We start from the raw sequence: 42,141 nt of genomic DNA on the forward strand, positions 1-42,141 counted from the left end.
GGTGCGGCGCGCACGTGCCTGCCGGTCGGTGTGAGAACGGAGCCGCATGTGAAACCTCCACCCGCGAGGCGGCGCAGAGGGCTGCGACGGTGGGCCGGCGCAGCCGCCGTCCTCGGGACCACCGCGGCCATGACGGTGACGGGCACGGCGGGTCCGGCGTCGGCCGGCGGTCCGCACGGCCACCGCATCCCGACGGTCACCTCGGGCGACGCCCGGTTCCAGGTCCTGTCGCCGACGCTGATCCGGACCGAGTACGCGGGAGACGGCGCGTTCACCGACGAGGCGACGTTCAACGCCATCGGCCGCGGCTCCTTCGCCCCGGCCGCGTACACCACGACGACGGCGGACGGCTGGCTCACCCTCAGGACGAGCGCCGTGACGCTGCGGTACAAGGTCGGTTCCGGGCCCTTCGACGCGGGCAACCTGTCGGTCCGGCTCAACGCCGGCGACTCCCCCGTGACCGCCACCCCCTGGCACCGCGTCACCTGCGCACCCGGCGCGCTCTGCGAGGCGGAGAACCTCCGGGCCGAGGGGGTCTCTCCGGCATCCGACCACGACGGCTACACCGGGTCCGGATTCGCCGCGGGCTTCGAGAGCACCGGCGCCTCCCTGTCCTCTGACATCGATGTCAAGGCGGCGGGCTCCTACCGGTTCGCCGTGCGGTACGCCAATGCGCGCGGCGGCGACGGCAAGAGCGAGCCGCGCACCCTCACCCTGTCGGTGGACGGCGGCGACGGGCAGCGGGTGACGCTGCCGCCGACGGCGGACTGGGACACCTGGGACACCGCGTTCGCCGATGTCCGGCTGGACGCCGGGCACCACACGCTCGGCCTGGCCCGGGGCGCCGAGGACTCCGGCAGTGTGAACGTGGACAGCGTCGCGCTGCTGGGCGAGGGCGAGGCCTTCCCGCCCGCGTCCCGCACGGCGGTCGCCGACTGCCGGTTCGGGGTGAGCTGCGAGGCGGAGGCCGGACGTGTCGTCGGCGCGACGGCCGCCGCCACCGATCACCAGGGCTTCGCCGGGACGGGCTTCGTCGCGGAGCTCAACCGGGGTTCCTCGCTGACCACGCGTGTGGTGGAGGTCCCCTCGGCCGGCACGTACACCCTGCGCGTCCGCTACGCCAACGGTCCGGGCGGCGACGGCCGGCACGAGACGCGCACCGCCACCGTGTCCGCGGGCGGCGCCACCGGCACCCTGTCGTTCCCCGCGACGGACGACTGGGACACGTGGTCGACGGCCACCCTGCCCGTCCGCCTCGACGCGGGCGCCAACGACGTCACGCTCGCCTGCCCGGACCCGGCAAGCTGCCATGTCAACGCGGACACCGTGTCCGTCGCCGCGACCGGCGAGCCGGCTCCGCAGCCGCACCTGGCACTCGGCGGATACCGGCGCGGTCTCGACGGCGTCACCGGTGAGGGCGCACCGCCCGTCACCACGCCCGGCCTCCTCAACCAGGACGGCTGGTACCTCCTGGACGACACCCCGTCCGCGCTCTACGACTCCGCGTCCCGGAAGGTGACCCAGCGCTCCGCGCACGGCGGCGCCCCGTACCAGGACGGCTACCTCTTCGGCTACGGGCACGACTACAAGCGGGGCCTCGGCGACCTGGCGACCCTCACCGGTCCGCCCGCGCTGCTGCCCTCCTGGGCGTACGGCGTCTGGTACTCGGAGTACATCGACCGCACGGACGCGGACTACCGGAACACGATCCTGCCGAAGTTCCGGTCGGAGGGCGTGCCGTTGGACGTGCTGGTGACGGACACCGACTACAAGGCGGTGCACCCGTGGAGCGGCTGGGAGATCGATCCGGCCAAGTTCCCCGATCCGAAGGGGTTCTTCGACTGGTCCGAGTCCCAGGGCCTGCACAACACCCTCAACGTGCACCCCAGCATCCTCTCCACCGACCCCCAGTTCGCCCAGGCGCAGAGGACCGCCAAGGGCAAGCTGAAGAAGGGGAGTTGCGGCGGTGGCGCGGGGCCGGACTGCTACGTCTTCGACTTCGGCGACCCCGATCAGTTGCAGGCGTACATGGATCTGCACCGGACCATGGACGAGCAGGGCAACGACTTCTGGTGGCTGGACTGGTGCTGCGACTCCTCGCAGTCGTCGATGCCGGGGGTGACCCCGGACGCGTGGATCAACCAGCAGTACGCGGACGCCACCGCCGGGCACCAGGAGCGCGGGTTCGTCCTGTCACGCGCCTTCGGTTCGCTCCAGGCGGCCGGGTACAGCGGCCAGCAGGCGGTGCCCACCGGCCCCTGGGCGGACAAGCGCACCACGGTCCACTTCTCCGGCGACACGTCGTCCACCTGGGGCACGCTGAAGTTCGAGGTGGGATACACCCCCGCCGAGTCGGCGGCGACCGGGATGGCCGCCATCACGCACGACATCGGCGGGCACAACGACACGACGGGCCTGAAGGGCTCGGAGACGTACACGGACGGCGGCGGCACGCACACCACGACGAAGCTGCCCGACGACCTCTACGCGCGCTGGGTCCAGTTCGGCACCTTCCAGCCCGTCGACCGGCTGCACAGCAACCACAGCGACCGGCTGCCCTGGCAGTACGGCCCCGAGGCGGCGGCCTCCGCGAAGAAGTTCCTCAACCTCCGCGAGAAGCTGCTGCCTTACACGTACACGCTCGCGGCGGAGGCCAACCGGACCGGTGTGCCGATCGTCCGGCCGATGTACCTGGAGTATCCGGAGGAGCGGCAGGCGTACGAGACGGCCGGCAGCGAGTACTTCTACGGTCCCGACCTGCTGGTCGCCCCGGTCACCACGCCCGGCGCGTCCGCGAGGACACCGGTGTGGTTCCCGCCGGGGCAGTGGACGGACTACTTCACCGGCAAGACGTACGAGGGCGGCACCACCCGGGAGGTCACGACGACGCTGGACACCATGCCGGTGTTCGTCAGGGCGGGCGGGATCGTCCCGAGCCGCACGCAGGACGTCGCCCACGACGGCGCGGCCGGCGCGGACGACCTCACGCTGACGATCACCCCGGGCGGTTCCGGTTCGTTCCGTCTCTACGAGGACGACGGGGGCGCCCCCGGCAGTGTGCGGAGCGCCACGACGGAGGTCTCCTACGAGGAGTCAGGCGGGCGCCACACGGTGTCGGTCGCTGGGGCGAAGGGGTCCTTCCCGGGCCTGCCGAAGAGCCGCGTGTGGACCCTGTCGGTCAGGGCCGACCACGCGCCGGAGGGGGTCACCGCGACCGGGACACACCTGTCCGCGCGGGCGTACGAGTGGGACGCCGCGTCGAAGACGCTGACCATCACCCTGCCAAAGCGCAACGTCCACGCTCCGGTGACCGTCACGTACTGGTGAGAGGGGCCCGCCCCCGGGGGGAGCCGGGGGCGGGCCGGTGGGCGGCGCGGATCAGCGGACTTCGAGGGCCCGCTGCTCCTTGAACGCGGCGCAGTTGGAGTTCTCCACGGACACGTACACATTGGCGATGTGGCCGCCCCAGCTGACGCAGTGGCCCTTGCCGTAGGCGTAGACCGGGCCGGCGTACGACGTGTAGCTGCCGTAGTCGTTCGCCGAGGCGTCGGTGTCGGGGACGTAGATGTACGCCGACATGTCCTTGGCGGCGCCGGGGGTGGACCGGATGGTCACCACGCAGTTCTTGCCGTTCGTCGCGTTGTACGTCAGGTAGACCGTGCCGAGGGAGCCCACGGCGGCCGAGTTGACGGTCTTGTACGAGCTCCCGCAGACCTTCTGCGGGGTGGTGTTGGGCGCGGCGGACGCGGTCGGGCCGAAGGCGGCCGTCGCGCCCAGCACGAGGCTGGTCAGGGCCCCGGCGGTGGCGAGAGTACGGATGTTTCGCATATTTCCCCCTTGTAGCTCCGGGAGTGGTTTTGCTCCCACTTGTTGGGACCTCCGAGGGGCGCGGATGGTTGTATACGGATTGCCGGGTACTTGCCGGTTGGTGATCTTTCACGCACCCGGCAGTGCTCCGGGGGCCGGGAGGAAGCCCGTGACCTGGAAATACGTCAGGTAGCGCGTCAGGACCTCGTCGGTGAGCGGCGGTTGACGCACGCCCGCCTCCGCCGCCGCCCGGGCCGTGCGGCCGGAGTCGAAGCGGCGGTGGTCCGCCTCGTCGTGACCGGCCGGCCCGTCGTCGCCGAGGAACAACTGTGCGGCGTTGTCCGGGTGTTCGGCCACGCAGGCCCGCCACTCCTCGGGCGTCACCGGGCGCAGTGCGTACCCGAGGCGGGCCGCCGCCTCGAAGACGCGGTCCAGGCCCGGCGCGTCCGGGTTGGTGTAGTGGTACGCCTCCGCCCCCGGCCCGCCGGAGGTGCTGAGGGCCGCGACGGCGGCGCTGACGTAGTCCACGGGAACCCAGTCGGTCGTCCCGTGCGCCAGATCGGGCACCGCTCCGGCCTGGAGGCACCCCTTGATGAGCTGCCAGAGCAGGTCCCGGTCCTGGCAGGCACCGGTGGCGGTGTCGCCGCTGATGCGGCCCGGGCGGTGGACGGTCACCGGGAGGCCGCGCTCGCGGGCGATGCCGACCAGTTGCTCGGCGACCCATTTGCTCTGCGCGTACCCGTCGGGCAGGCCGGCCGCCGGGCCGGTCGGGGACGACTCGGTGAGCGGCGCGGGGTCCGTCCCGCGCGACGGGGCGTACACCCCGGTGGTGGAGACGTAGTGCAGGCCGGGCGATCCGGAGTCCGCGAGGAGGCGGAGCAGCTCCTCGGTGCCGGCCACGTTGGGCGCGCGCAGATCACCGTACGGGGCGGCGAAGTTGACGCGGGCGCCGTTGTGCAGCACGGGGCCCAGGCGCCGGGCGAGGGCGGTCCTCTCGGCGGGGTCGAGGCCGAGGCCGGGGGCGGCGAGATCGCCGGGGACCGGGTGGATCAGGCCGGCGTACCGGGACTGCCACAGGCCGTAGTGCTCCAGGTTGGCGCGGAGCCGCTGGGCCGCGCTGTCGGGGCTCGCGGCCCGGACCAGGCAGTCGACGGGGCCGCCCGTGGCCTCGATGAGGTCGCGCAGGAGGAACGCGCCGAGGAAGCCGGAGGCCCCGGTGAGCAGGGGCCGCGCGGAGGGGCGGGCGGGCCGGCGGTCCCGGCGCCCGCCGGTGATGTCCGGCGCGAGCCGCACCTCGGCGGCGAAGTCCGGTGCGACCGCCTCCTGCCGCTCCTCCTCCCCCGGTCCCCGGCCGAGCAGGCGGTCGACGCCCTCGACGGTGGGCGTCGCGAAGAGGGCGCGCAGGGAGGGCCGCACCCCGCAGCGTTCCCCGATCCGGCGGGCCAGGGTCACGGCGAGCAGCGAGTGGCCGCCCAGCGCGAAGAAGTCGTCGGTGACGCCGACCTCCGGCACGCCGAGGGTCTGCGCGAACACCTCGCACAGGGCGCGTTCACGGGCGGTGCGCGGGGCCCGCCCGCCGGCCGGGGCCGCACTCTCCGGGGCGGGCAGCGCGCGCCGGTCGGTCTTGCCGTTGGGCGTCACGGGGAGGGCGTCGAGCCGGACGTGGGCGGCGGGCACCATGTGTTCGGGCAGGGTGGCGGCGAGGTGGGCGCGCAGTCCGGCCCAGCCGGGGGCGGGTTCGCCGGCGGCGGGCACGGTGTAGGCGACGAGGCGCCGGTCGCCGGGGCGGTCCTCGCGGACGGTGACGCAGGCGGCGGCGACCCCGGGGTGTGAGGTGAGCGCCGCCTCGATCTCGCCGAGCTCGATGCGGAAGCCGCGGAGCTTGACCTGGTCGTCCGCCCGGGAGACGTAGAGGAGGCGCCCGTCCGCCGTCCACCGCACCAGGTCCCCGGTGCGGTACATCCGGCCGCCCGCGCGGTCGAAGGGGTCGGCGACGAAGCGGGTGGCGGTGAGACCGGCCCGGCCGTGGTAACCGCGTGCGAGGCCCTCGCCGGCCACGTACAGCTCGCCCGTGACACCGGGCGGTACGGGCGTCAGCCGGTCGTCGAGGACGTACACGCGGGTGCCGTCGACGGGGGCGCCGATGGGGACGGTGCGGTCCGGGGCGAGGGGGCCTTCCGCGTGCTGGAAGGCGCTCATGGTGGCGCAGACGGTGGTCTCGGTCGGGCCGTAGGCGTTGACGAGGAAGCGGTCCCGGGCCCAGGCGTGCACGAGGGCGGGCGGGCACGCCTCTCCGGCGAGGACCATGGTGAGGCCGGTGGGCAGGGAGTCCGGGGGCATCACGGCGAGGGCGGCGGGCGGGATGGTGAGGTGGGTGACGCCCCGGTCGCGGACCAGGCCGGCGAGGGCCGGTCCCGGCAGCAGGGCGTCGCGGGTGTCGATCTCCAGGCAGGCGCCGGTGAGCAGCCCCATGCACAGCTCCCAGAACGCGGCGTCGAAGCTGACCGACGCCATGTGCAGCACCCGGCTGCCCGGTCCGACGCGCAGCCGCTCGCTCTGCGTCGCGGCCATCGCCCGCACGCCCCGGTGCGTGACGACCACGCCCTTGGGGCGGCCGGTGGAGCCCGAGGTGTAGATGACGTACGCCGGGTGGGCCGGGTCGATGCGCACGGGTTCCGTCGTCGCGCCGCTCGCGGCGAGGTCGTCGGTGTACAGGTGCGGCACCGGGTGGCCGGGCAGGCCGCGGTGGAGCTCCGGGGTGGTGAGGAGCAGGCGGGGGCACGCGTCGTCCAGCATGTAGGACAGGCGCTGGGCCGGGTAGTCCGGGTCCAGCGGCACATAGGCGGCGCCCGCCTTCAGGACGCCGAGCAGGGCCACGACGAGCTCGGACGTCCGGGGCAGGGCGACGGCCACCCGGTCCTCGGGGCCCACGCCCCGTTCGGTGAGGTGGCGTGCCAGCGCGTCGGCGCGGGCGTCGAGTTCGCCGTAGGTGAGGGTGGTGCGCGCGTCGCGGACGGCCGGGGCCGCCGGGGTGCGCCGGGCCCACTCCTCGAAGAGCGCGGGGACCGTCGTGGCGGGCAGGCCGTCGGCGGGCCCGGTGCCGAGGGCGGTGAGGCGGTCGTGCTCGGCGGCGGTCAGCAGGTCGTAGCTGTGCAGGGGGCGGTCGGGGTCGGCGGTGACGGCGCCCAGCAGCAGGACGAGCCGGTCGGCGAGGCTCTGGACGGTGGGCGCGTCGAAGAGTTCGGTGGCGTAGTCGACGGTGCCCCGCATGCCGTCGAGGGCGCCGGTGTCGTCGTAGGTCTCGGTGAGCGCGAACGACAGGTCGAACTTGCTGACTTCCGCCTCGGCGGGCACCCCGGTGACGGTGAGGCCGGGCAGGTCGATGGCGGCGGGGGCCTGGTTCTGGAGGACCAGCATGGTCTGGAAGAGCGGGTGGTGGCTCTGGGCGCGCGCCGGGTTGAGGAGTTCGACCAGCCGCTCGAAGGGCACGTCCTGGTGGGCGTAGGCGGCGAGGTCGAATTCCCGGACGCGGCCGAGGAGTTCGCGGAAGGTGGGGTCGCCGCTCAGATCGGTGCGCAGGACGAGGGTGTTGACGAAGAAGCCGACGAGACCGTTCGCCGCCTCGTCGGTGCGTCCGGCGACGGCCGTGCCCAGGGGGATGTCCTCGCCGCCGCCGTGCCGGGACAGGACGGTGGCCAGGGCGGCCTGGAGGACCATGAAGACGCTGGAGCCGCAGGTGCGGGCGAGCTCCGTGACCTGGCGGGCGGTGGCCCGGTCCACGGAGAAGCCGAGGGTGGCACCGGTGTGCCGGGAGGTGGCGGGGCGCGGCCGGTCCCAGGGCAGTTCGATCGCCTCGGGCAGCCCGTCCAGCGCGTGCCGCCAGTGGGAGAGCTGCCGGCGGACGAGGCTGTCGGGGTCCTTCTCGTCGCCGAGCAGGGCGCGCTGCCAGAGGGTGTGGTCCGCGTAGTCGACGGGCAGCGGTGCCCAGGCGGGTGCCTCGCCCCGGGCGCGGGCACGGTAGGCGAGGCCGAGGTCGTGGGCGAGGGGTGCGAGCGAGGTGCCGTCGGCCGCGATGTGGTGGACGACGAGCACCAGCACGTGGGCGTCGGGGGCCAGGCGGAGCAGGGTCGCGCGCAGGGGCAGGCTGTGCTCGATGTCGATGGGCTCGGCGGTGGCGGCGGCGACGCGGTGGCGCAGCTTCGCCTCCTCGACGCTCTCCATGGCGAACGGGATGACGACGTCGCCGGGTGCGGTGATGTGCTGGCACGGTCCGCCCTCGCCCTCCGGGAAGACGGTGCGCAGGGCGGTGTGCCGGGCGATGACGTCGGCCACGGCGGTGCACAGGGCGTCGGCGTCGAGCGGTCCGTCGACGCGCACGGCGAGCGGGATGTTGTACGTGGCGGAGGGCCCGTCGAGCCGGTGCAGGAACCACAGCCGCTGCTGGGCGTAGGACAGCGGGAGTTCGGCGGGGCGGGGCTGCGGGACCAGGGCGGGGCGGGTGCCGCCTGCCGCGCCCTCCAGGGCGCCGGCGAGCGCGGCGACGGTGGGGTGTTCGAACAGGGTGCGGATGTCGGTCTCGGTGTGCAGGGCGGTGCGGATGCGGCCGACGAGGCGGGTGGCGAGCAGGGAGTGGCCGCCCAGGGCGAAGAAGCTGTCGTCGGTGCCGACCCGGTCCACGCCGAGCACATCGGCGAACAGCCCGGCCAGGATCTCCTCCATGGCGCTGCGCGGTGCCCGCCCCGCAGCCGTGCGGGGTGCGGTGGGCGCGGGCAGGGCGGCCCGGTCGATCTTGCCGTTGGGGGTCAGGGGCAGGGCGTCCAGCGGCTGGATGACGGCCGGGACCATGTACGCGGGCAGCAGCCGGCCGACGTGGGCGGCGAGCAGTCCGGGGTCGGGTCTCTCGCCGGGCGCCGGGACGACGTAGGCGGTGAGGGTGCGGTCGCCGGGCAGGTCCTCGCGTACGAGGACGCAGGCGGCGCGCACCGCCGGGTGGTCGCGCAGGACCGTTTCGATCTCGGCGGGTTCGATGCGGTGGCCGCGCAGTTTGATCTGCTGGTCGGCCCGGGCGACGTAGCGCACGGTGCCGTCGGCGTCCTGGCGCACCAGGTCGCCGGTGCGGTACATGCGCGCCCCGTCGCCCGCGAAGGGGTCGGCGACGAATCGGGTCGCGGTGAGGGCCGCCCGGCCGAGGTAGCCGCGGGCGACGCCGGGGCCCGCGAGGTAGAGCTCGCCCTCGGCGCCGGGCGGTACGGGGCTCAGCGCGGCGTCCAGGACGTAGGCGCGCATGCCGTCGAGCGGGTGGCCGATGGGCGGGGCACCGGCGGGGGTGTGGCCGGGGCCGACGTGGTGGGCGGTGGCGAAGGTGGTGGTCTCGGTGGGGCCGTACACGTGCAGGACGGTCGTCGCGGGGTGGGCGGCGGCGACGCGCTGCATGACCCCGGGCGCGGCGGCCTCACCTCCGGCGGCGACCAGGCGCAGCTGCCCGAGGGAGCCGGGGTCGGTCTCGGCCAGCACGTTGAAGAGGGCCGTCGTGAGGAAGGCGGCCGTGACGCCGTGCCGGGTCACCAGCTCCCGCAGGGTGTCGGGCTGGAGCGGGCCCTCCGGGGCGACGACGACGCGTCCGCCGCGCAGCAGCGGGGTCCAGAGCTCGAAGGTCGAGGCGTCGAAGACGTACGCGGAGTGCAGCAGGACGGCGTCGGCGGCTCCGCCGTCCCAGCCTTGGTGGGCGGCCAGGGCCGCGATGTCGCCGTGGCTGACGCCGACGCCCTTGGGCAGTCCGGTGGACCCGGAGGTGAACATCACGTAGGCGAGCCGGTCGCCGCCCGGTGCGGCGGGGAGCGGGCCCGGGGCGGCGGGGCCGCCGGTGAGGACGCGGCCGGCCCGGTCGACGGTCAGGAGTGCGGTTTCGGGGCCGAGCCGGCGGACCCAGGGCAGCGTGGCGGTCGTCTCGTCCACGACGAGGACGCGCAGGGGGACGACTTCGGTGACCCGGTTGAGCCGTTCGGTGGGCCAGCGGGCGTCGAGCGGCACATAGGCCGCGCCCGCGCGCAGGGCGGCCAGCGAGGCGGTGACGGTGGCGGCCGAGCGGGCGACGAGGATGCCGACGCCGTCCTCGGCCCCGGTCCCGAGGCCGGTCAGGGCGGCGGCGAGCCGGTCCGCGAGACCGGTGAGCTGTGCGTACGTCAGCTGCTCGCCGGCGCCGCAGACGGCCACCGCGTCCGGGTGGCGGGCGGCCCGGCCGGCGACGGCCCGCGGGATGCTCAGGGCCGTGGTGCCGTCGGGCAGGGCGGCGCCCGTCCCCCGGGCGACGAGCCGGTCGCGTTCGCCGTCGAGCAGGAAGGGCGCGGTGTCGGCGCGCCGGCCGAGGTCCTGGGCCATGGCGGTCAGCAGCTGCCGCATGCGCGAGACGGTTTCGGCCACCTCCTGGCGGTCGAGCACGGCGGCCCGGTAGCCGAAGGTGATCCTCAGGGTGTCGCCGGGGGCGACGGTGAGGGTGAGCGGGTAGTGGGCGGCGTCGGTGCCGCTGAAGCCGGTGACGGCCAGGCCGGGCAGTCCCCGCTGGGCGGTGCGCAGGGCCTCGGCGTCCATCGGGTAGTTCTCGAAGACGACGAGGGTGTCGAAGAGTTCGTCCAGGCCGGTGGCGCCCCGGATGTCGCTGAGGCCCACGTGCTGGCTGCCGAGGAGCCGGCCCTGCTCGGCCTGGAGCCGGGTCAGGAACTCCGCCAGGGTCTCGCCGGTCGCGGGCCCGGTGCGCACGGGCACGGTGTTGATGAACAGGCCGATCATGGACTCGACGCCGGGGAGCTCCGGCGGACGCCCGGACACGGTGGTGCCGAACACCACGTCGGAGCGCCCGGTGAGGTGGCCGAGGAGCAGGCCCCAGGCGCCCTGGACCAGGGTGTTGAGGGTGAGCCGGTGGGCGCGGGCCGTCTCGCGCAGCCGGGCCGTCACGGCGGCGTCCAGGTCGAGGACGAGCGTCTCGGGCAGTTCGGCGGCGCCGTCCGGGCCGTCCCGCTCCGCGAGGAGGGTCGGTGCCTCGATGCCGGCGAGGGCGGCGGACCAGGTGTCGAGGGCGGCGGCGCGGTCCTGCTGGGAGAGCCAGACCAGATAGGCGCGGTACGGGGTGACGCGCGGCAGTGCGCTCTCGTCGCCGCCGGCCGCGTACAGCTCGAAGAGCTCCCGTACGAGCAGCGGCAGGGACCAGCCGTCGAACAGGATGTGATGGCTCGTCATGACCAGGCGGTGCCGGTCCGGAGCGGTGCGCACCAGGGTGAACCGCATCAGGGGCGGGGTCGCCAGGTCGAAGCGGCGGGTGCGGTCGGTGGTGAGGAAGGCGGTCAGGCGGTCCGGGACCGTGCCCGCGTCGTCGCCGGACAGGTCCAGCTCCTCCAGGGGGACGGGGACCTCGGCCGCCACCGCCTGCACGGGTTCGTCCAGGTCCTCGTGGAGGAAGCCGACGCGCAGATTGGCGTGGCGGCGGAGCAGGCCCGCGACGGCGGCGCGCAGGGTGGGGACGTGGACGGGGCCTTCGAGGTCGAAGACGAACTGCGCGGTGTAGACGTCCACGGCGTGCGAGTCGTACAGGGCGTGGAAGTACATCCCGGCCTGCAGCGGCGTCAGGGGGAGCACGTCCTCCAGCTGGAACCCGTTCACTTGCGTCCACCCCACTTGTTCTGCAGTCGGTCGATCTGGGCCTGGTTGAGCGAGACCAGGGGAAGGTCGGACGGCGTGTAGCCGCCGGCTCCGGGCTGTTCGGCGTGTTCCGCGACGGCGCGCAGGGCGCGGTTGAACGCCTCGGCGAGTGCGCCCACGTCCTCCTCCTTCAGCAGGTCGCTGGGCCAGGTCCAGCGGGCCACGAGGCGGGGACCTTCCGGCAGGTCCTCGGTGTGCGCGTTGATGTCGAGGACGTGGTGGACGGGCATGTCGGGGTCCTGGGCGCGGGGCCCGCCGGCGTCGGTCAGGACCTCCCAGTCGCCGGCCGCCGCCTGGCCGGGGGCCGCGTACCGTCCCAGGTAGTTGAAGCCGATCTGGGGCGCGGGGGCGGCCAGGCGGGGGGCGGTGGCGGGGTTGAGGTGGCGCAGCATGCCGTGGCCGACGCCGTGGTCGGGGACGGCGCGCAGCTGTTCCTTGACGCGCTTCACTGCGCGTTCAACGAGCGAGGGACCGAAGCGTGCCGGGTCGCGGACGTCCAGGGGGCCCGGGTCCAGCCGGACGGGGTAGAGGCTGGTGAACCAGCCGACCGTGCGGGACAGGTCGATGTGGTCGGCGATCTGTTCCCGGCCGTGGCTCTCCAGGTCGAGCAGCACGGCGGTGTCCGGGCGGCCCCGCCAGGTGTTGACGGCGAGGGCGAGCGCGGTGAGCAGGATGTCGTCGACTCCGGCGTGGAAGGCGCCGGGGACGGTGGTGAGGAGGGGCTTCGTCCAGGTGGCGGGCAGCTGGGTGGTGAGGGTGCGGGTGCCGTCCGCGGTGTCCAGGAAGGGGTCGAGCGGCCGGTAGCCGAGCTGGGGGTCCGGTGTCCTCAGCGCCTCCTCCCACAGGGGCAGTTCGCCGGTGCGGGCCGGTGTGCGGGCCTGTTCGGCGAGGAGCTGGGACCAGCGCCGGTAGGAGGTGGTGGCGGCGGGCAGCGCGGACGCGGTGCCGGTGGCCACCCGCCAGGCGTGCGCGAGGTCGTCGGCGAGGATGCGCCAGGAGACGGAGTCGACGCAGAGGTGGTGCACGACCAGGAGCAGCCGCCCGCGTGCTCCGGGTCCCGCGTCGCCCCAGACGGCCTCGAAGACCGCGCCGGCGGAGGGCCGCAGTCGTCGGCGGGCCCGTTCGCCCGCTTCGGTGAGCGCGGCCCGGGCGGCGGCGGTGTCGAGCCCGGCGATGTCGATACGGGTGAGCCGGCGCCGGGCCGTGACGGCGCCGGGCGGCAGCGTTTCGAGTACGGGCTCGCCCCCGGCGGTGCGGGAGACGCGCAGACGGAGCATGTCGTGGTGGTCGGCGAGGAGCTGGAGCGCGGCGGCCAGGGTGTCCTCGCGGGCACCGGCGGGGGTGCTCAGCACACCGGACTGGTTGTAGCCGTCGGTGGTGCCGGGGCGGTCCAGGAACCAGGCGGCGATGGGGGTCGGCTCCATCGTGCCGGTGCCGTGGCCGTCCGGTTCGCCGGCGGTGCCGTCCAGCGGTGCGGCGACGGCCGCGATGGCCTCGGGGGTGCGGTGGACGAAGACGTCCCTGGGGGTGACGGCGAGCCCGGCTTCCCGGACGCGGCTGACGAGCTGGATGGAGAGGATGCTGTCGCCGCCGAGCGCGAAGAAGTCGTCGTCGGTACGGACGGCGGGCGCGCGCAGGACGGAGGCGAACGCCTCGCACAGGACGCGTTCGGGCGCGGTGCGCGGCGCCCGGCCCGGCCGGGCGGTGTCCGGGCGCTCCGGTGCGGGGAGGGCCGCGCGGTCCGTCTTGCCGTTCGGCAGGAGCGGCAGCGCGTCCAGGGCCACGAAGGCGGCGGGCACCATGTACGGCGGCAGGCTCGTGGTGAGCCGGGCGCGCAGTTCGCCGTCGGTGAGGCGGGCGCCCGCGGTGTACGCGACGAGGCGCTGTTCGCCGGGGCGGTCCTCGCGGACGAGGGCGCAGGCGGCGGTGATGCCGTCGACCGCGGTGAGGGCGGCCTCGATCTCGCCGGGCTCGACGCGGAAGCCGTTGAGCTTGACCTGGTCGTCGGCGCGGGAGACGTAGTGGAGGAGCCCGTCGGCGTCCCGGCGGACCAGGTCGCCGGTGCGGTACATGCGGCTGCCGGCCGGGCCGGAGGGGTCGGCGACGAAGCGGGTGGCGGTGAGCCCGGGGCGGCCTAGGTAGCCGCGGGCGAGGCCGTCACCGGCGAGGTACAGCTCGCCGGTCACACCCGCCGGTACGGGCTGGAGCGCGGCGTCCAGGACGTGGGCGCGGGTGTTGTCGATCGGGCGGCCGAGCGGAACGCCCCCTTCTTCCGCCTGGGCGGTGACGTGGTGGGCGGTGGCGTCGATGGTGGTCTCGGTCGGGCCGTAGAGGTTGTGCACAGCGGTGGCCCAGGCCCGCCCGGCCCGGGCCGCCAGGGCGCGGGTCAGGGGCTCGCCGCCGCAGGCGACGGCCCGCAGTGCCGCCGGCGCCGCCTCGGGCCCCGTCTCGGTGAGCAGGAGCGCGAGGTGGGAGGGCACGAACTGGGCGAGGGTGACGCCCTCGTCGCGCATCCGGGCCAGCAGCCCGGCCGGGTCGTGGTTGAGCGCGGCCGGTACGGGGCAGGTGGCGCCGCCGTGCAGCAGGGGCAGCCAGGTCTCCCACACCGACGCGTCGAAGCTGGGCGAGGTCCGGGCGAGGACGCGGTCGTCGTCGGTGAGGCCGAAGTGGCCGGCCATCCAGGCCATGTGGTTGGTGAGCGCGGCGTGGGTGACGACGACGCCCTTGGGCCGGCCGGTGGAGCCGGAGGTGTAGATGACGTACGCGGCGTCGTCCGGGCCCGGGGCGGCGGCGGCCGGTGGCGCCCCGCGTCCGGCCGGCCAGGCGGCCCCGTCGCCGAGCGCGAGGCGGGGCACGGCCGTGAACCGGGCGGCGCGCGCCACGTCGTGGGCCAGGAACAGGGCCGGGCGGGCGTCCTCCAGCATGTGGGCGACGCGGGCCTCGGGGTAGTCCAGGTCGACGGGCAGGCAGGCGGCCCCGGCCTTGGCGACGGCCAGCATCGCGACGACCCGGTCGGCGGTGCCGTCGGCGGCGAGGGCGACGAGGTCCCCGCGGCCGACGCCCCGGTCGTGGAGGTGGTGGGCCAGGTCGTCGGATCGGGCGTCCAGCTCGGCGAAGGTGAGCCGCCGGGCACCGGCCCGGACCGCGGTCCGCCCGGGGGTCCGGGCCGCCTGGGCGCGGAACGCCTCGGGCGCGGTCCGGGCGTGGACCGGGCGGACGGGCCCCGCAGCGGCCCGGTCCAGCTCGGCGCGCTCGGCCGCGTCCAGGAACGCGGCGGTGCGGACCCGCCCGTCGGGGTCGGCGGCGAGCGAGGCGAGCAGGCGGGTCAGGCGTGCGGCCAGGGCGTGCGCGGTGGCGGGGTCGAACAGGTCGGTGGAGAACTCCAGATTCCCGTCGAGCCCGGACGGCCGGCCGGCCTCGTCGCGGGTCTCCGTGAAGGTGAAGGTGAGGTCGAACTTGCTGATGCCGGTCCGCACGGGCTGCTCGGTCACGGTGAGGCCGTCGAGGCCGAGCGCGGTGTCCGCCTGGTTCTGCAGGACGATCATGGTCTGGAAGAGCGGGTGGTGGTCCTGCGCCCGGTCCGGGGCGAGGGCGTCCACCAGGCGTTCGAACGGCAGGTCCTGGTGGGCGTAGGCGGCCAGGTCGAACGCCCGCACCCGGTCGAGGACTTCGGCGAAGGTGGGGTCGCCGCTCAGGTCGGTGCGCAGGACGAGGGTGTTGACGAAGAAGCCCACCAGGTCGTCCAGGGCCTCGTCGGTGCGTCCGGCGACGGGGGTGCCGAGCGGGATGTCCTCGCCCGCGCCGTGCCGGGAGAGCAGGACGGACAGGGCCGCCTGGAGCACCATGAAGAGGCTGCATCCCCGGGCGCGGGCCAGCTCGGCCAGCGCCCGGTGCGTGTCGGCGTCCACGGGGAAGGTGAAGGCGTCGCCCCGGTAGGTGAGGACGGCGGGGCGCGGCCGGTCCAGGGGGAGGTCGAGCAGGCCGGGGGCTCCGGCCAGGGCGGTGCGCCAGTGGTCCAGCTGCCGGGCGGCCCGGCTGCCGGCGTCGTCCTCGTCGCCGAGGAGGGCGCGCTGCCAGAGGGTGTAGTCGGCGTACTGGACGCGGAGTCCGGGCAGGCCGGGTGCCTCGCCCCGGCTGCGGTGGCGGTAGGCCTCGCCGAGGTCGCGGGCCAGCGGGGCGAGCGACCAGCCGTCGCCCGCGATGTGGTGGACCAGGAGGACCAGCACGTGGGACTCGGCGCCCAGGCCGAGCAGCCGGGCCCGCACCGGCAGGTCCGCGGTGACGTCGAAGGCGTGCGCCACCTCGGCGGCCAGCGCCTCGTCCAGGCCGTCCGGCGGCACGGGCCGGGGGGTCAGGTCCAGGTCGGCGTGGTCGGCGGCGAGGACGAGCTGACGCGGCACACCGCCCGTCTCGGGGAAGACGGTGCGCAGGCTCTCGTGCCGGTCCACGACGTCCGCGAGGGCGCGTTCCAGGGCCGGGGCGTCGAGCGGTCCTTCCAGGCGCAGCACCAGCGGCACGTTGTAGGTGGGGCTCGGTCCCTCGAACCGGTTGAGGAACCACATGCGCTGCTGCGCGAAGGACAGCGGCAGCGGGTCCGGCCGGTGCGGGGTGCGCACCAGTGGCGGGGCGGCGGCTGCGGCGCCGTCGAGGGCGGCGGCGAGCCCGGCCGGTGTGGGATGCTCGAAGACCGCCTTGACCTGGAGTTCCACGTCGAGCGCGGTCCGGATGCGGGCGACGAGCCGGGTGGCGAGCAGGGAGTGGCCGCCCAGGGCGAAGAAGTCGTCGTCGGCGCCCACGGCCGGGAGGCCGAGGACATCGGCGACGAGCCCGCAGACGATCTCCTCGCGCGCGGTGCGGGCGGCGCGCCCGCGGGGCGCGGCGTGCTGCCCGGGCGCGGGCAGGGCGCGCCGGTCCACCTTGCCGTTGACGGTCAGCGGCAGCGCGTCGATCAGGACGAACGCGGAGGGCACCATGTAGGCGGGCAGGGACCGGCCGACGGCTTCGGCGAGGTCGGCGGGGTCGGGGCGGACGGTCCCGGCGGGCACCACGTACGCGACGAGACGGCGGTCGCCCGGGACGTCCTCGCGTACGAGGGTGTAGGAGTCGGCGACGCCTTCGCAGCAGGCGAGGACGGACTCGATCTCGCCGGGTTCGATGCGGTAGCCGCGCAGTTTGACCTGGCTGTCGGCGCGGGAGACGTAGGCGATCTGCCCGTCCGGGGTCCACTTCACGAGGTCGCCGGTGCGGTACATGCGCCCGCCGTCCGGGTCGAAGGGGTCGGCGACGAACCGGGTGGCGGTCAGGGCGGGCAGGCCGGTGTAGCCCCGGGCGACGCCGCGCCCGGCGAGATACAGCTCGCCCGTGACCCCCGCCGGGACCGGGCCCAGCGAGCCGTCGAGCACGTGGAGCCGCATGCCGTCCAGGGGCCGGCCGATGGGCGGTGGGCCCGCCGGCAGGTCGGCGGCCACGTCGTAGCGGGTGGCGAAGGTGGTCGTCTCGGTGGGGCCGTACACGTGCAGGACGCGGACACCGGGTGCGGCGCCGGCGACCCGCTGCATGGCGTCGGGCGAGGCGAGTTCGCCGCCCGCGCAGACGAGGCGGAGTCCGGCGAAGGCGCCGGGGTCGGTGTCCGCGATCACGTTGAGCAGAGCGGTCGTCAGGAAGACCGCGGTGACGCCGTGTTCGCGTACGGCCGCGCGGAGCGTCCCGGGCTCCAGGACGCCTTCCGGCGCGACGACGACCGTGCCGCCGCGCAGGAGCGGCGCCCACATCTCGAAGGTGGACGCGTCGAAGACGTACGCCGAGTGCATCAGGACCGCGTCGGCCGCGCCGCCGTTCCAGGCGGAGTCCTCGGCCAGCGCCGCCACGTCGGCGTGGCTGACTCCGACGCCCTTGGGCAGGCCGGTCGAACCGGAGGTGAACATGACGTACGCGAGCGAGTCCGGGCCCGGTACGGCGACGGCCCGGCCCGGTGCCGCGGGCGCGCCGCGCAGGATGCGGCCGGCGCGGTCCACGACGAGGACCGGGATGCGGCGGGCGGTCTCGGTCACCCAGGGGGTCCCGGCCGCCGGTTCGTCCACGACGAGGACCCGGACGTCCGCGACTTCGGCGACCTGGTCGAGCCGTTCCCGGGGCCAGCGCGCGTCCATCGGGACGTACGCGGCGGCGGCGCGCACCGCGCCGAGGGAGGCGGAGACGACGGCCGGCGACCGGGAGAGCAGCACGCCGACGCCGGTCTCCGGGCCCGCTCCGAGGCCGGCGAGGGCTCGGGCGAGGTCCGCGGTGAGGGTGTCGAGCGCGGTGTACGTGAGGGGGGCGCCGTCACCGCGCACGGCCACGGCGTCCGGGGTGCGCCGGGCCTGTGCGGTGAAGAGCGCGGGCAGGGTGGTCTCCGGTGCGGGAGCGGGCAGTTCGCGGCCGGTGCCCCAGTGGGCGGTGCGGGTGTGCTCGTCCGGCGTCAGCAGGTCGTAGTCCGCGAGGGGCCGGCCGGGGTCGGCGGCCACCTGGTGCAGGAGCAGCAGCAGGCGCTCCGCCAGGGCCTCGGCGGTGACGCGGTCGAAGAGGGCGGTGGCGTACTCGATCCCGGCGGTGAGTCCGCCCCCGTCCCGCTCCTCACCGAAGGCGAACGTGAGGTCGAACTTGCTGAGGCCGTTGTGGACGAGCCGGTCCTCGACGACGAGCCCCGGCAGCTCGGGGCGTACGGCGTCCTGGTTCTGCAGGACGAGCATGGTCTGGAACAGGGGGTGGTGGTTGCGCGCCCGGGCCGGGTTGACGCTCTCGACCAGCCGCTCGAACGGCACGTCCTGGTTGGCGTATGCGCCGAGGTCGAACTCCCGCACGCGTGCCAGGAGTTCGCTGAAGGTGGGGGCGCCGGACAGGTCCGTGCGCAGGACGAGGGTGTTGACGAAGAACCCGACCAGGTCCTCCAGCGCCTCGTCGGTGCGGCCGGCGACGGGCGTACCGAGCGGGATGTCGTCGCCCGCGCCGTGCCGGTGCAGCAGCGTGGCCACGGCCGCCTGGAGCACCATGAACAGGGTGGCGCCCGATTCCCGTGCCAGGCGCAGGAGTTCGGCGTGGAGTGCGGCCGGTACGTCGAAGGGGTGCACGGCCCCCGAGGGGTCGGTGCCGGCCGGGCGCGGGCGGTCCAGCGGCAGGTCGATGAGCCCGGGCAGGCCGGCGAGCGCGGCGTGCCAGTGGTCCAGCTGCTCGCGCAGCACACTGCCGGGGGTGTCCGGGTCGCCGAGGACGGTGTGCTGCCACAGGGTGTAGTCCGCGTACTGGAGCCCTCCGCGGAGCTCGGGCTCCCGTCCGGCGAGGCGGGCCCGGTAGGCGTCGCCCAGGTGGCGGGCGAGCGGGGCGAGGGACCAGCCGTCGCCCGCGATGTGGTGCAGGACCAGCACCAGGACGTGGTGGCCGGGCGCGGTGCGCAGCAGCCTGGCCCGCAGCGGCGGATCGCCGGCCACGTCGAACGGCTCGCCCACGGCATCCGCGACGGCCGCCTCTAGCCGGGCCGGGGCGGTGCTCTCGACGGGCAGCGGGGGAACGACGGCATCGGCGGGCAGCACCGACTGCTGTGGCACGCCGTCCCGTTCGGGGAAGACGGTGCGCAGCGCCTCGTGCCGCTCCACGACGTCCCGCAGGGCGGCGCGCAGGGCGTCGGTGTCCAGCGGCCCGTCGATGGCGAGCACCAGCGGGATGTTGTACGAGGAGCTGGGCCCGTCGAGCCGGTTCAGGAACCAGAGCCGCTGCTGCGCGTACGACAGGGGCAGCGGGTCGGGCCGCTCGGCCACGGGCAGGACCGGCGGGCGGGAGCGCCTTTCGGTGTCCAGGGCCCGGGCGAGCCCGGCGACGGTGGGGTGCTCGAACAGCGTGCGTACGGCGAGGTCGGCACCGAGGACCGTGCGGACCCGGCTGACGACGCGCATCGCGAGGAGCGAGTGCCCGCCCAGGTCGAAGAAGCTGTCGTGCGGGCCGACGCCGGGGCGGCCCAGCACATCGGCGAAGATCCCGGCGAGCAGTTCCTCGCTCGGGCCGAGCGCGCCGGTGCCCCCGGTGGTGTGCGCGGCCTCGTCGTCCGGCCGGGGCAGGGCGCGCCGGTCCGTCTTGCCGTTGGGCAGGAGCGGCAGGTCGTCCAGGACGACGACCGCGGCCGGGACCATGTAGTGCGGAAGCGCCTGTGCGAGGGCGTCGCGCAGGGCGGCCGGGCGGGGCCCCGGGTCCCTGGTGACGGCGTAGGCGACGAGCCGGCGCTCCCCCGGCACGTCCTCCCGGATCACCGCGCAGGCGGCGGTGACCCCGGGGTCGGTGAGCAGGGCGGCCTCGATCTCGCCGGGTTCGATGCGGAAGCCCCGGAGCTTGATCTGGTCGTCGGCGCGGGAGACGTAGTCGAGCGTCCCGGCCGCGTTCCACCGGACCAAGTCGCCGGTCCGGTACATGCGGGCGCCGGTGCCGTCGAAGGGGTCGGCGACGAAGCGGGCGGCGGTGAGGCCGGGCCGGTCCAGGTAGCCGCGGGCGAGGTTGGGTCCCGAGAGGTGGAGCTCGCCGGTGACCCCGGGCGGGACGGGCCGCAGCCGGTGGTCCAGGACGTAGGCGCGCATGGTGTCGACGGGCCGGCCGATCGGCACGGTCTCGTACGGGGTGTCCGGCGTGGCGGGGACCAGGTGGGCGGTCGCGTCGATGGTGGCCTCGGTCGGGCCGTACAGGTTGTGCACCTGCGTCCGCCACCGCGCGGCCGTCTCCTCGGCGAGGGCGCGCGGCAGGGGTTCCCCGCCGCACAGGACGGCCCGCAGGCCGGGCAGGGGCGCGGCGTCGGCCGCCTCGGACAGGACGAGGGCGAGGTGGGAGGGCACGAACTGGGCGATGGTGACGCCGAACCGGCTCATCCAGGACACCAGCGTGTCGGGCTCGGTGTTGGCTCCGGGCGGCAGCACGCACACCTCGGCGCCGTACATCAGGGGCAGCCACACCTCCCACACGGAGGCGTCGAAGCTGGTGGACGTCCGTGCGAGGACCCGGTCCCGCGCGGTGACCGCCAGGTGATCCGCCATCCAGGCCATGTGGTTGGCCAGGGCGCCGTGGGTGACGACCACGCCCTTGGGGCGGCCGGTCGACCCGGAGGTGTAGGTGATGTATGCCGGGTCCTCCGGGTGAGGTGTGCACGGGACCCGGGCGGCGGGGTCCGCGGGAGGCTGGAGCGGGGCCTCGAGGGCGAGCCGCGGGATGTCGCCGGTGGGCAGATCCTGAGTGGTGAGGACCAGGACGGGCCGGGCGTCGTCCAGCATGTGGCGGATGCGGGCGTGCGGGTAGGCCGGGTCGACCGGCAGGTACGCGGCGCCGGACCGCAGCACGGCCAGCATCGCGACGACGGTGTGCGCGGAGGGCGGCGCGGCGACGGCGACCCTGGTCTCCCGGCCCGCACCGCGTTCGCGCAGCGCGCGGGCGAGCGCGTCGGCCCGGGCGTCGAGCTCGGCGTAGGTGAGGTGGGTGTGCGCGTCGCGCACGGCGACGGCTTCGGGCGTACGCAGGGCCTGTTCCCGGACCGCTTCGGGGGCGGTGAGCACCGGCAGGGGCCGGGGGGCGCCCTGTCCTCGGGCCAGGAGGCCGTCCCGCTCGGCGGGGGTGAGGGGGTCCAGGTCGCCGATGGGGCGGCCGGGGTCGGTGACGGCCAGGGTGAGGACGCGGGCGAAGCGGTCGCAGAGGGCGCGGGCGGTGGTGGCGTCGAAGAGGTCGGTGGCGTATTCCAGGTAGCCGCCGATGCCCCCGGCGGCCTCCTCGGTCTGCGCGGGCGCGGCGGTTTCGGTCAGGGAGAACGTGAGGTCGAACTTGCTGCCCCCGTGGTGCCGGGACCGGTCGCGGACGGTGATGCCGGGCAGTTCCGGTTCGGCCCGGTCCTGGTTCTGGAGGACCAGCATCGTCTGGAAGAGGGGGTGGTGGTCGCCGGACCGCTCCGGGTTGACGGCCTCCACGATCCGTTCGAAGGGCAGGTCGCTGTGGCCGAAGGCGGCGATGTCCGACTGCTTGACCCGGTCGAGGAGTTCGCGGAACGTCGGCTCGCCGGAGAGGTCGGTCCGCAGGACGACGGTGTTGACGAAGAAGCCCACCAGATCGTCCAGCACCTCGTCGGTGCGCCCGGCCACCGCCGTGCCCAGCGGGATGTCGCTGCCGGCGCCGTGGGCGCCGAGCGTCACGGCGAGGGCCGCCTGGAGCACCATGAACGGCGTGCACCCCGCCGTGCGGGCGAGCCGGACGAGCGCGGCGTGCGCCGGGGCGGGCAGGTCGAAGGGGACGGACGCGCCCCGGTGGCTGGGCACGGCGGGGCGCGGCCGGTCGAGGGGCAGCGCGAGCAGGCCGGGTGCGCCGCGCAGCGCCTCCTGCCAGAAGGCGGTCTGGCGGGCGGCGAGGCTGTCCGGATCGCCGTCGTCGCCGAGCAGCCGGTGCTGCCAGAGGGTGTAGTCGGCGTACTGCACGCGCAGCGGCGCCCAGTCGGGGGTGCCGGTGCCCCGCGTCCGGGCCAGGTAGGCGGCGGAGAGGTCGCGGCAGAGCGGGGCGAGGGACCAGCCGTCGGCGACGATGTGGTGCAGGACGAGGACCAGGACGTGCCGGGCGGGCCCGTGCCGGAGCAGGTGGGCGCGGACGGCGGGGTCCCGGCCCAGGTCGAAGGGGGCGGTGCTCAGCCGGCGTACCGTCTCCGTCTCCCAGGCGTCCGCGTCCCGGTCCGCCGGAGGCCGTTCGACGGTGAGGGGGAGGAGCGACGCGGCGGCGTCGGCTTCGATGATCCGCTGCCGGGCGACGCCGTCGTGCTCGGCGAAGACGGTGCGCAGGCTCTCGTGCCGGACGGCCACGTCGGCCAGGGCGCCGCGCAGCGCCTCGGTGTCCAGGGGGCCGTCGAGTTCGAGGACGAGCGGGACGTTGTAGGAGTCGCCGGGGGCCTCGGACCGGTTGAGGAACCAGAGGCGCTGCTGGGCGAAGGACAGCGGCAGCACCTCGGGCCGGGGCTGCGCCGCGAGGACGGGCCGGGCGGCCCCCGCCGCGTCGAGGGCGGCGGCCAGGGAGGCCACCGTGGGGTGCTCGAAGAGCGTGGCGAGGGGGAGTTCGACGCCGAGGGCGGCCCTGACCCGGCCGGTGAGGCGGGTGGCGAGCAGCGAGTGACCGCCGAGGGCGAAGAAGCTGTCGTCCGCCCCGACGGCGCTCACGCCCAGGACGTCGGCGAACAGCCCGGCGAGCACTTCCTCGTACGCGGTGCGCGGCGCGCGGCCGGTGCCGGTGGTGGTCCGGGGCGCGGGCAGGGCGCGGCGGTCGACCTTGCCGTTGGGGTTGAGGGGCAGGGCGTCGAGGACGACGAAGGCGGACGGCACCATGTACGCGGGCAGTGTGCGCGCGACGCGACGGGCCAGCGCGGCGGTGTCCGTGCGGGCTCCGGGCGCGGGCACGACGTAGCCGACGAGCCTGCGGTCGCCGGGGGTGTCCTCTCGGACGACGACACAGGCGCCGCGTACGTCGGGGTCGGCGAGCAGGGCGTGCTCGGTCTCGGCCGGTTCGATGCGGAAGCCGCGCAGTTTGACCTGGCCGTCGGCGCGCCCGACGTACTCGATGTCGCCGGCCGCGGTCCAGCGCACGAGGTCGCCGGTGCGGTACATCCGGCTGCCGGGCGCTCCGTACGGGTCGGCGACGAAGCGGGCGGCGGTGAGCGCGGCGCGGCCCTGGTAGCCGCGGGCGACGCCGTGCCCGCTCACGTACAGCTCCCCCACCACGCCGGGCGGCACCAGGTCCAGGGTGCCGTCGAGGACGTACAGGCCCATGCCGTCCAGTGGGCGGCCGATGGGCGGCACACCGGTGGTGGCGGCGGTGACGGGGTGGCGGGTGGCGAAGGTGGTGGTCTCGGTGGGGCCGTACACGTGCAGGACGAGCGTGCCGGGCGAGGCGGCGGCCACCCGCTGCATGAGGCCGGGGGTGGCGGCCTCCCCGCCGGCGGCGACCGTGCGCAGCCCGGCGAAGACCGCAGGGTCCGATTCGGCCATCGCGTTGAACAGGGCCGTGGTGAGGAACAGCGCGGTGGCGCCGTGCCGTTCCACCGCCTCGCGGACGGCGCGCGCCTCCAGGACGCCACCGGGGGCGACGACCACCCGGCCGCCGTTGAGGAGCGGCACCCAGATCTCGAAGGTGGAGGCGTCGAAGACGTACGCGGAGTGCATGATGACCGCGTCGGACACCCCGCCGGTCCAGGCGCTGTCGGCGGCGAGCGCCAGGACGTCGGCGTGGGTGACTCCGACGCCCTTGGGCAGTCCGGTGGAGCCGGAGGTGAACATGGTGTAGGCGAGCCGGTCGGGTCTGCTGACCCGGGGCAGCGGTCCGGGCCGTTCCGGCGCACCGCGCAGGAGCCCGCCGCGCGTGTCCACGACGAGGAGCGGCAGTTGGGCGGCGGCCTCCCGGACCCAGGGTTCGCGGGCGGTCCTCTCGTCGGCGATCAGGGCGCGGACGCGGGAGGCCTCGGCGACGCGGCCGAGCCGTTCGGCGGGCCAGGCCGCGTCCATCGGGACGTAGGCGGCGCCCGCCGCGACGGTCGCGAGGGTGGCGGCCGGCACGGCGGCCGAGCGCCCCAGGAGCACCCCGACGCCGTCCTCGGCGCCGATGCCCCAGCCGGTCAGCGCGCCGGCGAGCTCGTCGGCCGCCTGGTCCAGTCGCCGGTACGAGAGGGTGTGCGCCCCGTCCACGACGGCCGGGGCGTCCGGGGTCCGGCGCGCCTGGTCCCGGAACGCCTCCGGGAGGGTCCGCGCGACGGTGTTCCCGGGCAGGGCGGTGCCGAGCCCCTGGGCGCGCAGGGCGGGGGCGGTGGTTTCGTCCACGAGTGGCAGGTCGCCGAGGCGCAGACCGGGGCCGGCGGCGGCCAGGGCGGAGACGAAGGACACGACGGCCTGCTCGTGCAGGCGCACGTCCTCGGGGTGGTAGAGGTCGGGCCTGGCGTCGAATCCGATCAACGGCCCCTTGCCCTCGGCCCGTTCGGAGACGAAGAGCGAAACGTCGTCCACCTGGCCGACCGACAGCACCCGGGAGGGCGCGGGGATTCCGGCGAAGTCCCGGTCGTAGTCGTAGCCCATGATGTTGACGACGATGCCGGTCAGGCGGGCCGCGTCGTCGCCCGTGTTGTTCAGCTCGCGGGCGAGCTCTTCGCGCGAGAAGCGGCGGTGGCGCAGGGCGCCGCGCATCTCGGCCGCGGCCTCGCGGACGAGGCCGCCGACGGACATGGTGTCGGTGAGCGTCAGGCGCAGCGGCAGGATGTTGGCGGTCATGCCGACGATGTGCCGCAGCCCGCCGTGCCGGCCGTTGGAGGCGAGGCCCACGGTGACCTCGTGGGTGCCGGTGACCCGGGCGGTGTACGCGGCGACCGCGGCGACGAGGACGGCGCTCCACGTGGTGCGGTGGGCGGCGGCGAGCCGGCGCAGGTCCTCGAAGACTTCGGCGGACAGCGACTCGCCGTTGTGCAGCCGGATGGCGGAGGCGGTCGGTGCGCCGGGGCCGGCCGGTGCGGGGAGGTCGGTGCGGCGGCGGATGAGCGTTCTGCCGCTGTGCGTGGTGTCGTCCTCGGTGGCGTCGGGGGCCGGGTCGGCGAATCTGGCGGTCCAGTAGGCGCGGTCGGCTTCGTAGCGGCCGGATGCCCGGTGGGCCGCCTCGTCGGCGACGAGTTCGCGCAGGGGTGCGGCGGGCAGCGTGACCTCGGCCAGGTCCTCGCCCCGCACCGCGCGGCCGTAGAGATCGGCCACGGTGCGGGTGAAGACGGCGCCGCCCAGGCCGTCGACGGCTATGTGATGGAAGCGGACGTACCAGTAGGACAGCCCGTCACCGGCGCGGAGCAGGGCGAAGTGGTGGCGGGGGCGGCGCAGGGTGTCGGGTGTGGCCATGTCCGCCGCCAGGTAGCGCTCGACCTCGGCGGCGGGGTCGTCGGCCCCGGACACGTCCACGATCCGCAGCCGGCGGGCGCCGGGTTCGCGGACGACGCGCTGGAGGAGGACGTCGCCCTCCGTGACGAACTCGAGGTTGAGGCTGTCGCACAGCTCGCAGGCCCGGTCGACGGCGGCGGCGAATAGCGCCTCGTCCAGGTGGCCCCGGATCTCGAAGCATTCACCGATGTTGTATTTCGGGCTGTCGGGGTCGACGAGTTGCCCGTACCAGACGCCCTGCTGGGCTGCGGTCGTACCGAAGAACTCTTCGGGAGCGGATTGCGGGGGCACGGAGCCGTTTTCGCGCATGCCGGGACACACCTTCGGGGAGATTTTTCGGGGGGACGAAGAGGGCAGGACGAAGCCGGACGTGCCGGTGTGCCGTCCATGGCCGACAACGGACGGGTAAAAGCGAGGAGAATGCCATCGCTCCCATGCCGTCGAGCACCACGGGAGCGGCTTCCCGCCGAGAAAGCCGGGACGGCCTCGGTTCTCTCCGCTTATCGGGGACAGGCCGATGCGCAGTCCATCAATGAGGAGATAAAGCCGCGCGGCAGCGGCATGAACATTTCTCGCCGGAACGTGACCGATCACCACTACGCACTGATCGATTTTGTCCGGACGGGAACGACACCGACCGGATGGGGCGAGAGCGCGAGCCTGCGGACCGGGCCGGACCGGCCGGCCGGCAGGCTCGCGCGCCGCCTACCCGGCGTCCGCCTCCATCGCCCGCACCAGTCCGGCGGGCCGCATGTCCGTCCACGCGGCCTCGATGGCGTCGAGACACTCCTGTCGCGAACCCTCCGGGCCGCCGACGCTCCAGCCGCCCGGAACGTCGATGTGCGCCGGCCACAGCGAATACTGACCCTCGCCGTTCACCAGCGTCACGAACCGACCCGACTCGTCGTCGAAAGGATTGGCCACGACCGTCCCCCCACTTGTTTTCCCACATGCCATCGCATGTTCTTCAGATATATGCAGGCTCGTCGCGCGGATTCACCGTTCCCCCACCACCGGACCGCCCACCCCTACCGCGCAAGCCCGGCCGCGCGGGGCGGAGATACGTTACGCCTCGGGATACCGGCGTGACGCCGATGGCCGGCCGGTCATCCGGCTTCGCCCGTTCACGCCAATCACCATAGAGGACCACCGACAGCTCAAGAGACGAATTCGGACCATTACTTATCCGCCCGCAGGGCCGCGACGTGCGCGAAGGCCGGCCGGAGACATATGCCACGCCCGCTCCCCCGGGAATTTTCAGCCACCCGATGTCCTGATTGTGCGCATTTCACTAAATACGACCCGCGCACTTCCGGATAACCGCCGGCGTACACCCCCTCACCCACGGGCACGCGCCGAACATTCCGCGCTCCCGTGCGCCGGGTGCGCGCCCCATTCGAAATCAATGGCCATTCCCGTCACTCCGCGTTATTGTCCGGCCCCGGTGCGGGCGGCCACCCGCCGGCGGCGGCCGGCGGCTGATGCGGTACGAATGCCGGGTGACCGAAGAGACCCCGCCCGCGACCGTGCGCGTGTTCATCGCCCTGGCTCCGCCCGACCCGGCGAAGGACGAGCTGGCCCGGGAGCTGGGCCCCGTCTACCGCACCCACCCGCAGGTGCGGTGGAACCGGGTGGAGGACTGGCACATCACCCTGGCCTTCCTCGGCGCGCTCCCGGCGGACACCGTGCCGCTGCTGCGTCCGCCGCTCGCCGCTCTCGCCGCCTCCCACCCCGCTCCCCGCCTGGCGCTGCACGGCGGCGGCACGTTCGACGAGCGGGTGGCGTGGAGCGGGATCGCCGGCGACCTCGACGGACTGCACCGGCTCGCGGACGGCGTCCGGGCCGTGGTCCGTGACCGCGGGATCGCCCTGGAGGACCGGCCGCTGCGCCCCCATCTGACCCTCGCCCGGGTGCGCCGGGGCGACCACACCTCGGCCGGGGAGATCGCCGCGCGGCTCACGCGCTTCCGGGGCCGCCCGTGGCCCGCCGAGCGTCTGCATCTGGTCGGCGGCAACGCGGGAGACGGCCCCGGGCACATCCGCTACCGCGACATCGAGGCGTGGCCGCTCGGCACGGCGTCCGGTGCCGCCGGGGCCCCCGCACATCCCTGAGGCGGGCTCGGCCGGCCGTTACGCCAGCCTGACCGGAGTGGGGCGCGGCTCCGTGTGTTGGTGAGGTTCGGGGGTACCCCTGTGGAACGGTGAGCTGACTTCGGCTCGCACCACACAGCGGAGAGGGTTGCACTGATGGGACACGGCGGAAACGTGATCGCGGAGCTCACCACGGACCACCGCGAGGTCGACGAACTGTTCGCGAAGATCGAGGCCCAGCCGGTCGGTGACGAGCGGCGCAGGAAGCTCGCGGACGAGCTGACCATCGAGCTGGTCCGGCACTCCGTGGCGGAGGAGATGCACCTCTACCCGGCGGTGCGGCGGTTCGTGGACGACGGCGACGACATGGCCGACAAGGAGCTGGAGGACCACGCGAAGGTGGAGCAGCACCTCAAGGAGCTGGAGGGGCTGCCGGCGGACGACCCGCAGTTCGACCACCTGGTGGCGAAGCTGAAGCTCGAGGTGAGCGAGCACGTGCGCGACGAGGAGAACCGGCTGTTCCCGCTGCTGGCGGCGGCGTGCTCCCCCGAGGCCCTGGACGAGCTGGGCGAGAAGGTGCGCACCGCGAAGAAGACCGCTCCGACGCGTCCGCACCCCTCCGCGCCCGACAGCCCCGCGGGGCTCAAGGTGCTCGGCCCGGGCGCCGGCCTGGTCGACCGGGCCCGCGACCTGCTGAGCGGGCGCGGCAGGGGCTGAAGCACCTCGGCGCCGCCGGGGACGTCAGCAGGCGCGGGCCGGGCCGAGGCGCAGGCGGTCGAGCAGGCCCGCGTGGTGGAGGCGGGCTATCGGCTCCAGCAGATCGGGGTGGCGCAGCAGCGCGGTGGCGGCCAGATCGTGCCCGCCGGGCTCGGTCAGGCGGCGGAACTCGGCGGGTCCGGTCATCCCGTGTTCGGTCGCGTCGAGCGCCTTCACCGCTTCCCTCGCCGCTTCGGGCGCGGTGAGCAGATGGGCGGCCCAGCTGGCGACGACCTCGTCCACCCAGCTGCGCCAGGCCGCCTCCGCCGGACCATCCGCCGGCTGCCCGTGGCCGCCGGTGACCTCGTCCAGGCGGGCTGATCCGCCGGGGCCGGTCAGGACCACGAGGGCGGCGTCCAGGTCGGTCGGGTAGCGGAGCCAGGCGGCGACCGTGACGGCCTGGCGGGCCTGCGCCTCGGCGAGAGCGGCGGTGAGCGGGCCCCCGCCGGCCGGGAACGCGCGCGTCAGCCACTGGGTGGTGGCGGCGATGAGCGGGGCAAGGTCTGCGGGCATCGGGGCGTCCCCTCGGGTCTGGATCGCCGTGCAGCGTACTGCGCCCGTCCCCGGCCGCCGTATGACGCGGAGCACCTTCCGGCCGTGGTGTACGTCATGACCGGCGAGACGCCCCGGCCCTGAACGATTGGAGAGCACACGATGAACCACCCCCGCCCACTTCCGGGGCTGGACGAGTCCTTCTGGATGGACAGCACCGAAGCGCCCGAGTACCCGCCCCTGGCGTCGGACACCGATGCGGACGTCGTCGTGATCGGCGGCGGCATCGCGGGCCTGAGCACGGCGTGGGAGCTCAGCCGGGCCGGCCGCGACGTCGTGGTCCTGGAGGCGGACCGCATCGCCGCCGGGGTGACCGGCTACACGACGGCCAAGGTGTCCGCCCTCCAGTCGCTGGTCTACGACCGGCTGCGGCGGACCCGGGGCGCGGACGCCACCCGGCTGTTCGCGGCCTCGCAGCTGGACGCGGTGGACCGGGTGGCCGGCATCGTGGAGGAGCTGGGGATCGCGTGCGACCTGGAGCGGGTGAGCGCGTACAGCTACGCGGCGGGCGAGGAGTCCCGGGAACTGGTCGAGGCGGAGGCGCGCGCCGCCGCGGACGCCGGTCTGGACGTCCGGTACGTCTCCGGGACGGAACTGCCGTTCGCGATCGGCGGGGCGGTCCGGGCGGACGGCCAGGCCCAGTTCCACCCGCGCAAGTACCTGCTGGCGCTGGCCCGGGACCTGGTCGCGCGGGGCGGCCGCGTCTTCGAGCGCAGCCGGGTGACCGGGCTGTCCGAGGGGACCCCGTGCCGGGTGACCGCCGAGTCGGGGCGGAGTGTGACGGCCCGGGACGTGGTCGTCGCGACGCACTACCCGGTCTTCGACCGCGCGATGCTGTTCGCCCGGCTCTCGCCCCGGCGGGAGCTGGTGGTCGCCGCGCCCATCGCCGCGGACCTGGCGCCGAAGGGCATGCACATCACCGAGGACGAGGGGAAGCGCTCGGTGCGCTCCACCCCGCTCGACGACGGCCGGCGCCTGCTGATCGTGACCGGGGAGAGCTTCACCCCGGGCACCGGCGACCCCGGCGAGCGGTTCCGGCGGCTGGACGCGTGGCTGCACGAGCGGTTCCCGGCGGCCGGCCCGACCGCGTACCGGTGGGCGGCGCAGGACAACGACCCCAGCGACACGGTCCCGCTGATCGGGCCGTTCCACATCGGGGCCCGGCACACCTATGTGGCGACCGGGTTCGGCGGCTGGGGGATGACCGGCGGGGTGCTCGCCGGCCGGCTGCTGACCTCGCTCATCTCGGACGGTGTCCCGCCGCTGCCGTGGGCTGAGCTGTACGACCCCCGGCGGCTGGGGAGCGCGGTGCGCGAGGCGGGGTCGCTGCTGGGCGCGCAGGCGGAGGTGGCGAAGCACTTCGTCGGCGACCGGCTGCGCGTCAGCCACCTGGACTCGGTGAGCCAGGTGGCTCCGGGCACGGGGGCGGTGGTCCGGGTGAAGGGCCGCCGCTGCGCCGTGTACCGGGAGCCGGACGGCACGGTGCGGGTGGTGTCCGCGCGGTGCACGCATCTGGGGTGCCTGGTGGCGTTCAACGAGGCGGAGACGGCGTGGGAGTGCCCGTGCCACGGTTCGCGCTTCGGGGTCGACGGCTCGGTGCTCCAGGGCCCGGCGGTGCGCCCGCTGGAGGCGCTGGAGGCGGGCGACGAGGAGTGAGGGCTACCGCCGCGCCATGTACAGGCTGAACGCCTTGTGCAGGACCTTGTTGAGCGGGTAGTCCCACTCACCGACGTACTCGGCGGCCTGTCCGCCGGTGCCCACCTTGAAGCGGAGCAGCCCCAGCAGGTGGTTGCTCTCGTCCAGGGTGTCGGTGGTGCCCCGGAAGTCGTAGACGTGGGCGCCCATGGCGTGGGCGTCCCGGATCATCTGCCACTGGATCGCGTTGTTGGGCTGGACCTCGCGCCTGCGGCTGGTGGACGCCCCGTACGAGTACCAGACGTGCCCGCCGACGGTGAGCATGGTGGCGGCGGCCAGCACCTCGCCGTCGTGCGCGGCGAGGTAGAGCCGCATCCGGTCGGGGTGCTCGGCGGTGAGCGCCTTCCACATGCGCTGGAAGTACGCGAGGGGGCGGGGGATGAACCGGTCGCGCTCGGCGGTCTCGGTGTAGAGGGTGTAGAAGGTGTCCAGGTCGGCGTAGTCGCCCTGGACGACCTTGACGCCGGCCTTCTCCGCCTTCTTGACGTTGCGCCGCCACAGCTGGTTGAACCCGGCCAGGATGTCGTCGGGCGAGCGGCCGGCGAGGGGGAGCTGGAAGACGTAACGGGGCTGTCCGGCGGCGAATCCGTCCTCGCTGCCGCCACCGGACCGCTGCCAGCCCGCCGCCCGCAGACGGGCCGTCAGCGCCAGGGCGCGGGGGTCCTCTTCGGTGGGTGCGACCTCGCCGAGGCGGTGGGCCCCGGGGTCGGCGATGGCCTCCTTGACGGTGGCCGCGTCCCAGCGGCGGGCGACGACGGGCGGGCCCATCTTCACGGTGAACGCGCCCCGCCCCTTGAGGTGCTCCAGGAGCGGGTCCAGCCACCGGTCGAGGTCGTCGTCGTACCAGTCGATGACGGGGCCCTCGGGGAGGTAGGCGAGGTGGCGCCCGATCTTCGGCAGCGGCCGGTACAGGACGAGGGCGGTGCCGGCGATCCGGCCCGCGCCGTCGAACCAGCCGAGGCTCTCGGCCCGCCAGTCGGGCTTCACCTCACCCCAGGACGGGACCTGCATGTGGCTCGCGGACGGCAGACCGTCCACGTACGCAAGGTGCTCGTCCCGGCTGATCGTCCTCAGGCTGAGGTCCATCGGTGTGCTCCTCGTCCACGGGTCGTGATCCTTCGGCAGCCTACTGGCGGTCGCCGGGGCCCACGAGGCGAGCGGGCGTTCGAGCGAGAGCCCCGCGGGGCAGCAGCGACGCCGGGATCAGCCCGAGCGCGGCGAGCACCGCCACCGCGGGCAGCGCCTGGCCCGGCGCGAACTCCGCTACGGGAAGGAGCCGGTGCCCCGGTCCGGCGACGGCCGGCGGGGTGCGCGGCATCAGTCCGGCGGCGACGGCGATCCCGAGGGCGGTGCCCACGTTCATGGCGGTCTGCTTGAGGCCGCCGGCCACCCCGGCGTACCCGGGCGGGGCGTCCCCGACGACGGTCCCGGTGGCGGTGACCATGACGGCGGTGAAGCCCGCGCCCAGCACCGCGAGGACGAGGCCGGTCTCCCACGAGGGGCCGGGGCGGGAGAGGCCCAGCACGGCCACGACGACGCACAGCTGGCCGGTGATCGCGGTGCGGCGCGGCCCGAACCGGCCGAGCGCGGCCGAGGCCGCGGGCGCCCCGGCGATCATGAGCAGGGTCAGCGGCAGGCAGCGCAGCCCGGTGGCGAGCGGATCGAGGCCGAGCCCCTGCTGCAGGAAGAACGTGACGACGAACAGCGCGCCGAACAGGCCGCCGGAGGTGGTGAGGAGCAGCGCCATCGAGGCCGTCACCGGCACGGAACGCGTGACGGCCGACGGCACGACCGGCTGGGCGCTGCGGCGTTCGTATCCGACGAGCCCCGCCCCGAGGAGCATGCTCAGCAGCAGCCCGAGCCCCGTCCGGTGGCCGGTCCATCCCTGGTCGGGGATGCCCGCCAGGGTGTGGACGAGGGCGGCGAGCGCGGCGGCGAGGAGGACGCCGGCCGTGAGGTCGAACCGCTGGTGGCCGGCGCGCGGCACTTCGGGGGTCCGCACGGCGAGGGTGAGCGCGGCGATCGCCAGGGCGGCCGGGATGTTGATCAGGAAGACGGCGCGCCAGCCCCAGTGCGTGACGAGGACTCCCCCGAGCACCGGACCGGCCGCCGCGGCCGCCCCGATCGCGCTGGTGCGGAGGGCGACGGCCCGGCCGAGCCGGTCGGCGGGGTAGACGAGCCTGAGCAGGGCGAGGGTCGCGGGCTGCAGGAGCGCCCCGAAGACCCCTTGTGCGGCACGCAGGGCGATCACGAGGCCGATGCCCTGGGCGAGCGCGACGCCGGCCGACGCGGCGCCGAAGCCGAGCACCCCGACGCACAGCAGCCGCCGGTGCCCGTAGCGGTCCCCGAGCCGGCCGGCGATCACGAGGAGGGCGGCGACGGCGAGGAGGTAGGCGGTGCTCGTCCACTGGACCTCGGTGACGGTCGCCCCGAGGTCGTCGCGCAGGTCCGGCTGGGCGACGAGCAGCACGGTGCCGTCCAGGGCGACGATCATCGCGCCGGCCACCGAGGCGAGGAGCGCGGCGCGGGGCCGTACGGCGGTGCGGGTCACGCGCCCACCCGGCCGAGGTGGGCGTCGAGGACCGCCGTGACGAGCGGGTCCGGTCCCTCACTCGCGCCGGGGAGGGCCAGTTGGAGACTGCCGCTCGCCCGGAGCACCGCGATGCCGTGCAGATTGGTCCACAGGGCGGCCGCGGTCAGGGCCGGCGGCGGGGCCGAGTCGCACGAGGGTCCGGTGCCGCTGTCCGTGCGGCCGGCGCGGTCCAGGGTGACGAGTTCGACGAGGTGCGCGAACAACGGGAGCGTCGAATCGCGCAGGCGCGGCCGGTCCGGCGCGCCCGCGTCACTCGCATGGGCGTCGCTGTCGAGCAGGTCGTGGCGGAACATCAGCTCGAACATGCCGCCGTGCTCCCCCGCGTAGCCCAGGAAGGCGTCGGCGAGGCCGCGCAGCTGTTCGCGCGGTGTTACGGCCCCTTCGGCCGCCGCCGCGAGCCGGGCCGCGAGCTCGGTGAAGCCGCGCCGGGCGATCGCGGAGAGCAGGGTGTGGTGGGTCGGGAAATAGCGGCGCGGGGCCCCGTGCGAGACCCCGGCGCGGCGGGCGATCTCACGGAGGCCGAGGGAGGCGGAGCCCTCGGTCCTGACGAGTTCGACACCTGCGTCGACCAGGCGTTCCCGCACGGAATTCGCTTGATTCGCTTGATCCATAGACACTGTCTACCAGGTGACCGCAGACACTGTCTACGCTCCGTGCGCGGCGCTGGCGCGGGGCACACCCCGCGATGCGGGCGCCCAAGATGCGGGCGCGGCGGGAGTGAGCAGACTGGGTCCCATGGCAGATCAGCGGCGTTCCCAGAGCGGAACCACGAAGACGGCGTCCACGCGACGCGCCCCGTCCGCACGGGGTCCCGAACACGCGGCGCGCGCTGCCATGCAGAGCCTGGAGGGTCTCATCGACCACCACGCGGAGGGTGTGTCCGCCGTGCGGCGCACCGACGACGGCTGGTGCGTTGTCGTGGACGTCCTCGAACTGCCCCGGATTCCGGACACCACGAGCCTCCTCGCCTCCTACGAGGTGCAGCTCGACCGGTCCGGCGAGCTCCTGGAGTACCGCAGGGTCCGCCGGTACCGCCGGGGCGCCGCCGACGAGTGAGCGGCGTCCACTCCCCTGCCGGAAGGACATTCCATGACCGCGACCACCTACTCCGACGAAGTCGTCGCCTGCCCGCCGCGGGCCGGCACCCTGTACGACGTCCTGGAGCTGATCCTCGACCGGGGCATGGTGATCGATGTCTTCATCAGGGTCTCCCTGGTCGGCATCGAGATCCTGAAGATAGACGCGCGCATCGTCGTCGCGAGCGTCGACACCTATCTGCGGTTCGCCGAGGCGTGCAACCGGCTGGACCTCGAACGCGATTCGGGCAGCACCACGGTGCCCGAGCTGATCGGCGGCGGCGCGGTCAAGTCCATCGGCAAGCGGAAGGTGCGCAGGGCCGCCGAGTCCGTGGGCGACACCGTGCGCAAGGCGGTCGGCGGCGACGACGAGGAGCCGGAGGAGCGGCCGAGGAAGCGGCGCGCCCCGGCACGCGGCAGCGAGAGCCGGCGCCGACGTGTGGAGGCGTGAGCCGTGACGGCCGACGGTGTGTACGTGTACGCGATCACCCGGGCGGAGACCCCGCTCCCGGACGGGCTGGGCGGTGTGGGCGGCCCGCCGGCCCGTCTGCGGACCGTCCGGCGGGGCCGGCTCGCCGCGGTCGTCAGCGATGCTCCCCCGGACCTCCGGGCGCGCCGCCGCGATCTGCTCGCCCACCAGGATCTGCTGCTGCGGCTGATGGACGAGGGGCCCGTACTGCCCATGCGGTTCGGCATGGTGGCCCCCGGCCAGGACGCCGTGGAGCGGCAGCTGGCCGCCGGTGAGGACGGCCATGTGGCGGCCCTGGAGCGGCTCGCCGGCTGCCACGAGATCAATGTGAAGGCCCTCGCCGCCGAGGACGCGCTCGCCGAGGTGGTCGCCGAGGACGCCACCGTACGCAAGCTGCGGGAGGCCGCGCGCCGGCGCCCGGGCTACGAGACCAGTCTGCGGCTGGGCGAGGCGGTGGCGGCCTCCCTCGCGCGCCGGGCCGCCGAAGCCGGGCGGCGGGTGCTGCGGGAGCTGACGCCGAGGGCCCGGGCGGTGGCGGCGGGCCCGGAGGTCCAGGGGTGCGCGCTCAATGTGTCGTTCCTGGTGGAGCGCGAGGCCGGCGACGCGTTCCTGGCCCGGGCGCGCCGGTTCGCGGCCGACCATCGCGGCCATGTGGAGCTCCGCCTCGCCGGGCCGCTGCCGTGCTACAGCTTCGTCTCCGCCGAGACCCGGCCGGTCCCCGCGGGCGGTGGCTGAGGTGGGCCTCATCACCGGTCTGCTGACCCTGCCCCTCGCGCCCGTGCGGGGCGTGGTGTGGGTGGCGGAGAAGCTGGACGACGCCGCCGAGCGGGAACTGCGTGATCCCGGCGTGCTGCGTGCGCAACTGGCCGTACTCAATCACGAGTTGGAGGCCGGAGACATCACGATCGAGGAATTCGAACGGGAAGAGGAGCGGCTGCTCGACCGGCTGCACGCCGTTCGGGCGGGCCGCGTGCCAAGCGATCGAAGGTGACGTGCTCATGGATGACGAGGCAAAGGTAGCGCTCGCGGCCGCGGTGGTCGGCGGCTACGTGCTGGGCCGGACCAAGAAGGGCCGGATGGCCCTGACCGTCGCGACGTATCTGGCGGGCCGGAGGTTCGGGCTCGAACCCCGCCAGCTCGCCGCCGAGGGCGTGCGCCGACTCGGCGGTGTCCCCCAGGTCGCCGAACTCCAGGAACAGCTGCGGGGCGAGGTCATGGACGCGGGCCGCAAGGCCGTGACGGCGGCGGCGAACCGCAGCATGTCCTCACTGGCCGACGCGATCGGCGACCGCACCGCCCGGCTCACCGAGGGCCGGCGCGAGGAGGACGAGGACCGGGACGAGGACCGGGACGAGGACCGGGACGAGTACGACGACGAGCCGTACGAGGACGAGGACGAGTACGACGACGAGCCGTACGAAGAGGAACCGGAGGACGAAGAGGAACCGGAGGAGGACGAGCCCTGGGACGAGGACGAGGATTCCGAGGGCGAGGATTCCGAGGACGAGGAAGACGATTCCGAGGACGAGGGCGAGGACCAGGACGAGGGCGAGGACGAGGCCCCCGAACCGCCGGCCAAGAAGGCACCGCCGAAGAAGGCAGCCGCCAAGAAGGCCCCCGCGAAGAAGCAGGCAGCGAAGAAGCAGGCCACGAAGAAGGCGGCCCCGGCCAAGAAGGCGGCTCCCGCCAAGAAGAGCGCGGCGAAGAAGCCCGCCGCGAAGAAGGCCGCACCCGCGAAGAAGGCGGCCGGGGCCGCGAAGGCGGCGCCGAAGAAGTCGGCCCCCTCGAAGAAGTCCGCGGCCAAGAAGTCCGCGGCCAAGAAGACCGCCCCGGCGAAGAAGAGCGCGGCGAAGAAGACGTCGTCGTCCAAGTCGTCGTCCAAGCGGACCGCTTCCAAGCGCACCGACCGTCGGAGGTAGCGAGTCATGGGCAGGACAGAAAAGGACGAGTCCGGGGCGGGGGAATCGGGTCTCGACCGGCTCCGCGAGGAGCTGTCGGGCTTCCTCAGCGCGAAGATGGAGGACCTTGCCGGAAAGGCGAGCGGCAAGCTGACGGATGTCGCGCAGCAGCTCACCGACTCCGCGGAGAACGGCGGCTCGCTGCCCGCCGTGGCCTCCCGGGTCCTCCAGGGCGAGTCGCCGCTGAAGTCGTTCGTCTCGGAGAAGGCCAAGGGCGTGAAGGACAACGTCACGGACAAGGCCAAGGAGGCGTTCGGCGGCGGCAAGGGGAAGAGCAAGTCGAGCGGCGGCGGCAAGTCGATGAACATCGTGGAGGTCCTCGACGTCGGCGTGCCCCTGCGTACGGCGTACGACTACTGGACCCAGTACGACCGCTTCAGCAGCTTCGCGAAGGGCGTCCAGGACGTCTCGACGGAGGACGAGGCCACGAGCGACTGGAAGGTCAAGATCGGCCCGTCCTCGCGCAGCTTCAAGGCGACCGTTCAGGAACAGATCCCCGACGAACGCATCGTCTGGACCTCGGAGGGCTCCAAGGGCACGACGCGCGGCGCGGTCAGCTTTCACGAGCTGACGCCGAACCTGACCCGCATCGTGCTGGTGGTCGAGTACTACCCGTCCGGCTTCTTCGAGAAGACGGGCAACCTCTGGCGGGCCCAGGGGCGCCGCATCCGACTGGACTTCAAGCACTTCCAGCGGTACGTCACCCTCACCGACGAGGAGCCCGACGGCTGGCGCGGCGAGATCCGCGACGGCGAGGTCGTCGTCTCCCACGAGGACGCCATGGCCGAGGAGGAGGACTCCGGGGGCGACGACGAGGAACAGCCCGACGACGAAGACTACGAGGACCAGGACGAGGACGAGGACGGGGAACAGCCCGAGGACGAGGACGAGGGCGAAGGCGAGGACCAGGACGAGGACTACGAGGACGAGTGGGAGGACGACGAGGAACCGGAAGAGGAACCGGAGGAAGAAGAGGACGACGAGGAGGACGAGGAGGACGAGGAGGAGGAGCCCGCTCCCAGCGGGCGGCGCGCGCGGAGGTCGCGTCGTGACTGATCTCGACTTCCGGCAGGACACCGTCTACGCGCCCGCCGGCCCGCACACGACCAACCTCGCCGACATCCTCGAACGCGTCCTGGACAAGGGCATCGTCATCGCCGGCGACATCAAGATCGACCTGCTGGACATCGAGCTGCTCACCATCCGGCTGCGCCTGTTCGTCGCCTCCGTCGACACGGCGAAGAAGGCCGGGATCGACTGGTGGGAAACCGACCCCGCGCTCAGTTCGCACGCGGCGCGCAACGCGCTGCTGGACGAGAACCGGGAGCTGCGGGCCCGCCTGGAGGCCCTTGAGTCGCAGGCGCCCGACGAGTCGCAGGCGCCCGACGAATCGCGGGCGTCCGGACCGAAGCAGTCGTCGCAGTCGCGCAACTGAACAGAGGAGACCCCCGCACATGACCGAGGACACCCGCTCGTCCGCGGATGCCCGTGCCGTGTACGTCTACGCCGTGTGCCGCCCCGAGGAGCAGCCGGTTCGTCCCACCGGCCCGGCCGGCGTCACGGGCGACAGCCCGTTGCGCGCCCTGGGCCTCGGCCCGGGACTCACCGCGGTCGTCCAGACCGTGCGGGCCTCGGACTTCACCGACGAGGCGTGGCAGGCCCGGCTGGCCGACGAACCCGAACTCGAACGGTACGCACGGGCCCATCACGAGGTCGTGTGCGCGCTGGCCGCCCAACACCCGACGGTGCCCCTCCCGCTGGCCACGCTCTACCACGACGACGAGCGGGCCGCCGCGGCGCTGGCCGGGGAGGCGCGGCGCTTCCACGCCGCGCTGGAGCGTACGGCGCACCACGCCGAGTGGGGTGTGAAGGTCTACGTGACCGACGCACCGGCCCGGGAGGCGCCCGAAACCGCCGCGCAGCGGTCCGGGCCAGGGGCCGGGGCCGGCCGGGCCTATCTCGACCGGAAGCGGAACCTGCGGGACCGGCGCGAACGGCACCGGACGGACGGGCTGCGGATCGCCGAGGTGGTGGACGCGGACGTCAGCGGCCTCGCCACCGCGTCCCGCCGGCTGCCCTCCCACGGCCCCCGGGTGCCCGACGAGCGGCGCACCCAGGTGCTCAACGCCACGTATCTGGTGGCCGAGGACCGGGCGGCCGAGCTGGCGCGGCTGGCGCAGAGCCTCCGCGACCGGACCGGGGCGCAGGTCGAGCTGTCGGGGCCCTGGGTCCCGTACTCCTTCGTCGGCGAGGTGTAGAGGTGGAGCGCGCCATCGTGCCGTGGGACGGGCCGGAGCCGCTGAGCGGGCCGATCGGGGTGCCCCTGGTCGATCTGCTGGACCGGGTGCTGGCGACCGGGGTGGTCATCAGCGGTGACCTGGTGATCGCGATCGCCGATGTGCCTCTCGTACGCCTGTCGCTGCACGCGCTGCTGTCGTCGGTCAGCGAGCGGGTGCCGGCGCCCTGGGCCGACGGGGGGCCGCTGTGACGGACGCACGGGTCGATCTGGACTCCGAGAAGGTGGGGCAGGACCTCGTCACGCTGGTGCTCACCGTGGTGGAGCTGCTGCGCCAGCTGATGGAGCGCCAGGCGATCCGGCGCATCGACGAGGGTGACCTCACCGAGGAGCAGACCGAGGAGATCGGTACGACGCTGATGCTCCTGGAGCAGCGGATGACGGAACTGTGCGCGCAGCACGGGGTGCGGCCCGAGGACCTGAATCTGGACCTCGGGCCGCTGGGCACGCTGCTGCCGCGCGACTGAGCCGGCCGGGCCTCCCCGGGCGCCGTGATCACCCGAATGGCGGGGGCGGGGGAGCCGGAGGAGAGTGGGATGAGGGGCGGAACGGCTTTCGCCGGGGAGCCCCTTCATCCCACCCCAGCTCATCTCGTGCGAGGAACTCATGGCGACCAACGAAAACGTCGGCGGCACCAGGCTGGAAGGCGGCGCGGCGGGCGGCACCCGGGGGACGACGACCATCGCCGACAACGTGGTCTCGACCATCGCCGGTATCGCGGTACGGGAGACGGACGGTGTCCACAAAGTCGGCAGCGGCCCTTCGCGAGCGCTCGGAGCCGTCAAGGACAAGGTCTCCCGCTCCAGTGACCCGGGGCGGGGCGTCAAGGTGGAGGTCGGCGAGAAGCAGACCGCCGTCGACGTCGACATCGTCGTGGAGTACGGCGCCCCCATCGTGGAGACCGCGCGCGGCCTCCGCGCCAACGTCACGGACGCCGTGCAGACGATGACCGGTCTCGAAGTGGTCGAGATCAACATCAACGTCACCGATGTCCATGTGCCGGGTGAGGACGACGACGAGGAGGACGAGGACGAGACGTCCACGCGTACCTCGCGCGTTCGGTGACGATGCCCCGGTGGACCGGTCCGGTCTCAGTCCTCGGTGAGGATGCCTTCCCGGAGTTTGCCCAGTATGCGGGCGATCAGCCGTGAGACGTGCATCTGGGAGAGCCCGAGACGTTCACCTATCTGGGACTGCGTCATCTCCTGGCCGAAGCGCATCTGGACGATGGCGCGTTCCCGTTCGTCGAGTGTCTCCAGCAGGGGCGCGAGGGCGTGCAGGTTCTCGACCAGTTCGATCCCCGGGTCGCATTCGCCGGTGATGTCCGCGTGGGTGCGGCTCACTCCGCTGGGGCTGTCGGACTCCGCCCCGTCGAGGGGCACGTCCAGCGAGTGCGCGGTGTAGCCGTTCGAGGCGACCAGCCCTTCGATGACGTCCTCCTCACTGATGCCCAGGCGTTCGGCGAGTTCGGCGACGGTGGCCTCCCGGCCGAGCGAGGTGGCCAGTTCCTCCTTGGCCTTGGCGAGGGTGACCCGGAGCTCCTGGAGGCGCCGGGGCACATGGACGGACCAGGTGGTGTCCCGGAAGAAGCGCTTGATCTCGCCGACGATGTAGGGAATGGCGAACGAGGTGAATTCGACTTCCCGGCTGAGTTCGAAACGATCGATGGCCTTGATGAGGCCGATGGTGCCCACCTGAATGATGTCCTCCATCTGGCCGTTGCCGCGATTGCGGTACCGCGCGGCGGCGAAGTGCACCAGGGTGAGGTTCATCTCGATGAGCGTGTTCCGGGCGTACTGGTATTCCGGCGTGCCCTCTTCGAGGGTCTGCAAGCGGTCGAAGAACAGCTTGCTGAGTGCCCGGGCGTCCTTGGGCGCGACCTTCAGCGGGTCGGCGATCTCCGGGAGTTCGGCCGGCGCACCTGTCGTGGTCCCCGGTACCTGGGCAGATACGGATGTCGGCATGGCGATCATTCCTTCCGTCGGACAGCGGCTGCTTACGCATACGCGAAGCTGCGACTACCCGGAGCCATGCGTTCCACACACGTGTGCGGCAAAAGCCGTAACAGATGTGCCACCTGACGCGGGGGCGGTGGCGCGCCCCCGGGCAGGGAGGGGGTCAGCGCGGGGGGTAGGGCGAGTCGGCCAGGACCCGGGCGAGGTGTGCGGCGTTGAGGGCCATCTGGCGGGTGGTGGACCTGACCGCGTCGGGCGTCTCCTCCAGGTCCCGGTAGTCGGTGCCGTGCATGGCCTCGCCGACCCAGTAGCTGACCGCGCCGGGTGCGAGGGTGAAGCCCAGGTCGTTGAGTCCCTGGAAGAGGTCGGCGCTCACCTTGTGGGCGCCGTCCTCGTTGCCGACGACGGCCACCATGCCCACCTTGCCGTAGGGCAGCTGCCGCCCCTCGTCGTCCGTTTCGGAAATGTCCGCGTTCAGCCGTTCCAGTACGCGCTGGCAGTGGCTCGCCGGGTGCCCGAGCCAGATCGGGGTGGCCAGGAGCAGGATGTCCGCCGCCATCACCTTCTCGCGCAGCCGGGGCCACTCGTCCCCGTCGCCCATGTCCTGGGCGACCCCGGGCCGTACGTCGTGGTCGGCGACCCGCACCGTCTCCCCCTTCACTCCGAGGCCGGTGAGTTCGGCCATGATCTGGTCCGCCAGCAGCTGACTGCTGGACGGCTTGGGCGACGGGGAGAGGGTGCAGACGAGCGCGAGTGCTCGGGTCATCGGGGGCTCCTCGAGATGTGCGGTCGTTCGGCCGGGGGTTCCGGCGCCCTTCCCACTATGGGAGGTCCACGCGGAGCGCGCCCGGCGCCATCGGGTCCGGAATCTCTTTCCCGTTCCTCCCCGATGAAGTCGGCGATTTTCCAGGAATACAGCAGGAGGGCCGGGGCATCCGATGCTTCGGAGGTTGATACCCATGGTTCCCGTGATTCTGGTTCTTCTGCTCGCGCTCATTCTCTTCGGGGCGGGTTTCGCCCTGAAGGCCCTGTGGTGGATAGCCATAGCCGTACTCGTGGTGTGGCTGCTCGGATTCGTCGTCCGCCCTGCGGGCGGCGGTGGAAAGCGAGGCCGCTGGTACCGCTGGTAGATCGGACCGCGCGATACGTCGCAGCGGCACGGAAAAGTGGGGGGGGGGGGGGGGGGGGGGGGCGGCGGGCCCCCCCGGGGGGGGTGGGGCCCGGGCGGGGGGGGCCGCCCCGGGGGGGCGCCCCGCGGCGCCCCCCCC

At 74.1% G+C, this 42,141-nt stretch carries 26 protein-coding genes; 16 read left to right on the forward strand and 10 right to left on the reverse strand.

All coding sequences use genetic code 11. From position 1 onward, the window contains the following. Nucleotides 1–129 precede the first annotated feature (129 nt). Nucleotides 130–3,327, forward strand: a complete 3,198-nt coding sequence (locus FKN01_RS04950; RefSeq protein ID WP_143616750.1) for a TIM-barrel domain-containing protein — start codon at nucleotides 130–132, stop codon at nucleotides 3,325–3,327. 51 nt (nucleotides 3,328–3,378) lie between these two features. On the opposite strand, the gene FKN01_RS04955 is transcribed toward FKN01_RS04950, so the two are convergent. The 4 genes from FKN01_RS04955 to FKN01_RS04970 form a co-directional block, all read right to left on the reverse strand. After that, nucleotides 3,379–3,828, reverse strand: coding sequence for a spore-associated protein (locus FKN01_RS04955; RefSeq protein WP_143616752.1), 450 nt, complete (start codon nucleotides 3,826–3,828; stop codon nucleotides 3,379–3,381). 108 nt (nucleotides 3,829–3,936) lie between these two features. Further along, nucleotides 3,937–11,460 carry a non-ribosomal peptide synthetase gene (locus FKN01_RS04960; protein ID WP_143616754.1) on the reverse strand — a complete coding sequence of 2,508 codons (7,524 nt, stop codon included), beginning with the start codon at nucleotides 11,458–11,460 and terminating at the stop codon, nucleotides 3,937–3,939. Beyond that, nucleotides 11,457–25,742: a non-ribosomal peptide synthetase gene (locus FKN01_RS04965; RefSeq protein WP_143616756.1), complete on the reverse strand. Its 14,286-nt coding sequence runs from the start codon at nucleotides 25,740–25,742 to the stop codon at nucleotides 11,457–11,459. Before FKN01_RS04965 ends, FKN01_RS04960 begins: the two co-directional genes overlap by 4 nt. Before the next feature lie 396 nt (nucleotides 25,743–26,138). After that, nucleotides 26,139–26,357, reverse strand: a complete 219-nt coding sequence (locus FKN01_RS04970) for an MbtH family NRPS accessory protein (RefSeq protein ID WP_143616758.1) — start codon at nucleotides 26,355–26,357, stop codon at nucleotides 26,139–26,141. Between the two features lie 557 nt (nucleotides 26,358–26,914). On the opposite strand from FKN01_RS04970, the gene thpR reads away from it, so the two are divergent. Together thpR and FKN01_RS04980 are read left to right on the forward strand one after the other, a co-directional pair. Next, a complete protein-coding gene (gene thpR, locus FKN01_RS04975) occupies nucleotides 26,915–27,544 on the forward strand; it encodes an RNA 2',3'-cyclic phosphodiesterase (RefSeq protein ID WP_143616760.1) in 630 nt (209 codons plus the stop codon). 135 nt (nucleotides 27,545–27,679) lie between these two features. Continuing rightward, the gene (locus tag FKN01_RS04980) at nucleotides 27,680–28,240 is read left to right on the forward strand and encodes a hemerythrin domain-containing protein (RefSeq protein ID WP_143616762.1); all 561 of its coding nucleotides are present in this window, start codon (nucleotides 27,680–27,682) and stop codon (nucleotides 28,238–28,240) included. Between the two features lie 24 nt (nucleotides 28,241–28,264). Here the strand turns inward: FKN01_RS04980 and FKN01_RS04985 are convergent, their stop codons facing one another. After that, nucleotides 28,265–28,792, reverse strand: coding sequence for a hypothetical protein (locus FKN01_RS04985; RefSeq protein WP_143616764.1), 528 nt, complete (start codon nucleotides 28,790–28,792; stop codon nucleotides 28,265–28,267). A gap of 141 nt (nucleotides 28,793–28,933) precedes the next feature. On the opposite strand from FKN01_RS04985, the gene FKN01_RS04990 reads away from it, so the two are divergent. Further along, nucleotides 28,934–30,487: an FAD-dependent oxidoreductase gene (locus FKN01_RS04990; RefSeq protein WP_143616766.1), complete on the forward strand. Its 1,554-nt coding sequence runs from the start codon at nucleotides 28,934–28,936 to the stop codon at nucleotides 30,485–30,487. Nucleotides 30,488–30,490: 3 nt separating this feature from the next. On the opposite strand, the gene FKN01_RS04995 is transcribed toward FKN01_RS04990, so the two are convergent. From FKN01_RS04995 to FKN01_RS05005, 3 genes are read right to left on the reverse strand one after another with little or no spacing between them, the layout of a single operon-like run. Beyond that, complete coding sequence (locus FKN01_RS04995) at nucleotides 30,491–31,612, reverse strand: peptidoglycan bridge formation glycyltransferase FemA/FemB family protein (protein ID WP_143616768.1); 1,122 nt, start codon at nucleotides 31,610–31,612, stop codon at nucleotides 30,491–30,493. Between the two features lie 40 nt (nucleotides 31,613–31,652). Next, nucleotides 31,653–33,077, reverse strand: a complete 1,425-nt coding sequence (locus tag FKN01_RS05000) for an MFS transporter (protein ID WP_143616770.1) — start codon at nucleotides 33,075–33,077, stop codon at nucleotides 31,653–31,655. Next, complete coding sequence (locus FKN01_RS05005) at nucleotides 33,074–33,730, reverse strand: TetR/AcrR family transcriptional regulator (protein ID WP_143616772.1); 657 nt, start codon at nucleotides 33,728–33,730, stop codon at nucleotides 33,074–33,076. The genes FKN01_RS05000 and FKN01_RS05005 overlap by 4 nt, the downstream gene beginning before the upstream one ends. Before the next feature lie 124 nt (nucleotides 33,731–33,854). Between FKN01_RS05005 and FKN01_RS05010 the strand changes: the two genes are divergently transcribed. The 11 genes from FKN01_RS05010 (at nucleotide 33,855) to FKN01_RS05060 (ending at nucleotide 39,983) form a co-directional block, all read left to right on the forward strand. Beyond that, complete coding sequence (locus tag FKN01_RS05010; RefSeq protein WP_143616773.1) at nucleotides 33,855–34,175, forward strand: gas vesicle protein; 321 nt, start codon at nucleotides 33,855–33,857, stop codon at nucleotides 34,173–34,175. A 33-nt stretch (nucleotides 34,176–34,208) separates the two neighbouring features. Further along, complete coding sequence (locus FKN01_RS05015; RefSeq protein ID WP_143616776.1) at nucleotides 34,209–34,646, forward strand: gas vesicle structural protein GvpA; 438 nt, start codon at nucleotides 34,209–34,211, stop codon at nucleotides 34,644–34,646. Nucleotides 34,647–34,649: 3 nt separating this feature from the next. Continuing rightward, entirely contained in the window at nucleotides 34,650–35,399 is a 750-nt protein-coding gene (locus FKN01_RS05020; RefSeq protein WP_143616778.1) for a GvpL/GvpF family gas vesicle protein, read from the forward strand. Nucleotide 35,400: 1 nt separating this feature from the next. Beyond that, nucleotides 35,401–35,655, forward strand: a complete 255-nt coding sequence (locus FKN01_RS05025; RefSeq protein WP_143616780.1) for a gas vesicle protein GvpG — start codon at nucleotides 35,401–35,403, stop codon at nucleotides 35,653–35,655. 7 nt (nucleotides 35,656–35,662) lie between these two features. After that, nucleotides 35,663–36,583, forward strand: coding sequence for a histone protein (locus FKN01_RS05030; protein WP_143616782.1), 921 nt, complete (start codon nucleotides 35,663–35,665; stop codon nucleotides 36,581–36,583). A 6-nt stretch (nucleotides 36,584–36,589) separates the two neighbouring features. Beyond that, complete coding sequence (locus FKN01_RS05035) at nucleotides 36,590–37,678, forward strand: SRPBCC family protein (RefSeq protein ID WP_143616784.1); 1,089 nt, start codon at nucleotides 36,590–36,592, stop codon at nucleotides 37,676–37,678. Beyond that, nucleotides 37,671–38,057 (forward strand): gas vesicle protein, encoded by a 387-nt coding sequence (locus FKN01_RS05040; protein ID WP_143616786.1) that lies wholly within the window; start codon nucleotides 37,671–37,673, stop codon nucleotides 38,055–38,057. The genes FKN01_RS05035 and FKN01_RS05040 overlap by 8 nt, the downstream gene beginning before the upstream one ends. Nucleotides 38,058–38,076: 19 nt before the next feature. Continuing rightward, nucleotides 38,077–38,880, forward strand: coding sequence for a GvpL/GvpF family gas vesicle protein (locus tag FKN01_RS05045; RefSeq protein WP_143616788.1), 804 nt, complete (start codon nucleotides 38,077–38,079; stop codon nucleotides 38,878–38,880). 2 nt (nucleotides 38,881–38,882) lie between these two features. Then, nucleotides 38,883–39,110: a gas vesicle protein gene (locus tag FKN01_RS05050; protein ID WP_143616790.1), complete on the forward strand. Its 228-nt coding sequence runs from the start codon at nucleotides 38,883–38,885 to the stop codon at nucleotides 39,108–39,110. After that, nucleotides 39,107–39,385 carry a gas vesicle protein K gene (locus tag FKN01_RS05055; protein WP_143616792.1) on the forward strand — a complete coding sequence of 93 codons (279 nt, stop codon included), beginning with the start codon at nucleotides 39,107–39,109 and terminating at the stop codon, nucleotides 39,383–39,385. Before FKN01_RS05050 ends, FKN01_RS05055 begins: the two co-directional genes overlap by 4 nt. 139 nt (nucleotides 39,386–39,524) lie before the next feature. Beyond that, on the forward strand, nucleotides 39,525–39,983 hold the full coding sequence (locus tag FKN01_RS05060; protein WP_143616794.1) for an Asp23/Gls24 family envelope stress response protein: 459 nt from the start codon (nucleotides 39,525–39,527) through the stop codon (nucleotides 39,981–39,983). 26 nt (nucleotides 39,984–40,009) lie between these two features. Here the strand turns inward: FKN01_RS05060 and FKN01_RS05065 are convergent, their stop codons facing one another. Together FKN01_RS05065 and FKN01_RS05070 are read right to left on the reverse strand one after the other, a co-directional pair. Next, entirely contained in the window at nucleotides 40,010–40,891 is an 882-nt protein-coding gene (locus tag FKN01_RS05065) for an RNA polymerase sigma factor SigF (RefSeq protein ID WP_143616796.1), read from the reverse strand. 145 nt (nucleotides 40,892–41,036) lie between these two features. After that, nucleotides 41,037–41,639, reverse strand: a complete 603-nt coding sequence (locus FKN01_RS05070) for a flavodoxin family protein (protein ID WP_143616798.1) — start codon at nucleotides 41,637–41,639, stop codon at nucleotides 41,037–41,039. Between the two features lie 193 nt (nucleotides 41,640–41,832). Here FKN01_RS05070 and FKN01_RS05075 point away from each other — a divergent pair, with 193 nt between their 5' ends. After that, nucleotides 41,833–42,003, forward strand: a complete 171-nt coding sequence (locus FKN01_RS05075) for a hypothetical protein (protein WP_026171501.1) — start codon at nucleotides 41,833–41,835, stop codon at nucleotides 42,001–42,003. Nucleotides 42,004–42,141 lie beyond the last annotated feature (138 nt).

The organism is Streptomyces sp. 130, from assembly GCF_007096885.1.
Classification (GTDB): domain Bacteria; phylum Actinomycetota; class Actinomycetes; order Streptomycetales; family Streptomycetaceae; genus Streptomyces.

Excerpts from the sequence above, each read along its gene's own strand:
- FKN01_RS04950 (WP_143616750.1), top strand. The coding sequence starts at position 130 with ATGACGGTGACGGGCACGGCGGGTCCGGCGTCGGCCGGCGGTCCGCAC.
- FKN01_RS04955 (WP_143616752.1), bottom strand. The coding sequence starts at position 3,828 with ATGCGAAACATCCGTACTCTCGCCACCGCCGGGGCCCTGACCAGCCTC.
- FKN01_RS04965 (WP_143616756.1), bottom strand. The coding sequence starts at position 25,742 with ATGCGCGAAAACGGCTCCGTGCCCCCGCAATCCGCTCCCGAAGAGTTC.
- thpR (WP_143616760.1), top strand. The coding sequence starts at position 26,915 with ATGCGGTACGAATGCCGGGTGACCGAAGAGACCCCGCCCGCGACCGTG.
- FKN01_RS04980 (WP_143616762.1), top strand. The coding sequence starts at position 27,680 with ATGGGACACGGCGGAAACGTGATCGCGGAGCTCACCACGGACCACCGC.
- FKN01_RS04985 (WP_143616764.1), bottom strand. The coding sequence starts at position 28,792 with ATGCCCGCAGACCTTGCCCCGCTCATCGCCGCCACCACCCAGTGGCTG.
- FKN01_RS04990 (WP_143616766.1), top strand. The coding sequence starts at position 28,934 with ATGAACCACCCCCGCCCACTTCCGGGGCTGGACGAGTCCTTCTGGATG.
- FKN01_RS04995 (WP_143616768.1), bottom strand. The coding sequence starts at position 31,612 with ATGGACCTCAGCCTGAGGACGATCAGCCGGGACGAGCACCTTGCGTAC.
- FKN01_RS05005 (WP_143616772.1), bottom strand. The coding sequence starts at position 33,730 with ATGGATCAAGCGAATCAAGCGAATTCCGTGCGGGAACGCCTGGTCGAC.
- FKN01_RS05010 (WP_143616773.1), top strand. The coding sequence starts at position 33,855 with ATGGCAGATCAGCGGCGTTCCCAGAGCGGAACCACGAAGACGGCGTCC.
- FKN01_RS05015 (WP_143616776.1), top strand. The coding sequence starts at position 34,209 with ATGACCGCGACCACCTACTCCGACGAAGTCGTCGCCTGCCCGCCGCGG.
- FKN01_RS05030 (WP_143616782.1), top strand. The coding sequence starts at position 35,663 with ATGGATGACGAGGCAAAGGTAGCGCTCGCGGCCGCGGTGGTCGGCGGC.
- FKN01_RS05035 (WP_143616784.1), top strand. The coding sequence starts at position 36,590 with ATGGGCAGGACAGAAAAGGACGAGTCCGGGGCGGGGGAATCGGGTCTC.
- FKN01_RS05045 (WP_143616788.1), top strand. The coding sequence starts at position 38,077 with ATGACCGAGGACACCCGCTCGTCCGCGGATGCCCGTGCCGTGTACGTC.
- FKN01_RS05060 (WP_143616794.1), top strand. The coding sequence starts at position 39,525 with ATGGCGACCAACGAAAACGTCGGCGGCACCAGGCTGGAAGGCGGCGCG.
- FKN01_RS05065 (WP_143616796.1), bottom strand. The coding sequence starts at position 40,891 with ATGATCGCCATGCCGACATCCGTATCTGCCCAGGTACCGGGGACCACG.
- FKN01_RS05070 (WP_143616798.1), bottom strand. The coding sequence starts at position 41,639 with ATGACCCGAGCACTCGCGCTCGTCTGCACCCTCTCCCCGTCGCCCAAG.
- FKN01_RS05075 (WP_026171501.1), top strand. The coding sequence starts at position 41,833 with ATGGTTCCCGTGATTCTGGTTCTTCTGCTCGCGCTCATTCTCTTCGGG.